This is a genomic window from Psychrobacillus sp. NEAU-3TGS (genome assembly GCF_029955155.1).
Taxonomy (GTDB): Bacteria; Bacillota; Bacilli; order Bacillales_A; family Planococcaceae; genus Psychrobacillus.
Genome location: NZ_JAPNOZ010000012.1, coordinates 453,610 through 511,280 on the forward strand (window position 1 = coordinate 453,610; position 57,671 = coordinate 511,280).

51 protein-coding genes, 1 pseudogene and 1 riboswitch (1 of these 53 running past the window's edge) are annotated in these 57,671 nt (G+C 37.4%); of the genes and pseudogenes, 23 read left to right on the forward strand and 29 right to left on the reverse strand.

Annotated features, from left to right (window positions below; genetic code table 11):
* Window positions 1–173 precede the first annotated feature (173 nt).
* The 10 genes from OR571_RS18605 to OR571_RS18650 form a co-directional block, all read right to left on the reverse strand.
* Window positions 174–881, reverse strand: coding sequence for an ABC transporter ATP-binding protein (locus tag OR571_RS18605; RefSeq protein WP_282246288.1), 708 nt, complete (start codon window positions 879–881; stop codon window positions 174–176).
* Window positions 874–1,662 carry an ABC transporter ATP-binding protein gene (locus OR571_RS18610; protein WP_282245011.1) on the reverse strand — a complete coding sequence of 263 codons (789 nt, stop codon included), beginning with the start codon at window positions 1,660–1,662 and terminating at the stop codon, window positions 874–876. Before OR571_RS18610 ends, OR571_RS18605 begins: the two co-directional genes overlap by 8 nt.
* Window positions 1,652–2,602 carry a branched-chain amino acid ABC transporter permease gene (locus OR571_RS18615; protein WP_282245012.1) on the reverse strand — a complete coding sequence of 317 codons (951 nt, stop codon included), beginning with the start codon at window positions 2,600–2,602 and terminating at the stop codon, window positions 1,652–1,654. The genes OR571_RS18610 and OR571_RS18615 overlap by 11 nt, the downstream gene beginning before the upstream one ends.
* Before the next feature lie 13 nt (window positions 2,603–2,615).
* Window positions 2,616–3,491: a branched-chain amino acid ABC transporter permease gene (locus OR571_RS18620; protein ID WP_282245013.1), complete on the reverse strand. Its 876-nt coding sequence runs from the start codon at window positions 3,489–3,491 to the stop codon at window positions 2,616–2,618.
* Window positions 3,492–3,576: 85 nt separating this feature from the next.
* Window positions 3,577–4,755, reverse strand: a complete 1,179-nt coding sequence (locus OR571_RS18625) for an ABC transporter substrate-binding protein (protein ID WP_282245014.1) — start codon at window positions 4,753–4,755, stop codon at window positions 3,577–3,579.
* Window positions 4,756–5,393: 638 nt separating this feature from the next.
* Window positions 5,394–6,101, reverse strand: a complete 708-nt coding sequence (locus OR571_RS18630) for an ABC transporter ATP-binding protein (protein WP_282246290.1) — start codon at window positions 6,099–6,101, stop codon at window positions 5,394–5,396.
* Window positions 6,094–6,882, reverse strand: a complete 789-nt coding sequence (locus tag OR571_RS18635) for an ABC transporter ATP-binding protein (protein ID WP_282245015.1) — start codon at window positions 6,880–6,882, stop codon at window positions 6,094–6,096. The genes OR571_RS18630 and OR571_RS18635 overlap by 8 nt, the downstream gene beginning before the upstream one ends.
* Window positions 6,872–7,822 (reverse strand): branched-chain amino acid ABC transporter permease, encoded by a 951-nt coding sequence (locus tag OR571_RS18640; protein ID WP_282245016.1) that lies wholly within the window; start codon window positions 7,820–7,822, stop codon window positions 6,872–6,874. Before OR571_RS18640 ends, OR571_RS18635 begins: the two co-directional genes overlap by 11 nt.
* A gap of 13 nt (window positions 7,823–7,835) precedes the next feature.
* A complete protein-coding gene (locus tag OR571_RS18645; RefSeq protein ID WP_282245017.1) occupies window positions 7,836–8,711 on the reverse strand; it encodes a branched-chain amino acid ABC transporter permease in 876 nt (291 codons plus the stop codon).
* A gap of 84 nt (window positions 8,712–8,795) precedes the next feature.
* Window positions 8,796–9,998 (reverse strand): ABC transporter substrate-binding protein, encoded by a 1,203-nt coding sequence (locus tag OR571_RS18650; RefSeq protein WP_282245018.1) that lies wholly within the window; start codon window positions 9,996–9,998, stop codon window positions 8,796–8,798.
* Window positions 9,999–10,599: 601 nt separating this feature from the next.
* Between OR571_RS18650 and pepF the strand changes: the two genes are divergently transcribed.
* Complete coding sequence (pepF, locus tag OR571_RS18655) at window positions 10,600–12,408, forward strand: oligoendopeptidase F (protein WP_282245020.1); 1,809 nt, start codon at window positions 10,600–10,602, stop codon at window positions 12,406–12,408.
* A gap of 614 nt (window positions 12,409–13,022) precedes the next feature.
* Here the strand turns inward: pepF and OR571_RS18660 are convergent.
* Entirely contained in the window at window positions 13,023–14,492 is a 1,470-nt protein-coding gene (locus OR571_RS18660) for a DHA2 family efflux MFS transporter permease subunit (protein WP_481900413.1), read from the reverse strand.
* A 177-nt stretch (window positions 14,493–14,669) separates the two neighbouring features.
* Between OR571_RS18660 and OR571_RS18665 the strand changes: the two genes are divergently transcribed.
* Both OR571_RS18665 and OR571_RS18670 read left to right on the forward strand, forming a co-directional pair.
* The gene (locus OR571_RS18665) at window positions 14,670–15,554 is read left to right on the forward strand and encodes a TetR/AcrR family transcriptional regulator (RefSeq protein ID WP_282245023.1); all 885 of its coding nucleotides are present in this window, start codon (window positions 14,670–14,672) and stop codon (window positions 15,552–15,554) included.
* Window positions 15,554–15,832, forward strand: a complete 279-nt coding sequence (locus OR571_RS18670; protein WP_282245025.1) for a hypothetical protein — start codon at window positions 15,554–15,556, stop codon at window positions 15,830–15,832. Before OR571_RS18665 ends, OR571_RS18670 begins: the two co-directional genes overlap by 1 nt.
* A gap of 763 nt (window positions 15,833–16,595) precedes the next feature.
* Here the strand turns inward: OR571_RS18670 and OR571_RS18675 are convergent.
* Window positions 16,596–18,704 (reverse strand): RNA degradosome polyphosphate kinase, encoded by a 2,109-nt coding sequence (locus OR571_RS18675; RefSeq protein ID WP_282245026.1) that lies wholly within the window; start codon window positions 18,702–18,704, stop codon window positions 16,596–16,598.
* Between the two features lie 18 nt (window positions 18,705–18,722).
* Complete coding sequence (locus OR571_RS18680; RefSeq protein WP_282245028.1) at window positions 18,723–20,252, reverse strand: Ppx/GppA family phosphatase; 1,530 nt, start codon at window positions 20,250–20,252, stop codon at window positions 18,723–18,725.
* Window positions 20,253–20,444: 192 nt separating this feature from the next.
* Between OR571_RS18680 and OR571_RS18685 the strand changes: the two genes are divergently transcribed.
* Complete coding sequence (locus OR571_RS18685; protein WP_282245031.1) at window positions 20,445–21,722, forward strand: MFS transporter; 1,278 nt, start codon at window positions 20,445–20,447, stop codon at window positions 21,720–21,722.
* Between the two features lie 53 nt (window positions 21,723–21,775).
* Here OR571_RS18685 and OR571_RS18690 read toward each other — a convergent pair whose 3' ends face one another.
* A complete protein-coding gene (locus OR571_RS18690) occupies window positions 21,776–22,360 on the reverse strand; it encodes a YitT family protein (RefSeq protein WP_282245033.1) in 585 nt (194 codons plus the stop codon).
* 139 nt (window positions 22,361–22,499) lie between these two features.
* On the reverse strand, window positions 22,500–23,372 hold the full coding sequence (locus OR571_RS18695; RefSeq protein ID WP_282245035.1) for a LysR family transcriptional regulator: 873 nt from the start codon (window positions 23,370–23,372) through the stop codon (window positions 22,500–22,502).
* A gap of 114 nt (window positions 23,373–23,486) precedes the next feature.
* Between OR571_RS18695 and OR571_RS18700 the strand changes: the two genes are divergently transcribed.
* On the forward strand, window positions 23,487–24,164 hold the full coding sequence (locus OR571_RS18700) for a YczE/YyaS/YitT family protein (protein ID WP_282245037.1): 678 nt from the start codon (window positions 23,487–23,489) through the stop codon (window positions 24,162–24,164).
* 94 nt (window positions 24,165–24,258) lie between these two features.
* On the opposite strand, the gene OR571_RS18705 is transcribed toward OR571_RS18700, so the two are convergent.
* Both OR571_RS18705 and OR571_RS18710 read right to left on the reverse strand, forming a co-directional pair.
* Window positions 24,259–24,741: a PaaI family thioesterase gene (locus OR571_RS18705; RefSeq protein ID WP_282245039.1), complete on the reverse strand. Its 483-nt coding sequence runs from the start codon at window positions 24,739–24,741 to the stop codon at window positions 24,259–24,261.
* A 200-nt stretch (window positions 24,742–24,941) separates the two neighbouring features.
* The gene (locus OR571_RS18710) at window positions 24,942–25,721 is read right to left on the reverse strand and encodes a carbon-nitrogen family hydrolase (RefSeq protein ID WP_282245041.1); all 780 of its coding nucleotides are present in this window, start codon (window positions 25,719–25,721) and stop codon (window positions 24,942–24,944) included.
* 85 nt (window positions 25,722–25,806) lie between these two features.
* Between OR571_RS18710 and OR571_RS18715 the strand changes: the two genes are divergently transcribed.
* Window positions 25,807–26,970: a pyridoxal phosphate-dependent aminotransferase gene (locus OR571_RS18715; RefSeq protein ID WP_282245043.1), complete on the forward strand. Its 1,164-nt coding sequence runs from the start codon at window positions 25,807–25,809 to the stop codon at window positions 26,968–26,970.
* A gap of 407 nt (window positions 26,971–27,377) precedes the next feature.
* Here the strand turns inward: OR571_RS18715 and OR571_RS18720 are convergent, their stop codons facing one another.
* Entirely contained in the window at window positions 27,378–27,884 is a 507-nt protein-coding gene (locus OR571_RS18720) for a PPC domain-containing DNA-binding protein (RefSeq protein WP_282245045.1), read from the reverse strand.
* A 149-nt stretch (window positions 27,885–28,033) separates the two neighbouring features.
* Window positions 28,034–28,147, forward strand: a riboswitch (SAM riboswitch).
* Window positions 28,148–28,242: 95 nt separating this feature from the next.
* Here OR571_RS18720 and OR571_RS18725 point away from each other — a divergent pair.
* The 12 genes from OR571_RS18725 to OR571_RS18780 all read left to right on the forward strand — a co-directional run bounded on the left by OR571_RS18725 (window position 28,243) and on the right by OR571_RS18780 (window position 37,575).
* A complete protein-coding gene (locus OR571_RS18725; protein WP_282245047.1) occupies window positions 28,243–29,064 on the forward strand; it encodes a MetQ/NlpA family ABC transporter substrate-binding protein in 822 nt (273 codons plus the stop codon).
* Window positions 29,065–29,121: 57 nt separating this feature from the next.
* On the forward strand, window positions 29,122–30,141 hold the full coding sequence (locus OR571_RS18730; protein ID WP_282245049.1) for a methionine ABC transporter ATP-binding protein: 1,020 nt from the start codon (window positions 29,122–29,124) through the stop codon (window positions 30,139–30,141).
* A complete protein-coding gene (locus OR571_RS18735; protein ID WP_282245051.1) occupies window positions 30,138–30,809 on the forward strand; it encodes a methionine ABC transporter permease in 672 nt (223 codons plus the stop codon). The genes OR571_RS18730 and OR571_RS18735 overlap by 4 nt, the downstream gene beginning before the upstream one ends.
* A gap of 14 nt (window positions 30,810–30,823) precedes the next feature.
* Window positions 30,824–31,600: an enoyl-CoA hydratase/isomerase family protein gene (locus OR571_RS18740; protein WP_282245053.1), complete on the forward strand. Its 777-nt coding sequence runs from the start codon at window positions 30,824–30,826 to the stop codon at window positions 31,598–31,600.
* A gap of 12 nt (window positions 31,601–31,612) precedes the next feature.
* Window positions 31,613–32,746: an alpha-hydroxy acid oxidase gene (locus tag OR571_RS18745; protein ID WP_282245055.1), complete on the forward strand. Its 1,134-nt coding sequence runs from the start codon at window positions 31,613–31,615 to the stop codon at window positions 32,744–32,746.
* A gap of 25 nt (window positions 32,747–32,771) precedes the next feature.
* Window positions 32,772–33,962, forward strand: a complete 1,191-nt coding sequence (locus tag OR571_RS18750) for a CaiB/BaiF CoA transferase family protein (RefSeq protein ID WP_282245056.1) — start codon at window positions 32,772–32,774, stop codon at window positions 33,960–33,962.
* Window positions 33,963–34,088: 126 nt separating this feature from the next.
* A complete protein-coding gene (locus tag OR571_RS18755; protein ID WP_282245057.1) occupies window positions 34,089–34,655 on the forward strand; it encodes an SLOG family protein in 567 nt (188 codons plus the stop codon).
* The gene (locus tag OR571_RS18760; protein WP_282245058.1) at window positions 34,652–35,098 is read left to right on the forward strand and encodes a branched-chain amino acid aminotransferase; all 447 of its coding nucleotides are present in this window, start codon (window positions 34,652–34,654) and stop codon (window positions 35,096–35,098) included. The genes OR571_RS18755 and OR571_RS18760 overlap by 4 nt, the downstream gene beginning before the upstream one ends.
* A gap of 94 nt (window positions 35,099–35,192) precedes the next feature.
* On the forward strand, window positions 35,193–35,828 hold the full coding sequence (locus OR571_RS18765; RefSeq protein WP_282245059.1) for a spore coat protein: 636 nt from the start codon (window positions 35,193–35,195) through the stop codon (window positions 35,826–35,828).
* A gap of 107 nt (window positions 35,829–35,935) precedes the next feature.
* On the forward strand, window positions 35,936–36,595 hold the full coding sequence (locus OR571_RS18770; protein WP_282245062.1) for an HAD family hydrolase: 660 nt from the start codon (window positions 35,936–35,938) through the stop codon (window positions 36,593–36,595).
* 70 nt (window positions 36,596–36,665) lie between these two features.
* A complete protein-coding gene (cdaS, locus tag OR571_RS18775; protein ID WP_282245064.1) occupies window positions 36,666–37,292 on the forward strand; it encodes a sporulation-specific diadenylate cyclase CdaS in 627 nt (208 codons plus the stop codon).
* 136 nt (window positions 37,293–37,428) lie between these two features.
* Window positions 37,429–37,575: a YjcZ family sporulation protein gene (locus tag OR571_RS18780; protein ID WP_142537123.1), complete on the forward strand. Its 147-nt coding sequence runs from the start codon at window positions 37,429–37,431 to the stop codon at window positions 37,573–37,575.
* A gap of 86 nt (window positions 37,576–37,661) precedes the next feature.
* Here the strand turns inward: OR571_RS18780 and hisF are convergent, their stop codons facing one another.
* The 4 genes and pseudogenes from hisF to gltB form a co-directional block, all read right to left on the reverse strand.
* Window positions 37,662–38,438 carry an imidazole glycerol phosphate synthase subunit HisF gene (gene hisF / locus OR571_RS18785; RefSeq protein WP_282245067.1) on the reverse strand — a complete coding sequence of 259 codons (777 nt, stop codon included), beginning with the start codon at window positions 38,436–38,438 and terminating at the stop codon, window positions 37,662–37,664.
* A gap of 14 nt (window positions 38,439–38,452) precedes the next feature.
* Window positions 38,453–39,051, reverse strand: a pseudogene (hisH, locus tag OR571_RS18790) (imidazole glycerol phosphate synthase subunit HisH).
* Window positions 39,052–39,725: 674 nt separating this feature from the next.
* Window positions 39,726–41,222 (reverse strand): glutamate synthase small subunit, encoded by a 1,497-nt coding sequence (gltD, locus tag OR571_RS18795; protein WP_282245069.1) that lies wholly within the window; start codon window positions 41,220–41,222, stop codon window positions 39,726–39,728.
* A gap of 17 nt (window positions 41,223–41,239) precedes the next feature.
* Window positions 41,240–45,775 carry a glutamate synthase large subunit gene (gltB, locus tag OR571_RS18800; protein WP_282245071.1) on the reverse strand — a complete coding sequence of 1,512 codons (4,536 nt, stop codon included), beginning with the start codon at window positions 45,773–45,775 and terminating at the stop codon, window positions 41,240–41,242.
* 120 nt (window positions 45,776–45,895) lie between these two features.
* Between gltB and gltC the strand changes: the two genes are divergently transcribed.
* A complete protein-coding gene (gene gltC, locus OR571_RS18805; protein WP_282245073.1) occupies window positions 45,896–46,798 on the forward strand; it encodes a glutamate biosynthesis transcriptional regulator GltC in 903 nt (300 codons plus the stop codon).
* Between the two features lie 289 nt (window positions 46,799–47,087).
* Here gltC and OR571_RS18810 read toward each other — a convergent pair whose 3' ends face one another.
* The 3 genes from OR571_RS18810 to OR571_RS18820 are packed head-to-tail and all read right to left on the reverse strand — an operon-like array spanning window position 47,088 to window position 49,894.
* A complete protein-coding gene (locus tag OR571_RS18810) occupies window positions 47,088–47,879 on the reverse strand; it encodes a putative hydro-lyase (RefSeq protein ID WP_481900414.1) in 792 nt (263 codons plus the stop codon).
* Window positions 47,880–47,898: 19 nt separating this feature from the next.
* Window positions 47,899–49,119, reverse strand: coding sequence for an NRAMP family divalent metal transporter (locus OR571_RS18815; protein WP_282245074.1), 1,221 nt, complete (start codon window positions 49,117–49,119; stop codon window positions 47,899–47,901).
* 13 nt (window positions 49,120–49,132) lie between these two features.
* Window positions 49,133–49,894 (reverse strand): LamB/YcsF family protein, encoded by a 762-nt coding sequence (locus tag OR571_RS18820; RefSeq protein ID WP_282245076.1) that lies wholly within the window; start codon window positions 49,892–49,894, stop codon window positions 49,133–49,135.
* A gap of 289 nt (window positions 49,895–50,183) precedes the next feature.
* Between OR571_RS18820 and pxpB the strand changes: the two genes are divergently transcribed.
* Together pxpB and OR571_RS18830 are read left to right on the forward strand one after the other, a co-directional pair.
* Window positions 50,184–50,885, forward strand: coding sequence for a 5-oxoprolinase subunit PxpB (pxpB, locus tag OR571_RS18825; protein WP_481900424.1), 702 nt, complete (start codon window positions 50,184–50,186; stop codon window positions 50,883–50,885).
* Window positions 50,882–51,868 (forward strand): 5-oxoprolinase subunit C family protein, encoded by a 987-nt coding sequence (locus OR571_RS18830; RefSeq protein WP_282245080.1) that lies wholly within the window; start codon window positions 50,882–50,884, stop codon window positions 51,866–51,868. The genes pxpB and OR571_RS18830 overlap by 4 nt, the downstream gene beginning before the upstream one ends.
* 38 nt (window positions 51,869–51,906) lie before the next feature.
* On the opposite strand, the gene OR571_RS18835 is transcribed toward OR571_RS18830, so the two are convergent.
* Both OR571_RS18835 and OR571_RS18840 read right to left on the reverse strand, forming a co-directional pair.
* A complete protein-coding gene (locus OR571_RS18835; RefSeq protein ID WP_282245082.1) occupies window positions 51,907–52,656 on the reverse strand; it encodes an IclR family transcriptional regulator in 750 nt (249 codons plus the stop codon).
* Window positions 52,653–53,573 (reverse strand): DMT family transporter, encoded by a 921-nt coding sequence (locus tag OR571_RS18840; protein ID WP_282245084.1) that lies wholly within the window; start codon window positions 53,571–53,573, stop codon window positions 52,653–52,655. Before OR571_RS18840 ends, OR571_RS18835 begins: the two co-directional genes overlap by 4 nt.
* Before the next feature lie 234 nt (window positions 53,574–53,807).
* Here OR571_RS18840 and ilvA point away from each other — a divergent pair, with 234 nt between their 5' ends.
* Together ilvA and OR571_RS18850 are read left to right on the forward strand one after the other, a co-directional pair.
* A complete protein-coding gene (ilvA, locus tag OR571_RS18845) occupies window positions 53,808–55,070 on the forward strand; it encodes a threonine ammonia-lyase IlvA (protein WP_282245086.1) in 1,263 nt (420 codons plus the stop codon).
* 162 nt (window positions 55,071–55,232) lie between these two features.
* The gene (locus OR571_RS18850) at window positions 55,233–56,720 is read left to right on the forward strand and encodes a catalase (protein ID WP_282245088.1); all 1,488 of its coding nucleotides are present in this window, start codon (window positions 55,233–55,235) and stop codon (window positions 56,718–56,720) included.
* Between the two features lie 71 nt (window positions 56,721–56,791).
* On the opposite strand, the gene OR571_RS18855 is transcribed toward OR571_RS18850, so the two are convergent.
* The gene (locus OR571_RS18855; RefSeq protein ID WP_282245090.1) at window positions 56,792–57,385 is read right to left on the reverse strand and encodes a DUF2441 domain-containing protein; all 594 of its coding nucleotides are present in this window, start codon (window positions 57,383–57,385) and stop codon (window positions 56,792–56,794) included.
* Window positions 57,386–57,414: 29 nt separating this feature from the next.
* Window positions 57,415–57,671: the 3' portion of an erythromycin esterase family protein gene (locus OR571_RS18860; protein WP_282245091.1), read on the reverse strand. It continues 1,012 nt past the right edge of the window; the window shows 257 of its 1,269 coding nt (coding positions 1,013–1,269); the start codon falls outside the window, past its right edge; the stop codon is at window positions 57,415–57,417.

The window sequence follows — 57,671 nt, forward strand, 5'->3', positions numbered from 1 at the left end:
GGAAGCCGTGCCCGCGGAAAGCGTCCACCCTGTAGCGGAAATCCAAGCGTCCACTTCATTCAACTCACTACCGCACAGTTTCCCTATACTGTTAACCAAGCCATAGAACTTTTACTCTCCTAAACCACAAAAACTTTCACCAAGTTACTAGAACTTAGTGAAAGTTTCGTTGGTCAATGACCACCTAAATATGCCTGGCGTACTTCTTCGCTTGCTTGTAAATCTTTTGCAGGGCCCGATAGAACAACTCTACCAGTTTCGATTACATACCCACGACTCGCAACAGATAGCGCCATGTTAGCGTTTTGTTCGACTAATAAAACAGTTGTTCCATCGCGATTAATATCTTCAATTACTTGGAAGATTGTTTTAACCATTAAAGGAGCCAACCCCATCGAAGGTTCATCTAGTAAAACTAGCTTTGGCTTTGCCATAATAGCACGACCCATTGCGAGCATTTGTTGCTCTCCACCCGAAAGTGTTCCTGAAAGTTGTTTTTTACGTTCTAATAGTCTTGGGAAAATATCATACACTTTTTGCATATCGCTATGGATTCCCGCTTTATCTTTCCGTAAGAATGCTCCCAATTCTAGGTTTTCTTCTACTGTAAGATTAGCGAATACACGACGTCCTTCTGGAACATGTGATAACCCGGCTTTTACGATAGATTGCGCTTGTTTACCGGAAATCGATTTGTTCAAAAATTCAATTTTCCCTTTTTTCGGTTTTAATAATCCGGACAAAGTTTTTAACAATGTACTTTTTCCAGCACCATTTGCCCCGATTAATGTGACAATTTCTCCTTCATTTACATTAATTGATACATCTTTAAGGGCTTGAATGTTCCCGTAAAATACATCTATATTCTCCACTTTAAGCATTGACATCGTGAACTTCCTCCCCTAAATAAGCCTCAATTACTTTAGGATGGTTTCGAATCACTTCTGGTGATCCTTCCGCAAGAAGCTGACCATGGTCGAGCACATAAATTCGTTCACAAACACCCATAACTAAATTCATATCGTGTTCAATGAGTAGTATAGTCAAATCGAATTTATTTCGAATAAACGCGATTAAATCCATTAAATCTTTTGTTTCTTGCGGGTTCATCCCTGCTGCCGGTTCGTCCAATAAAAGAAGTTTTGGATTGGCTGCTAATGCACGAGCAATTTCTAATCTTCTTTGCTGCCCGTAAGGTAAATTCTTTGCTAGCTCATCCTTATACTTGTCTAAATTAAAAATCTTTAGGAATTCTATCGATTTTTCTTCCATTTCTTTTTCACCAGAAAAATGGGAAGGTAGCCTTAAAATAGAACTTATAATAGAATGCTTAGCGATAGAGTGGTAAGCAACTTTGACGTTATCTAATACAGAAAGTTCATTAAAAAGGCGAATATTTTGGAACGTACGGCTAACCCCTTTTCTAGTTACTTTGAAAGGAGGTAACCCATTAATCCGTTCTCCATTAAAAAGAATATCTCCTTCAGTAGGAACATAAACTCCAGTAAGTAAGTTAAAACTAGTCGTTTTCCCAGCGCCATTTGGACCAATCAGACCAACTAATTCTCCTTGATTTAGTACCATATTCAAATTTTGAACAGCTTTTAAACCACCAAACTGAATACCAGTATTTTTCACTTCTAATAAAGGCTTATTTTCCATGTTGGCTGCCTCCTTTTGGCGTTCTCCAAAGCTTGAAGTAATCCGTAATTTCCATCGTGCCCATTAATCCCTTAGGTCTATATAACATTACTATAATTAGTACAAGACTATAAATAATCATACGAGTTTCAGGATATCCCTGAAGATATGTAGAAACTATCGTTAAAAGAATTGCTGAAAGAACGGCACCTGATAGACTACCAAGGCCACCTAGAACTACGAATATTAGAATATCAAAAGATTTTAAAAAGCCAAATTGACTTGGTTGGATAATATAAAAGTTATGGGAAAATAAAGCACCTGCTACTCCAGCAAAGAATGAGCCGATTGCAAATGCGATTACTTTATAATAAGTCGTATTTATCCCCATCGCATCCGATGCGATTTCATTTTCTCTAACGGAGATGGCCGCTAAACCATGTCTTGAGTTTGTGAAATTGACGATCACCACAAGTGTAATAACTAGACAAACAAATGCATATGTCCAAGTAGTCAAATGGGAAACTTGCATCCCAGCGGCGCCACCAACTGCATCAATATTTAAGAACACAATTCGAATGATTTCCGCAAATCCAAGTGTTGCAATTGCCAAGTAATCGCCTTTTAATCTTAAGCTTGGAATTCCTACAATTAGTCCTGCTAATGCTGCAATAACCCCACCTACAATTATCGCTACGGCAAAAGGTAATTGTAATTTCATCGTTATGATTGCGGATACATATGCACCTACAGCTAAAAATCCTGCATGACCAATAGAAAATTGACCTGTAATCCCAATAACCAAATGTAGGCTGACAGCTAAAATAATGTTAATGGCGATAAGTATGAGCGTATTAGAATAAAATTGATTCATCATCTCCGTTGAAATCAGTACTTGGATGACTACATACACTAATACAGCTAATAGGATAAATGGCCAAAACTGTTTAGACTTTTTCATCTCTATATACCACCTACACTTTCTCCCGTGTATTTTTGCCAAAGATTCCAGAAGGTCTGAAAATCAGAATTAAGATAAGGATAATGAATGCCGCAGCATCTCTCCATAATGAGAAGCCTAGAGCACTAACAATCGTTTCTACAACTCCAAGTACTAGACCGCCAACCATTGCCCCAGGAATAATTCCAATTCCCCCAAGAACCGCAGCGACGAATGCTTTTAAGCCTGGAATAACCCCCATTAGAGGATCGATCTTTGTATAATACACTCCAAAAATTACACCAGCAGCCCCTGCTAAAGCTGAACCAATAGCAAACGTTGCAGAAATCGTATTATCTACATTAATCCCCATTAGCTTTGCCGCCTCTACGTCATGTGAAACAGCGCGCATCGCTTTTCCTGTTTTCGTTTTATGGACGATAAATTGTAGCAGGATCATAAGAACGACAGAAACAGAAAGAATTAACACAGATTGTATACTAATTTGAGCCCCTAAAATGCTAAATGTTTTGTTGGAGAAAATATTCGGATAAGCTTCCGGTTGAGCTCCGCGAATATAAATTACGCCGTATTCTATTAGTAAAGATACACCAATCGCAGTTATAAGTGCCGCAATGCGTGTAGCATTACGCAAACGTTTATATGCAATACGTTCGATAATCACTCCAAATAACGCGCAAGCTACCATAGAAATAATTAATGCAGGGAAAAATCCTAGTCCAAAAACAGTAATCGAGTAAAAACCGATAAACGAGCCTACCATAAACACATCACCATGTGCAAAGTTGATTAATTTAATAATGCCGTATACCATCGTGTAACCGAGGGCGATTAATGCGTATATACTTCCGAGTGAAATACCGTTAATCAATTGTTGTATCCATTCCATGAAGTTTCACTCCCTTATGCGTTCAATTTCTTTTTGTGTAGATAAAAAGGAGGGATATCAATCCCTCCCATTTTACGACTAACTCTTAAGGATTAACTTTCGTATTAAATACTTGCTTTCCATCTACGAATTCTAAGATTGTAGCCGATTTAACTGGATGGTGGTTTTCATCCACTGAATATAAACCTGTTACTAAATCTAGATTATCTGTAGCTTTTAAAGCATCCTTAATTTTTGTTCCATCTGTAGAACCTGCACGCTCAATTGCATCTTTTAATAAATATACAGTGTCGTATCCAAGTGCATTAAATGAGTTCGGTGCTTTTCCGTATTTGTCATTAAACTTATCTGCAAATTCTTTTGCTTTTCCATCTGGATCTTCTGCAGAATAGTGATTAATAACAAATGTATTGTTTAACGCCTCTGCTCCAGCCAAATCAACGATTGTTGGTGAATCCCATCCATCAGCACCCATTAAAGGAACTGTAATTCCAAGTTCACGAGCTTGTTTGACGATCAAACCAACTTCTTCATAATAACCAGGAATAAAGATAAACTCCGGATTTGCACCTTTAATACGAGTTAACGTAGATCTGAAATCTGTATCTTTTGCTACATAAGATTCTTGCTGTACGATTTTACCGCCAGCAGCTTCAAAGTCTTTAATAAATGAAGCAGCAAGACCTTTTGCATAGTCACTCGCGTTGTCCGCATAGACTGCTGCAGTTTTTACTTTCAGTTCATTTGCTGCAAAGTTTGCAGCTACAGTTCCTTGGAATGGATCAATGAATGATGTACGGAATGCATATTCATTAACAGAACCATTATCAGCAACTGTTACAGTTGGACTAGTGCCAGATGGTGTAATCATTGGAGTTTTGCTGTCATTAGCAATCTGCACTTGTGCTACAGAGTTACCGCTTGTTGCAGGCCCAATTATTGCAGCTACTTTATCTTGACTTGTTAATTTGATCGCGGCACTTGTTGATTCAGCAGCGTCCGATTTATTGTCTACGGTTACTAATTTAATTTGTTTCCCATCAATACCACCAGCGGCATTGATTTCTTCTACAGCTAAATTAAATCCGTCATTTTGAGATGATCCATATGATGCTACTGGACCAGATAGTTCTAGGTTAACACCGATTTTGATCTCGTCTCCTCCCTTAGAACCACTACCTTCTTCCCCTGCTCCACATCCTGCTAGCATTCCCACTAGAAGAGAAGAAGCAAGAAATAATGAAGCAAACTTTGATTTCTTCATTTTAAATAACCTCCTATTTTGTTCGATAATTCTGAATTTATAAGTCGTACTTCTTAATTTTATATTTTAATAAGTAACCGCTCAGAAACTATCAATTTATTCGTATGAACTATCTCATTGTAAAACAAAGTATTTATTCAGTCTACAATAATTTTTCTCCCAGTTCTAAAATTTCAGAAATTACATTAGAATAATATTTTATAAGTATTTATAAACCCTTGTAGATATTAGGTTTGGTGTATAATGTATTCTATATATTACCAGAATGTTTACTTTAAATTTTATTTTTAAAGATAGACTTAATTGGTCTTTTTTATCGATAAGTCTGGTATTATTGTTAATTTATAGTAAATTTACAGGTCATCAATTGATTTTATTTTTAATTATTTGTACTCAAAATTAGTTCGGTATCCGCAATAAAAAAGGGTTCATATGGTACTAATGGAATGCAAACTAGATAACGAAAATAAGAAATTATGTATCAGCAAGTAAAAAAATAGCTTTCCTTAAGTCCCTCTTTCTATCATGCGCTGTATAAATTACTAGATACTAAAAAAGTGTATAAAAAAAACAGATATAGAAAAGAGTCTTTTCTATACCTGTTTCGATTTATAGACCTATTTTACAGCCTTGTCTTTTTAGTGTCCGCCTAAATATGCTTGTCTTACTTCTTCGCTTGCTTGCAAATCTTTTGCAGGACCTGATAGAACAACTTTGCCAGTTTCGATCACATACCCACGACTTGCAACAGAAAGAGCCATATTTGCGTTTTGTTCAACCAACAAAACGGTTGTACCATCTCGGTTAATATCTTCAATTACTTGGAAGATTGTTTTAACCATTAAAGGTGCTAATCCCATGGATGGTTCATCTAGTAAAACTAGCTTTGGCTTTGCCATAATAGCACGACCCATTGCGAGCATTTGTTGTTCTCCTCCGGAAAGTGTACCAGAATGCTGTTTCTTGCGTTCTAGTAGTCTCGGGAAAATCTCGTACACTTTTTGCATATCGCTATGAATACCCGCTTTATCCTTCCGTAAGAATGCTCCCAATTCTAGATTTTCTTCTACTGTAAGGTTAGCAAATACACGACGTCCTTCTGGAACATGCGATATACCAGATTTCACGATAGATTGTGCTTGTTTGCCAGCAATGGATTTTTGGAGAAACTCTATTTTTCCATTTTTCGGTTTTAATAATCCTGATAGCGTTTTCAATAAAGTACTTTTACCAGCACCATTTGCACCGATCAGTGTTACAATTTCCCCTTCATTTACATTGATAGAGACACCTTTAAGGGCTTGAATATTCCCGTAAAATACATCTATATTTTCTACTTTAAGCATTGACATCGTGAACTTCCTCCCCTAAATAAGCCTCAATAACCTTAGGATGGTTACGGATCTCTTCTGGTGATCCTTCCGCAAGAAGCTGACCATGGTCAAGTACATAAATTCGTTCACAAACACCCATGACTAAATTCATATCGTGTTCTATAAGCAAAATAGTCAAATCAAATTTATTTCGAATAAATGCGATTAAATCCATTAAATCTTTCGTTTCTTGTGGGTTCATACCAGCTGCCGGTTCATCCAATAATAGAAGTTTTGGTCCTGTTGCCAAAGCACGAGCTATCTCTAATCTTCGTTGCTGCCCGTAAGGTAAATTCTTTGCTAACTCATCTTTGTACTTATCTAAACTGAAAATCTTCAAAAACTCAATGGACTTCTCTTCCATTTCTTGTTCCCCTTTAAAATGGGAAGGCAAGCGTAATACGGAGCTGAGAATATTATGCTTAGCAAGTGAGTGATAGGCAACTTTTACATTTTCCAACACGGACAAATCATTGAACAAACGTATATTTTGAAATGTACGACTTATTCCTTTTCTAGTAACTTTAAAAGGAGGCAAACCATTTACTCGTTCCCCGTTAAAAATGATATCTCCCTCAGTTGGTACATATACACCCGTTAACAAGTTAAAACTAGTCGTTTTCCCAGCACCATTTGGACCAATCAGACCAACTAATTCTCCTTGATTTAGTACCATATTCAAATTTTGAACAGCTTTTAAACCACCAAACTGAATACCGGTATTTTTCACTTCCAATAAAGGCTTATTTTCCATGTTGACCGCCTCCTTTTGGCGTTCTCCATAGCTTGAAATAATCTGTAATTTCCATCGTGCCCATTAATCCCTTAGGTCGATATAACATTACTAAAATTAACACAAGACTATAAATAATCATACGAGTTTCAGGATATCCTTGCAGATAGGTAGAAACTACCGTTAATAATATGGCTGACAGTACTGCACCTGAGAGACTACCAAGACCACCTAGAACTACGAATATTAGAATATCAAAAGATTTTAAAAAGCCGAATTGACTTGGCTGGATAATATAAAAGTTATGGGAAAATAAAGCACCTGCTACTCCAGCAAAGAATGAGCCGATTGCAAATGCGATTACTTTATAATAAGTCGTATTTATCCCCATCGCATCCGATGCGATTTCATTTTCTCTAACGGAGATGGCCGCTAAACCATGTCTTGAGTTTGTGAAATTGACGATCACCACAAGTGTAATAACTAGACAAACAAATGCATATGTCCAAGTAGTCAAATGGGAAACTTGCATCCCAGCAGCGCCACCAACTGCATCAATATTTAAGAACACAATTCGAATGATTTCCGCAAATCCAAGTGTTGCAATCGCTAAATAATCTCCTTTGAGTCTTAAACTTGGAATACCAACAATTAATCCCGCTAGAGCAGCTACAATACCACCTATAATAATAGCAACTACAAATGGAAGATGTAATTTCATAGTGACAATAGCTGAAATGTAAGCGCCTACAGCCAAAAATCCAGCATGACCTATCGAAAATTGTCCAGTTATACCGATTACCAAATGTAGGCTTACCGCTAAAATTATATTGATGGCAATTAATATAAGCGTATTAGAATAAAATTGATTGATGATTTCAGCTGAAATCAAAAACTGCACAACTGCGTACACTAATACCGCTACTACAATAAATGGCCAAAACTGTTTAGACTTTTTCATCTCTATATACCACCTACACTTTCTCTCGGGTATTTTTACCAAAGATTCCAGAAGGTCTGAAAATCAGAATTAAGATGAGAATAATGAATGCTGCAGCATCTCTCCATAAAGAGAAGCCTAGAGCACTAACAATCGTTTCTACAACTCCGAGTACTAGACCGCCAACCATTGCCCCAGGAATAATTCCAATTCCTCCAAGAACCGCGGCAACAAATGCTTTTAAGCCCGGAATGACTCCCATTAAAGGATCAATCTTTGTGTAATACACCCCAAAAATTACACCAGCAGCCCCTGCTAAAGCTGAACCAATAGCAAACGTAGCAGAAATAGTATTATCTACATTAATCCCCATTAGCTTCGCAGCCTCTACGTCATGTGAAACAGCCCGCATCGCTTTTCCTGTTTTCGTTTTATGTACAATGAACTGCAGCAAGATCATCAGTACAACGGAAACCGACAGAATGAGAACAGATTGAATGCTAATTTGTGCACCTAAGAATTCAAAAGATTTATTGGAGAATATATTAGGATATGCTTCTGGTTGAGCTCCTCTAATATAAATCACTCCATATTCAATCAATAACGATACTCCAATTGCCGTTATAAGCGCAGCAATCCTTGTTGCATTTCGTAAGCGTTTATATGCAATACGTTCAATAATCACACCAAATAATGCACAGGATGCCATGGACAAAATAAGTGCTGGGAAAAAACCTAACCCAAAGACAGTAATCGAATAAAATCCAATGAAAGAACCAACCATGAACACATCACCGTGTGCAAAGTTGATCAATTTAATAATTCCGTAAACCATCGTGTAGCCTAGGGCAATTAATGCATATATACTGCCGAGTGAAATACCGTTAATCAATTGCTGTAACCATTCCATAAAGTTTCACTCCTAAAGTCTCTAGATTTCAACTTATAATAAAAAGAGGAGGGATATAATCCCCCCTCTATAATCAGGCTTATCTTAAGGATTAACTTTCGTGTTAAATACTTGTTTTCCATCTACAAATTCAATAATTACAGCTGATTTTATCGGATGGTGATTTTCATCAACAGAATATAACCCTGTTACTAATTCTAGTTGATCAGTAGCTTCGATTGCTTCTTTAATTTTCGTACCATCTGTAGAACCAGCTCGTTCAATTGCATCTTTCAACAAATAAACTGAATCGTATCCAAGTGCGTTGAATGAGTTAGGCTCTTTTCCATATTTCTTATTAAAGCTTTCTGCAAATGCTTTCGCTTTTCCATCTGGATCATCAGCTGAATAGGCAGTAATAATAAACGTGTTATTTAATGCATCTGCTCCAGCTAAGTCAACGATTGTTGGAGAATCCCAACCATCTGCCCCCATTAATGGAACGTTAATTCCTAATTCACGAGCTTGTTTAACAATCAATCCTACTTCTTCGTAATATCCAGGGATAAATACAAATTCCGGATTAGAAGATTTGATACGCGTTAATGTAGAACGGAAATCTGTATCTTTTGCAACATAAGACTCTTCCGCAACAATAGTACCTCCAGCTGCTTCAAAATCTTTAATGAAAGAAGCCGCAAGACCTTTCGCATAATCACTAGCATTATCCGCATAAACTGCTGCAGTTTTCACTTTCAATTCATTAGAAGCAAAGTTTGCAGCTACCGTACCTTGGAAAGGATCGATAAATGCTGTACGGAATGTAAATGGATTTACTTTTCCATCGTCTCCAACAGTTACAGTCGTACTTGTACCAGAAGGAGAAATCATAGGTGTTTTAGTATCAGTTGCAATTTGTACTTGAGCAACTGAGGCACCACTTGTAGCAGCTCCAATAATTGCTACTACTTTATCTTGACTCGTTAACTTAATCGCAGCACTTGTTGCCTCCGCAGCGTCCGATTTATTATCAACTTTAATAAGTTCTATTTTTTTGCCATCAATACCCCCATCAGCATTGATCTCTTCAACAGCTAGATCGATAGCATCCGCCTCAGATGTTCCGTAGGATGCTACTGCACCGGATAGCTCAAGATTGGCTCCTATTTTAATAGTCTCCCCTCCATTAGCACTACTACTTTCCGAGCCTTTTGAACTACTACCTTCTTCTCCTGCTGCACATCCCGCTAGCATCCCAACTAGCAGAGAAGAAGCAAGAAATAATGAAGCAAATTTCGATTTCTTCATAAAATAAAACCCCCTTGTTTTAGTTTGATAATTCTGAATATATAAGTCATACTACTTACCATTCTCTTTTTTTGGTAAGAAACTATTCAGAATTAATCAAGTTATTGTTGTGAACAATTTCATTGTAAAACAAAGTTTATATTCAGTCTATACATATTTTTCTTTTTCTTCGGAAATTTCAGATATCCTATAAATATAATAATTTTAAAATCATGAAAAAGCCTTTAAAATAAGCGTTTTCGCAGCACTATTATTCTAAAATAATATCTAAATATCATCTTATTAATCTTATAAATAAATGGATTTTTTATCATTATAACTAATATATTAGTTATTTTTACCAATTTAAGAAATATATGATTATTTTTACTTTTCACTTTTTGTTCTGTATACTATTAATTAGTTCGACAACCGCAATAAATTGAACTCAGACAAAAATCGCCACGTTGTGTGGCAATGCCTGAGTGATCAACATTCAGTTGATCAAAAACAATCAGGGATTAACAGGCTGTTTATCTTCATTTATTTGATTAGTTTCTAATACGAAAGACATAGTGAGGGTATTTCCGCCTTTTAAACCCGAATAAAAGGAGAGATAAAAATGATACAAAAGTTACCCAATCGTGAAGAAGTGAAAGTGGAAGAAACATGGAATTTAGCTGATTTATTTGCAAGTGAAGATGATTTCACAAATATTTTAGAAGAAATTGAGAAAGACGTTCAGCTATTTTCCGAAAAATATAAAGGTACCATTAATAGTCCTTCTTTAGCAGCAGAAGCATTAACCGATTACTCCGCTATCTATGAAAAAATTGTTCCTGCAGGGACATATGCTAGTCTATCTCTTAGCACAGATCAAACAAACACGACAGCACAAATGAGAGCCAATAAGTTTAGCTCCCTATCCGCTAAGATTAGTAGTGAACTTTCTTTTGTTACGAGTGAATTAGTAGAGTTGTCGGACGAAACCATGGTAGAAGCGGCAAAGCTTGCACCTAACTTCCAACTTTATCTAGACAAGTTATTAAAAAAGAAAAAATACCAATTGCATCCCGAAGTAGAGAAAACACTTGCCGCATACTCCGCTTCCTTTAATGCGCCATACAAATTATATAACACGACCAAAATGCAAGATATCTCTTTCGACAACTTTGACGTAGATGGAAAACCATATCCATTAAGCTATGTGTCTTTTGAAAATGATTGGGAAGCCGAATCAGATCCTGCTCTTAGACGAGCTGCATTCGATGCTTTTTCTTCCAAGTTAAAAGAATATCAACATACGACTGCTATAACCTATGACATGCATATACAAATGGAAAAAACAACCGCTGATATTCGTGGATATGATTCCGTTTTTGATTACTTATTATTCAACCAAGAAGTAGATCGCACTCTTTATAATCGACAAATTGACTTAATCATGAATGAACTTGCGCCGCATATGCGTAAATATGCAAAATTGCTTCAAAAAGTACATGGTTTAGAAAAAATGACTTTTGCAGATTTAAAAATCTCTTTGGACCCAAACTATGAGCCTACCATTTCGATAGAAGAATCGAAAAAGTATATAGATGATGCATTGGCTATAATGGGCGAAGAATACTTGGAGATGGTGGATCGTTCTTATAAAGAACGTTGGATCGATTTTGCACAAAACACTGGCAAGTCAACAGGTGCATTTTGTTCTAGTCCATATGGTAATCATCCATATATCCTTATCTCATGGTCTTCTAGAATGAATGAAGTATTTGTTCTTGCTCACGAGCTAGGACACGCCGGTCATTTTTATCATGCAAATAAAGAACAAACAATATTCAATGCAAGACCTTCTTTGTATTTTATCGAAGCCCCTTCCACAATGAATGAGATGCTTGTAGCCAATCATTTACTAAAAAGCTCCGATGATCCGAAATTTAAACGCTGGGTCATTGCTTCTATTGTGGCACGCACGTACTACCATAATTTTGTGACACATTTACTGGAGGCAGCTTATCAACGCAAGGTATATGAACGTGTTGATCAAGGGTTGAATGTCAATGCTCAAATTTTGAACGACTATAAACGAAGTGTGTTGGAAGAATTCTGGGGTGATGCAGTAGAAATATCGGAGGGTGCTGAACTGACATGGATGCGCCAACCGCATTACTATATGGGACTGTATCCTTATACGTATAGTGCTGGTTTAACAATTTCTACGCAAGTCGCAAAACGCATTTTAAACGAAGGTCAATTAGCTGTAGATGAGTGGACAAACGTATTAAAAGCTGGTGGTACTAAATCACCTGTAGAGCTCGCGAAAATGGCTGGCGTAGATATTACAACCGAAGAGCCGTTGCGCGATACGATTGCTTATATAGGATCACTTATCGACGAGTTAATCAGTCTTACAGAAGAAATTGAACAGTAAGACTAAAAGTAAGAAAAGCCGGGCAAAAAGACGCCCGGTCCTTTAAGAGCAAAACCTGTCTCTATCCTTTCCGTAGTGCTTTGGACAGACTTATCGCTATGTGATTACCGAGTTACTTTTTGAGATGCTGGTCGTGACTAACGTCACGACCAGCATCTCTTTTTCGGTAATTTTATGGCGTATATCTATCCGTCGCCCTCCTGCAATTGTTAGAAACAGGTAAGTGCTCAGAAAGCTTTTCTTCCTACATTAACTAAAACTAATCTTATTATCTTTAGCGATAAGCTATGCTAATCTTAAATAGAGTACTGCACACTATATTGATTGGAGTGAAAGGTGGCGACTCCAGCGGGAACAGCACGAGCTGAAAGCCCCGCAGGAACGTAGTGACGAGGAGATTGAAGCCGTGCCCGCGGAAAGCGTCCACCTGAAACGGAAATCATAGGACTACTTAATTCTTACAAATCCCTTAAATCCAGTGTATACAGGACAATTTTATATACTTTCTTATCTTTTAAAAAAGGAGCCTGAAGTGAATGACCACTTCAGGCTCCTTTTTATATTTTCCAACTAAACTTCATTTCCTCAAGAAAAAAAGCTAAACCGTCGCCGGCTTAGCTTGCTTTCCCTACTTTTACTCTCTTCACAAATAAAGATAATACTAATGCAACTACAGTAACAAGCGTTGCGATAAAGAATGTGTGGTTGATACCTTCTAACATCGCTTTCATGCCTAAATCAATTTTAAATTGAGCAAGTCCTTCTTGAGTTGTTGGCATATTACCGGCTGCTGCCGCCTCACCAGCGAGTCTCTCTGCAGAAGTCTCCATTCTTGCGTTCATGATCGTTAAGAATATCGCAGAACCGATTGCCCCAGATACTTGTTGCAATGTATTATTCATCGCAGTACCATGTGGATTCATATTCATCGGTAATTGGTTCAATCCATTTGTCATAATAGGCATCATTACCATCGACATACCAAACATACGAAGCGTATAAATTCCCATGATGTAATAGTAACTAGTATCTTGCGTAAATTCACTCATGTAATGTGTAGCAATCGCCGTAATCGTAAGTCCAGTGATTGCTAATATTCTAGCACCATATTTATCAAAAATCTTCCCTGTGATTGGTGACATGATCGCCATCGCGAGTGCACCAGGTAGCATCAATAAACCTGAATGGAATGGTGAAATTCCACGTATTGTTTGTACATAAAGCGGAGTTAAAATCATTCCAGAAAACATCGCTGCAGATACCACAATCGAAATAATCGATGACAAAGTAAACATTGGATATTTATAAATTCTAACATCCAGCATTGGTTCTTCTAGTGTTAACTGTCTCCATACAAAAAGAACAAGTGCGATAAATCCAATGATGATTGTTCCATAAACGATTGGGGCTCCCCAACCTTTATCCCCCGCAGTACTAAACCCGTATAATAATGAGCCAAATCCTATACTTGATAAAATAAGGGAAAATACATCTAATTTCACTTTACTATTAGGTGTAATGTTGCGAAGTTTAAAAATAGCAAACAATAAAACAATTACCGCGAACGGTAATATTACTTCAAATAGTGCACGCCACTCGGCATGTTCTAATATAAAACCTGATAAAGAAGGTCCAATTGCAGGAGCTAAAATCATAACTAATCCAAACATACCCATCGCAGCTCCGCGGCGTTCAATTGGGAATGCGGATAACATAACATTCATAAGAAGTGGCATCATCATTGCTGAACCTGCCGCCTGAATCATTCGTGCTGCGATTAATACTCCAAACACCGGAGCTAGAGCCGCTAATAATGTACCAACTGTGAAAAGTACCATCGCCGTGATAAATAATTTTCTATTGGAAAATCTTTGTACAAAAAAGGCACTGGCTGGTATTAAAATCCCGTTTACTAACATATAACCTGTCGTTAACCATTGCACTACAACTGGTTTTACATCGAATTCGATCATTATCGTTGGTAATGCTACATTTAATAGTGTATTATTCAAAAACGCAATGAATGCTCCTACAAAGAGGATTGCAATCATTGCATATGGGGGCTTATGTTGCATTTCTTCCATTACTTTCATTCCTCCTATTTCTTTAAAGCTTCGTTTCTGTCTTATAACACTTGAATATTTTATACTCATCGTCCAAAAAAAGCAAATAAAATATTTTAATCAACTAAAATAGTTTGATAAACGTTGATTTAACAGTTATTATAGAAATTATACTACTAGTCTAAAGGTGATTATTTAATGAACACTAAAAAACGAAATGTATTAATAGCGGCACAAAGATTATTTATTGAAAAAGGTTTTAGGTCTACTACCGTCAACGATATAATTGAAGAAGCAAATGTATCCAAAGGTACGTTTTATAATTATTTTTCATCTAAAAATGAATGTATTATAGCTATTCTCGAAAATGCAAGAAATGAAACATTGATTAAAAGAAGAGAAATTCATGCTCAACATAATAGTTCGGATATTAATGTGTTATCCAAACAAATGTCCGTACGATTTATCGTCTTTCAGGAGCATAATCTATTTCCTCTTTTTGCATCTATTATTAATTCACAAGATGTGGATCTTCGTGATCTGATCAAACGAAATTATATGGAAGAAATCAACTGGCTTTCTATTCGATTAGTAGATGTCTTCGGTGAACAGACAAAAAATGTAGCAACAGACTGTGCAGTTCTCACACTTGGTATGATTCAGCAACTACAGCACCCGTGGATCAATAAATCTGCTAATATTTCCTTTGATCAATTAATTCATTTTATCCTGAGAAGAATTAAAACAATCATTTATGACATGGCGGAAACGAATGATTCCCTATTGAATAATTCCTTTTTCAAATTAAATACAGAAACATCATCTGTTACAAAGGAGCATGTAATCGAGCTGTTGCATACCTTTTATTTAGAAGAAAAAGAAGCATTTTCATCGAATACCATACAAGCAATTGAGTTTGTATTAGAAGAATTGTCGAAAGAAACACCCAGAATCTTTTTGCTAGAAAATATCGTCCCTGCCTTAACAGAAGCATTTACTGAAAGTCAGCTCGAACAAAAATCTACTATTATTATGTACAAACTGTGGAAGCTTTTAGACGGATGGAAAGAAGGTCAAGCATAATGGACAAAGTGATTTCCCAATATCAAGCGGATGAAAATGTGATGATTCAGTTGTTTGCCAGCTGGTGTGCAATCCATCAATTAAATGCATCAACGTTGTATGCACAAGCCTACCCTCAGCAAGAAAAGAATTTACTTCTAGAAAAAGCAATAGAAGAAATGGATACTGACGCTGTAACAGTAGACACAGAAACACTTTTAAATGTGCTCCAACTTTTCGGCAATGAAGATCTTGCTTTCGTCGTTTCTGAAGAATCCGAAAAACTTAAAAAGCGTTAGATCAATCAAAAAAGCAAAGATACAAAAGTACAAGACTAAGCAGCCAAAATTACATTTTGGCTGTTTTTGTTATGAACAAAAGTCCTAAAGCATCTTCCTCTTGCCAATTAAACTTATGGGAACGATAAAATGCAATAAGATACATAATATAAAACCTGTGCGGTAGTGAGTTAAATAAAGTGTCCTCAGGAATTCCGCTGCAGGGCGGGCGCTTTCCGCCGGCTTGGTTTCAGCCGCTTCCTTTGCTCCTGCGCAAGCTCGTCGCAAAAGTAAATTTCGCTACGCTCAGTCCAGCGTCTTCAGCTCAAGCTATTCCAGCTGGACGCCACCCTTTCGCTACAATCCAGTAGAGACTGCTAATTACTAAAAAAAGATGCACTAAATCTAGTATTGTTTTTCTAAAGGAAAAACCTTTGATTAATTGAATAGGATTTACTTTATAGTGATTATTAGTAGGATCTATTGATTGGAGTGCAAGGCGACGACTCCTGTGGGACTAGCGAGACAGGCGAGACCCCGCACGAAGCGGAGCGGAGGAGGAGGCTCACCACTCGCCTCACGGAAAGCGTCCGCCTGGAGCGGAAATCATGGCGGATATCTTAGTATCTTACCTTGCAGTTTCCCTATACAACAATTAAATTAAAACATTCCGTTCCTTATGCTTCTTGAAAAAGATATTCCTATGTCTAATTTTTCTATAGCTTCCTAACCAACAAAAAAAGCATAGGAATGCGATTTTATCGCATTACTATGCATTAAACAGTTATACATGCTGGATATGGCTAGATGCTTTCTCTAGAAAAATCCGTTGGCTATTGATCCTCTTTCCATCCACTTCTTTAAAATGATAAATACCTTCTGAACTTTGTACTCTTGCTTTAACATTATCCTGCAGTTCGATATCTATAATTTCCATTACTCGCTTTTTAATAGCTGGCGCTAGCACAGGAAACAAAATCTCCACTCGCTTGACCATATTACGAGTCATCATATCTGCAGAAGATAAATATAATCTACTTGATCCATTCCTATGAAACCAATAGATTCTAGAATGTTCCAAAAATCTTCCTACGATACTTGTAACCGTTATGTTCTCACTCACTCCCGCGATTCCTGGGCGTAAGCAGCATATGCCACGCACGATCAAATCGATTTTTACACCGACAGCTGAAGCTTCGTACAATTTAACGATTAAATCTTTATCCGTCAATGAATTCATTTTGAGTTTAATATGACCATGGAAATAAGCTCGATGATATTCTATTTCTTCATCGATCAAATATAAAAACTTGTCACGAATATCATATGGAGATACTACCAGCTTATTGTATTCTGGTTTATTTGTATAACCACTTAAATAGTTAAAAAACTGTGTCGCATCGGACCCAATTTTCTTATTGGTCGTAATAATTCCCATATCAGTATATATACGAGCAGTTTTATCATTATAATTTCCCGTTCCTAAATGGACAAATTGTTCAATACGGTTGTTTTGACTTCTGATAACTAAAGTAATCTTCGAATGTGTTTTTAAATTATGCATGCCATAAATAACAAGACAACCCGCTTTTTCTAGTTCACGGGCCCAATGGACGTTGTTTTCTTCATCGAATCGCGCCTTCAATTCAACAAGAACGGTCACTTGTTTTCCATTTTCAGCCGCCCTTTTTAAAGCCAAAATAATGGGCGAGTTTCCACTCACTCTGTACAGTGTTTGTTTAATCGCTAACACCTTAGGATCATCCGCTGCCTTATCTATGAAATCGATGATTGGCTGAAAGGATTCATAGGGATGATGAAAAAACAAATCCTGTTTTAATGCTTTTGCAAAAATATCTTCATCGCTTGCTAAATCTTTTGGTGGTTGCGGGATAAAAGGTTCATAGAAGAGCTCGTTATAATTTCCTTCAAAAAATGGGATAAAAGAAAATAAAAAAGTAAGATCAAGTGGTCCATGTATTTTGTACACATCGTCTCGATGTATTTCTAGCTGCTCCAATAAATAGTTAAGTACCTTTTGCTGGATTTCGCTCGTTTTTACTTCAAGCCTACTTACCGCTCCCCACTTCCGTTTTTTAAGTTCCTTTTCTATTTCAATTAGTAAATCACGTGCCCCTTCTTCATGAATCGTTAAATCTGCATTTCGAGTAATTCGAAACGGATTTGTATGCCTTACTTCGTATCCATGAAAAAGTTTAGCTATATTCGCAATTATGACATCTTCTAATAATACTGCGGCAAAGGTTCCATCCTTTGTTTTTACTTGGATAAATCTTCTTAATACAGAAGGAACTTGTACAATCGCAATTTTATTTTGTTCATTGTATTTGCCTTTGCCACTCTCGTTTTCTACCATCACCAATATATTCATTGTTTTGCTTAATAATATTGGGAAAGGTCGGTAAGCATCTACTGCGACTGGCGTTAGTATCGGGAATATTTCTTCATCAAAAATAACTTGTAATTCTTTCACCTGTTCTTTCGATAACAGAGAATACTTCAATAAGGAAATACCATGCTGTGGTAGCTGATTTTCTACTAACTCTGTATATATAGCCATTTGCCTATCAACAAGATTCTTAGTAATCGCTGATATTTGGGCCAATTGCTCTTTAGGGGTCAGCCCCGCTTTGTTTTCCGGTTTGTTAAAGCCAGCTCTTACTTGATCTTGAAGTCCTGCTACACGCACCATAAAAAATTCATCTAAATTAGAGCTGAAAATAGCTAAAAACTTTAAACGTTCTAACAGTGGATTTGTATCATCTTCAGCTTCCTGTAAAACCCGCTCATTAAAAGCTAACCAACTAATTTCTCTATTATTATAATTTGCATAATCATTAAATGGATGATCATCTACTATTTTATCGGTCACAATATATTATCCTCCATTTCAGTTAAACACTAATATGACTTGATGATTTACGATTTTCTCCAAATGTTTTTTTAATTTTTCGGCCTGGTATTTCTCTAACAGATAATTGCCAGCAACGGTAAAGGTTAGAACTATTTCATCTGACGCTTGTGTTAATGTAACTTGTTTAATATTCGAACGCCCTAACACATCCATGCCTTTTGTAAAACGAATCAAAGCTCCAATATCCCGTAGTTTTTTAGCTTCGTTTCCTGGGATGATTTTTTCGTACGCAAATACATATTGTTTAAACGTATCCTTATTTTTATAGGATGAGAGGAGCGCTATTATTAACCTTTCTTCATTGGAAAGTCCATCTACGTTTAAGTTGGTTAATAGATAGAAAGTATGCTGACTTGCGGCATCTTGATCTATATGTTCACCTATATAAAATAATATGTATGCATAGCGCAATAATTGCTCATTTTCTAGCGGTTCTATATAATTCCATTCAATAAATTGCTCATAAATAGTTGTAAAAATATCGTATAAGTGCAAAGTACTTTCTTCATTCACATGGAATTTCCCCAAAATATGGCGAATTGCATTTTGCGCAACTTCATTCACATTAAACTCTATTGGATATTTCTCTACCAATTCGGACAGAATAATGCCTTCCCTTAAACCTCGTTTGCTATATATAAAAGAAGGTGACTTTACCACATCCATAAACAGTCGAAAAGTTTCCAGTGCGGTAACAATAATATCTGCTCGATCACTAGATAAGCCATCTATTTTTTTTAGTTCGTCTAATGAGCAATTGGCAAATTGTGAGCTAATGTCTTCTAAGTCTATTGCTTGCAATTCATATTGATGAATTCCATTCAAAGGGAAATCTTTTCTCTGCTGATCCACTTGCGCAATGTTACGTGCACTACCTCCGATTGCAACAATTGGAACTTGAAGACTATGTATCCAAGTAAGCGGTCGAAGCTGTTCCATAATATAGTTGCTTAACTCGCTTCTTTCTTCTGGAGTCATTTCCGCATTTTCCATAAATCTTCTTTTTAATGACACTGCACCGAATGGTAAGCTATGCATATGGACTAGCTTTTTGTTTTCATAGTACGTGATTTCCGTACTTCCCCCACCCATATCAATAGTTATAGCTGTTGGTATATTTGTTGAGTGAATAACTGCTAAATAGCCAAAATACGCTTCTTGTTCAGCTGTTAAAATTGATAGGGATAAACCTAATTTGTCTTCTATGTATGCTAAAATCTCTTCCTTATTTTCTGCTTGGCGGATAGCTGCAGTTGCCGCTGCAAAAACATGCTTGACTTGTATATCTTTCAGTATTTCTTTGAATTTCGTTAATGTTTCTAATAACACTTGAACACCGTCTTCATTTAAATTACCTTTTGAATCGATATACATACTAAGCCTCGCAACCGTTTTAAAATTATGATGCTCCAATAAACCTTGTAATGAGTTGTAACTGTATACTACGAGTCGAATAGAGTTCGATCCTATATCAATTATTGCTCTTCGATTTGTCATTGTGTCCATTAGCTTTTGCTCCTCTATTATTTATTTTAAACGCTACTGCCCGATGTATTTGTAAATGTTTTGTAAATTTATTTGAAAGCTTTATACTATTCATAGTTTGTTAAATTAACGTAATATTTTATGATTTTTTCCCTTGATCCTTTCGTATCATGTACAATAAGAGAAAATAACGATAGGAGGATTAACAGACAGATGAAAAAGTTCACCAAAGAGGAGAACAGTTGGTCACTTTACGACTGGGGTTCATCAGCATATTCAATCATTATTACTACCGCAGTGTTTCCTATATTTTATAAATCTTCAGCGACAGCAGCGGGGGTAGATGCTGCTGATTCTACAGCTTATTTAGGGTATACGATTGCTATATTCACCTTTATATTAGCAATGCTTGGACCTATTTTAGGTACAATCGCTGATTATCGTGGAATGAAAAAGAAGTTTTTTACGTTTTTCTTTATACTCGGTGTGACATTCACAGCAATGCTTGCATTTGTACCGTTCGATAATTGGTTACTATTGCTCATTTTCTATACGTTAGCTGCACTTGGCGCAACTGGTGCAAATGTGTTTTATGATGGTTTTATCGTCGACGTGACGACAAACGAACGAATGCATAAAGTATCGGCTCGTGGGTTCAGTCTTGGTTATATTGGTAGTACTATACCCTTTTTAGTAAGTATAATCATCATCGTGTTATCTCAACAGGGAATTATTGCGTTATCTACAACAAATGCTAGCCGAATCGCATTTCTCATCACAGCAATTTGGTGGGTTGTATTTTCTATTCCACTGTACAAAAACGTCAAACAGATTCATTTTATCGAACGAGAAGGAAAGCCTGTTATCCAAAGTTTTAAACGCTTAGGTAAAACTTTTAAAGAAATTCGTCAATATAAAGCATTGTTCTTATTTTTACTAGCATACTTTTTTTATATTGATGGAGTTGGTACCGTCATTAATATGTCTACCGCGTATGGCACAGATTTAGGTCTTAGCGCCACAAGTCTATTAATCATTCTTTTTGCTACTCAAGTTGTCGCAGCGCCATTCGCACTGTTATATGGGTGGCTTGCAGGAAAGTTTTCCGAAAAGAAAATGCTGTATGTAGGAATTATTGTCTATATTATAGTATGTACGTATGCATTTTTCTTAGAAACCGTTGTGGATTTTTGGATTTTAGCAATGTTAGTTGCCACTTCCCAAGGTGGAATCCAGGCACTTAGCCGATCCTATTTTGGAAAGCTTGTACCGAAAGAAAATTCCAATGAGTTTTTCGGCTTTTATAATATTTTCGGTAAGTTCGCTTCAATTATGGGACCGTTATTAGTTGCGTTCACTGCACAAGTAACAGGTAAATCGAACTATGGTGTGTTTAGTTTAGTCATTTTATTTATTGTAGGACTAATCATTTTGTCAAGAGTACCAGAGCCAAAGACTAGTCCTAGTGTAGACGAAGTGAGTTCAACTTAATCGTTAAAAAAGAGAGGTAGTAGAAAATTTCTACAAACCTCTCTTTTTACTATTTATTTAATAATGTTTTTTACGATAAACGAAGTAGTAATGCCAACAGAAAGCACGGTTATACAAGAATATAACAAAGAAACAGATTCAACTAGTACACTTCCTATCGAAACAACCAAAATATCAATAGACAAAATACACAAACCAGGATTAATATGCAACCTATTCGCAACCATTTGTGCTAGTAAATCTGTTCCTCCAACTGTGATTTCAGATCGAAGCATACTACCTATTCCAAGCCCTATCAAAACACCGCCACCCAGTGCCCCAATCACCTCAGAAGTAATATATTTCTCACCAACGATATGTAAAGGGTACAAAAAATCAATGATAACGGACGAAAACAGCAGTCCGTGTATGCCGTTGTAAAAAAATGCACGAAAATATATCCATGCCAAAAGAAAAATAGGAGTACTTATACATAATATTGCAAGGCCCACCTTCATATCCAGTAAATAATGGATGATTAAACCTAGTCCAATTCCCCCACCGTCCAGTAAATGAAAAGGAACTAAAAAAAGGTTAATCCCTATTGCTATCAAGATACTTCCCATAAAAATAACGAGCGATTTGTGTATGAAAAACATTTTCCCCACCTTCCACTAATTCATGTATATGTTTTGACACACAAAAATACACAGGAAAATCGAAGGCGTTCGAAAAAGTTCATTGCATATTAAAAATGATTCGTGGGTTAAGTGTTGGAGATTGCTACTTTTTCAGGAGTTATTTCACCATCTCCCAAAATTGTGCAGAGGCTTTTGAAATAGGTTCCTCTTTTAATCTCATCAAAACTGGTTCCACACTAAAATCAAATTGTTGCAGCTCGTATATTTTAAAGTGTTCGAAGAAAAATGATTCGTAGTGCATTCTCGGAATAATGGAAATGCCAAGTCCTCGATTCACAAGCGCAACGACCATTGGAAGATCTCTACATTCTACAATAATATTTGGTTTCAACCCAAATTCATCAAACGCTTTTTTTATATTTTCATGAAAAGAGTGTCCTTCCATAGCACCTAGCATGATAAACGGTAGATGGGCAATTTCTTTTAAAGTAGGTTGAGCGGAGAGAGAGGCTGTCCAACTATTAGGAACCATGAGAATGGCGGGCTGTTTTTTCAAGGATTTTTTCACATATTGCTCCGTGTCATTTGGTCTTATCAGTAAAGCAATATCAATTTCTTTTTGTGTTAACTTCTTTAATAGTCCTTCCGAATCCCCAGAGAAAATGTTGATTTTGACTTGCGAAAACTCTGATCTAAATTCTGCAATATAATCAGTTAACATATTAGAACATGCAGAAGACACTCCGATTCGTACGGTTCCTGCAGTACCTTCTTCTATTTCATGTATACGCCTTTTGACTTCTTCTGTTTGGTTTACTAATTGGTCCGCATATTGAAATAATAACTGTCCTGTTTCGGATAACTCCCATTTTTGACGATAGCGATAGATTAAAGTTGAACCTAGCTCTGTTTCAAGCTTTTTTAAAAGCTGACTTAATGGAGGTTGCGCAATATGCAATATTTCTGCTGCTTTAGAAATGCTCCCTTGTTTGACGATTTCCCTATAATAATATAATTGTCGTATATCCATTTTCTCACTCCATTATATGTGTTTTCATATGAAGAGTATACCAAATATATATTTTTCGTATAACAAATTACATGCTACTATGAAAAATAGATTATATCTAGAGAGGAGAATATGATGAATCATATGAATATAACTATCAAAAGACTTAGTTTGTACGTAATCGGTTTGTTTTTTCTATCCCTTGGTGTCAGCTTTTCCATTGTAGCAGATTTTGGTGTATCACCAGTCTCTTCATTGGCATATGCATTTTCTTTATCTTTCGGTTTATCAGTCGGGATGATGACAATAGTAGCAAATGTATTATTCATTATTATCCAAGTAATTTTGAGTAAACGATTCGATTTGAGAGAATCTATCGTACAATTAATTATTACATTTTTGTTTGGATTTTTTATGGATGCAACCTTGTTTCTCGTACAATTGCTACCTTCATCCGAATCAATTGTCATGCGATGTGTCTTTTTGATGATAAGTTTATTTGTTGTTTCTATTGGTTTACTAGGATATTTCAATGCAAAGTTTCCATTAATGCCGTATGATGCCCTAACGTACGCAATAAGTGAAAAGTTTAAAATGAAATTTAGTAAAGCCAAGATTTCTAGTGACTTATTGAATGTTTGTGTAGCAGGTTTAGTATGCATTATATTCATACACTCATTAGGGTCCATTGGAATTGGCACGCTAGTTGCTGCATATTTTATCGGGAAAATATTAGGTTGGTTAATGACCCACTTTCAAAAATATTTAGTAAGATGGATTGCTAAAAATAATGAAGAAGAAATAAATAGTTAAATATCAAAAAAGTATTAAGAGGTATGACTAAGTCAAGCCGCTTAACACTTTTTAGGTAATACTATAGCTGTCAATTGATTAATTCATTTCTTAATTAGTTTTGTAGTGCAAATGTTGCGGGCATTACGACCGCTACTACTTCCCCTTTAGCACATAGCGTATCTCCAGCAAAAACTTCTGTTGTGACTTTCCATTTCTTCGGATGGATTTCCTCAATCGTTCCCACTGCTTTCAACGTTACATTTTGTGGAGTTGGCTTTAGAAAATCTACATGCAAAGATCCTGTGACAAATCTTGGTGGTGCTTCCCCACTTCCAGGTTCAAAGCCATTTTTGCGATGTAACGCAAGTGAAGCTGAGCCCGTCCCATGACAATCGATCAGCGAAGCGATTAATCCGCCGTATACAAAGCCAGGAATCGCGGTATGCTTTTCGTTTGGATCATAAATTGTTTCCGTATGATTTCCGTTCCAAGCTGTTCGGAAATGATGTCCTTCCTCATTTAATCTCCCACAACCAAAACACCAAGCGAAATCCTCTGGGTAATCATCTTGAATTGCATGAACTTCATTTCTCATCGTAAGTCCCCCTTTATGATTCCATACTACTATACTTTAATATATTTGAAAATTACAAAAAGAAGATTGATTAACTTGGTTAAAACTTCACTTTTCCAAAATTAATATAATATCAGAAATTTGATAAATTATTCTCTAAGAATCGTTTTACAATACAAAAAACTGTAGACACTCTTTTCAGAGATTGTCTACAGTTTCATTTATTTATATAGTTCTTCTCTTCTATCCGAAAAGACTGGAATGCGCGCACGTATTTCTTCAATTTCTTCTAGATTTAGATCGAGGATTTCAACGCACTCCTCGTTTGCACCATTCCATATAATTTCTCCCCAAGGGCTTATTACCATGGAATTTCCACCAAATTCATTATGAGGATCGCTTCCCACACGATTCACTGCTATGAGAAAACTTTGGTTTTCAATTGCCCTTGCTTGCAAAAGTATTTTCCAATGATCGATTCGTTTAGCCGGCCATTGCGCTGGTATAAACATCACCTTAGCACCGTTTAACGAATGCGCTCTTGTCCATTCAGGAAAACGCAAATCATAACAAATGATTCCGCCCATCTTAACTCCATCAAGCGTAAATATATTCTTCTCACTACCAGCTTCTAGGTAAAGATGTTCATCCATTAATTTAATCAAATGAGCTTTGTCATATTCCCCAACAACTTCACCCAAAGAATTCGTCACATACATAGTGTTATAAAATTTGTCCCCTTTTTTGATCGAAACAGAACCTCCAACAATATGTATATTTAATTCTTTTGAGAGTTGAGATAATAATTTTTTCGTTTCTTCGCCGTTCACATCAGCGATTTCTTCAAGACGAGTTAGATCATAACCCGTATTCCACATTTCAGGTAATACTACTGTATTTGCCCCTAAAGATTCGGCTTCTCTAATCTTTTCCTCTACCTTGAGAAAATTTTCTTTTGGCTCACCAAAAACAATATCTAATTGAACACAAGCAACTTTCATCTCGACACCACCTATAGACATAATACTAAAAAGATTATAAGATTTGTCTAATATATGCAACTATTAAAAAAAAGAGGTTATGTACATGGACTTTTCGAATCGATTAAAAAATCTACCCCCACAATTTTTTGCTACACTCGTTCAAAAGGTAACAATCGCTGTAGCAGAAGGAAGAGATGTCATCAATCTCGGACAAGGAAATCCAGATCAACCAACACCTGAACATATTGTAAAAGCATTACAAGATGCGGCTGCTAATCCAGGATCTCATCGATATTCTCCTTTTAGAGGTACAAATGATTTAAAACAAGCTGCGGCTGACTTTTATAAACGTGAATACAATGTCGACATTGATCTGAATACAGAAGTAGCCATTATGTTCGGCACCAAAATAGGATTAGTGGAATTACCACTAGCAATAATGAATGAACAAGAGTTAATGCTTCTTCCAGACCCAGGATATCCAGATTATTTATCAGGTGCGGGACTTGCAAATGTTCGTTTTGATACGATGCCCTTACTAGAGGAAAATGATTATTTGCCAGATTACAGCAAATTAACAGAAGAACAAAAACAAGAGGCTAAACTGATGTATTTAAACTACCCGAATAACCCAACAGGTGCTATAGCAACTAAAGAATTTTTTGAAGAGACTGTGAAACTGGCAAAAGAGTCGGATATTGCGATCGTTCATGATTTCGCATATGGTGCCGTAGGATTCGACGGGCAAAAACCTTTAAGCTTTATGCAAGTAGAGGGCGCAAAAGAAGTCGGATTGGAAATGTACACACTATCCAAAACATACAATATGGCTGGTTGGCGAGTTGGATTTGCAGTAGGAAACGCTAAAATGATTGAAGCGATCAATATCATTCAAGATCATTTATTCGTTAGCCTCTTCCCTGCTGTTCAATCTGCAGCTGCAGCAGCACTAAATGAGAGTCAACAATGTGTAGATGAGTTGGTTTCATTGTATGAAGGTAGAAGAAATGCATTAATCGAGGCATGTTCTAAAATGGGTTGGGATGTAAAAGCTCCGAAAGGATCTTTCTTTGCGTGGTTACCTGTTGCGAAAGGTTATTCGAGCGAAGAGTTCGCAGATTTATTACTCGCTAAAGCAGATGTAGCGGTTGCCGCTGGTAATGGATTTGGCACATTTGGCGAAGGCTACGTACGTGTGGGCCTATTAGTTGATGAAGAAAGATTAGTAGAAGCTGTGGAACGAATTGCAAAACTAGAATTGTTTTAAAAAATGAGGCTGTCTCGAAGGTATTACTTTTGAGACAGTCTTCTTATTTGTTTTAGTGAGGAGTTTGGCTCGTTCTCGGATCTTAATTTATAAATGCGCAACATTATAACTATTACGCGCAACGTTGAAGTACGTATGCGCAACGTTTCTCCAAAATGAGTCACTGTCATCGGCGTCTCACTCCAAGTAAACTTGCTGTTCTGAGAATTAGTTGTTTTCATAGGCACTTTGGTTGCTCTTCATCTGATTTGGTTGCTTTTAGACTTGAACTGGTTGCTTTCAGTGATTGGTTCGTTGCCCTTTGCCAGTTATTGGATTAAAGTCAGTATAAAACTAATTTTTAGCTGCGCTTCACTCAAAATAAAAAGAGTGACTCCAAAAACTCATCTTGGTGTCACCCCATTTGCTCACTTCTCTATTCTTTTTGGTTCCGTCGCATCTTTCTCTATCGGATAAAATTGATTGGCCCCTGTTTCTGAATCAAATTTACGTTGAAATTCCATCCCCGTAACTTCTGCTAGAACGAGATCCACTGTTATAACTGGATTTACCCCCTTGATAAAATGACCTCCAAAAATATTTCCTTTTTGATCACACATTGTCCCGTGAAAATGAGTCTCGTATTCTCCTTCTCTCTTACAAATAACTCCCGTACCTTGTAAAAACTCGATTGGTCCTTCCTTAACTACAAGGTCATTATATCCAACGCCAATTATCGAGGCATCATTCGGAACTAAATACACAAACCCACTTTTTTGAAAGCTACCAAAACAGCTGATAATCGTTGCATATTCTATCTTATTTTCTGCACATAATTGTTCGATTCCTTCTAGCAGATCTGTTCCGTATACTAATCTCGCACCAATTGTTTTGCCGAGTTGGCCAGTCGCATAATTTACTCTTACTGCTGACATTTTTTCATCATCCTTGTATATTTATTTATTGATAATTACTTTAAACTATTTGGACTGAATATTTCAATTAGAAAAAATAAGTTGACTTTAATAAATTGATGTAGTAAATTAATTCTCATGGAACTGATGAAAAATTTAATAGCTTACATCTCTTATCAAGAGTAGCTGAGGGACTGGCCCGATGAAGCTCGGCAACCATCTACATAATAGTTATGTAGAAAGGTGCTAAATCCTGCAAAACGTATTGTTTTGGAAGATAAGAGAGGACAAATTGTATTTTTATGTGCCTCTCTTTCTTTTGAAAGAGAGGCTTTTATATTTATTCAACATTCCTAATAATAATTAGGAGGAAGCAACAATGAAGAAATTAGGTTTACTTTTATCAAGCGTACTATTAACTGGAGCACTTGCTGCGTGTGGCGATGATTCTAGTAGTGGAGATAAAGCGTTAGACGAAAAAAAATTAGTTATTGGTGTAACTGCTGGACCGCATGAACAGATCGTAGAAAAAGCAAAAGAAGTAGCTGCTAAAGATGGATTAGAAGTGGATATTAAAGTTTTTTCTGACTACATATTACCAAACACAGCTTTATCTCAAGGTGACTTAGATGCTAACAGTTACCAACACGAACCTTTCTTAAACACGTTTAACGAAGACCATGGCACGGACTTAGTACCGGTTGGAAAAACGATACTAAACCCAATGGGCGTGTATTCGGATAAATATAAGTCAATTGATGAACTTCCAGATGGTGCAACTTTCGGATTACCAAATGACCCAACAAATGGCGCTCGTGCGTTATATATTTTAGAAGAAAATGGACTTATCAAAATTAAAGAAGACAAACGAGAAACTGCCTCTATTTATGACCTAGAGGAAAATCCAAAAAACTTAAAATTTATTGAGCTAGAAGCTGCTCAAATTCCAAAGCAGTTAAGTGAAGTAGACGCTGCTGCAATCAATACAAATTTTGCACTAGATGCTGGGATCAATCCAAAAGAAGATTCTATTTTACTAGAGTCATCTAACTCTCCATATGTGAACTATGTGGTTGTCCGTGCGGAGAATAAAGATGATCCTACGATTCAAAAATTTGTAAAAGCTTATCAATCAGAAGAAGTAAAACAATTCATCGAAGAAGAATTTCAAGGATCTGTATTACCTAGCTGGGATGAGTAAAGAATTTGAGAACGTTACCGACTTCGGTAACGTTTTCTTTAGAAAGGAAGACATCTAATGATCGTTTTAGAAAATATTTCAAAAGAATTCAATAGTAAAAACGGCAAAGTAAAGGCAGTAAACAATGTTAACATCCATGTAAAAAAAGGAGAAATTCATGGAGTTATTGGATATAGTGGTGCTGGTAAAAGTACACTTATTCGCTGTGTAAATTTACTTGAAAGACCAACAGAAGGCAAGGTTTATATTAATGGAGTAGAAACCACTTTCCTCCCCCTTCCCAAATTACGTGAAGCTCGCAATAAAATAGGAATGATCTTCCAAGGATTTAACCTACTAAAAACAGCTACTGTTTATGATAATATTGCGATTCCTCTTAAACTTCTTGGTTATAACAAAGCAGAAGTTCAAAATAGAGCAGAAAAATATCTAGAGATTGTTGGATTAACAGATAAACATAAAAATTATCCAAATCAGTTGTCTGGTGGTCAAAAGCAACGTGTTGCTATTGCAAGAGCCCTTGCACAAGAACCAGAAATTCTGTTAAGTGATGAAGCAACTAGCGCACTTGACCCAGAAACAACCGATTCTATTTTAGATCTACTTTTAAAAATAAATAAAGATCTAGGAATAACTATTTTGCTCATCACCCACGAGATGAATGTTATCCAAAAAATTTGTGATCATGTATATGTCATGGAAAACGGGCATGTTGTAGAACAAAATAATGCGATTCAATTATTTACAAAGCCTACACATTCTACAACTAAAAAGTTTTTAAGTACGATTAGTCAGCGCAATCTGTCCCCTGCTTTAATCTCACAATTACATGTAACAGGAGCGGTTACTCGGTTAACATTCGTAGGTGAAAGCACTGGGCAGCCATTACTTGCAGAAGTAAGTCAAAGATTTAATGTTAAACCAAATATACTAACTGCCAATATTATCGAATTGAAAAATGGCATTGTTGGAAACATTGTTATTCATTTAATAGGAGAAAACGACCAAGTAAACGCTGCATTACAGTTTTTAGAAGAAAGTGGCGTAGGTGTTGAGAACTTGGAGGGACAATCATGAGCAGACTAGATACATTTATCAACCAATGGCTACCGATCATCGGAAAATCGGTTGTGGAAACATTTCAAATGGTTGGAATTTCTTTGTTTTTCTCCGTGCTTATCGGAATACCGCTAGGAATTTTAATCGTATTAACTAGACCAGGTCAAGCATTGGCAAATAAGTTTTTATACCAAACAAGCAACTTATTGATCAATATACTTCGTTCTATTCCATTTATCATTTTACTATTTTTTATTCTACCATTTACAAAATTTATCGTTGGTACGACTATTGGGGTAAAAGGCGTAATCGTCCCTCTCGTTATTTATACAGCACCGTATATAGCACGTTTGATGGAGTCTGCGCTACTCGAAGTGGAAAATGGTGTAATTGAAGCTTATACAGCGATGGGTATTAAAACTAGATCGATAATATGGCATGTATTATTACGCGAAGCACGCCCTTCTATTATTTTAGGTTTAACCATTTCTACTGTTAGTTTAATAGGAGCAACCGCAATGGCTGGTATGGTCGGTGCTGGAGGTCTTGGGGATTTAGCTTATCGTTTCGGACATTTGCGTTATGAAGTCGATGTTATGTATGCAACTGTCTTCATATTAATCATTCTTGTTCAAAGCATTCAATCTATTGGGAATAGACTTGCTGCAAAACTGAAAAAAGATTAGTTGGAGGTTCTTACATGTCGAACAATTTATATGTAGAAAAGAATGGCGCTATTGCTACTCTAATTTTTAATCGTGCAGAGAAGAAAAATTCATTTTCCCTTGCTATGTTTAAACAGTTAGGAACAATATTAGAGGAATTGCAAATGGATTCCCAAGTTAAAGTACTGATCTTAAAAGGTGTTGACGAAACAGCTTTCTCAGCAGGTGCAGACATTTCGGAGTTTCTAGAAAATCGCTTTTCTGCCGTGAGGGCAAAAGATTATAATGATGCAACGCTCGAATCGATTGAAAAACTGTATCGTTTTACAAAGCCTACGATTGCCCTTATTAAAACTTTGGCAATCGGTGGCGGCTTAGAGCTTGCTAACTCCTGTGATTTTAGATTTGCAACAGCTGGCAGTAAGCTTGGCATTACGGCCGCTAACATCGGCATTATTTATAATTTGACGAGCACCAAACGTTTGGTGAACTTAGTTGGGCCCTCTAAAGCAAAGGAATTATTATACACGGCTAAATTGATTGGTGCTGAAGAAGGAAAAGAAATTGGCTTAATCGATTATGTGTATGAAATGGATGAAATCGAAGAAAAGTGTTTAGAGTTTGCTGGACAAATTATTCGTAAATCCTCTGTTGCAAATAACGGCATTAAACAAGTTATCCAATCGATTATCGACGGTGAAAATGCAGAAACAAAAGAAATTGAGCAACTTATTTTGGACTCATTTAGTTCAGAGGATTATAAAGAAGGCATTGCTGCGTTTTTAGAAAAAAGAAAACCTAATTTTTCATAAGGAGTGGTACGCATGTCAAACTTAGATTTATTGCTAAAAAATATAAGTTCAAATGAAAAATATCCCATAAATTTTGCTGAATTGGAACAAGCGGCTAAAGAGAAATTAGAAGTCGGTCCTTTTGGTTATATACGCTCTTCAGCTGGCGGTGAAGAAACACTTCGAAAAAACACAGAATCATTCGCTAAATATTCCATTGTTCCTAGGTTTCTAAACGACGTTTCTTCCTTAAATACTGAGATTACACTGTTCGGTCAAATATACCCTCACCCTCTTTTCGTTGCTCCTGTTGGAATGAACAAAATCGCACATGAAGACGGAGAAATAGCAGTAGCAAAAGCAGCGGCGAAGTATAACTTCCCTTATATTCAAAGCACAGTTTCTAGCTATTCAATAGAAGAAGTTGCTGCCGCTACAGAAGGAAGCACCAAGTGGTTTCAATTGTATTGGTCGAAAAACAAAGAAATTTCCTATAATATCGTGAAAAGAGCTGAAAAAGCTGGGTACAAAGCGATTGTCGTAACAGTTGATACTGTTATGCTCGGATGGCGTGAAGAAGACTTACGCAACCAATTCTCACCGCTTAAAAAAGGGATAGCAAAAGGGAATTTTATAACGGATCCTGTGTTTATGGCTTCCCTTCCGGATCAAACGGAGGATTCTATTATTAATGGCATCGTAGATTATCTATATCATCCATCCTTAAATTGGGACGCTATTGCCGAACTGAAAGAACAAACTTCTTTACCGATACTGATTAAAGGCATTCTGCATCCAGAAGATGCAAAACTTGCAATTGAAAAAGGAATCGATGGCATTATCGTATCAAATCACGGCGGACGCCAGTTAGATGGTGTAGTCGCAAGCATTGATGCCCTTCCTGAAATAGTGGAAGCAGTCGATGGTAGAATTCCGGTGTTATTTGATAGTGGTATCCGACGTGGCGCGGATGCATTGAAAGCTCTTGCACTTGGCGCTACTGCTGTATGTATCGGTCGTCCTTTTGTGTGGGGATTAGCTGCTGGTGGTCAAGCAGGCGTTGAACGGGTATTAGAAAGCTTCCTGGAAGAAACTAAAGTCTCCATTTCTTTAAGTGGTGTAAGGCATGTAACTGATCTTCATAAGTTGAAAGTAGTTAAAAGCTGAGGTTTATTAAAGGTGGTAAGTTTAGATGGAACAGGCATTGAAAGGTATGAAAGTGGTCGATTTATCTCAAGTATTAGCCGGCCCCTATTGCACGATGGTTCTTGGAGATATGGGTGCGGATGTTGTTAAAGTAGAGAAATTTCCACTTGGGGATGACACTCGTACGATGGGCCCTTATATTAATGAAGAAAGTTATATGTATATGATGGTAAACCGCAACAAACGCGGGGTTTGTCTTAACTTAAAAACAGATGAAGGTTTACAAGTTTTATATAAGTTAATAGAAGAAGCTGATGTTTTTATAGAAAACTATCGTCCAGGCGTTACGAAAAAACTTGGCATCGATTATGATACGCTGAAATCGATCAATCCAGGGCTGATCTATTGTTCCATTTCAGGTTATGGTCAAACAGGTCCATACAAGAATAAAGGCGGATTTGACATAATGGCACAAGGTTTGTCTGGTCTAATCGATATGACTGGTGAACGTACTGGAAAACCTGTTAAAGTTGGGATTGCCATTCATGACATCGCAGCTGCTCAAACAGCTATTCAATCCATTCTAGCGGCCTATATTCACTGTCTAAAAACTGGGAACGGACAATATATAGATGTATCGCTAGTCGATTCAGGTCTAGCTTGGACAGTGTGGGAAGCGGCTGCCTTTTTCGGTAAAGGCGAAGTCCCTCGTAGAAACGGTACAGCACATCGTGTATCTGCTCCTTATCAAGGTTATAAAACAAAAGATGGCTTCATCCTTATTGGTGCAGCAAATCAAAAGCTATGGGAAAAATTTTGCATGTCTGTGATTAACAAACCGGAATGGATCGAGGATGAACGATTTTTAACGAATAGTATACGAGCTCACCATGTAGATGAATTAGAAATTGAATTAGAAAATGTGTTGAAAGATCATGATTCCTCCTACTGGTTAGATATGTTAGATAAAAATGGTATCCCTTCTGGACCAATTTACTCGTACGATCAAACACTTGCAGATGAGCATATTCTTTCAAGAGAAATGATTTTAGAATATGAGCATCCTGTTGCTGGTGCGATGAAGACACTCGGCTTCCCTGCTAAATTCTCAGAGACACCAGGTCAATTTAAAAGCCCCGCTCCCCTTCTTGGTCAGCATAATAAAGAAGTGCTAACGGAGCTTGGTTATTCGGTTGAAGAAATTGATACTTTCCAAAAGAAGCATGTCCTTTCTTAGAAAATGTAACTAAACTGAACGTTTACTCGAATAGAGTAGACGTTTTTTTTAATGAGCAGAAGTTTTATAAAGGGACCATAAAGTGGTAAGATTAAATGGAGATGTCATTAAAAGAAGGTAATATAAATGGTAAAGCGATTAGTTGTAACAGGTTATAAAGCACATGAATTAGGAATCTTTAATGATTCGCATCCAGGTATTCCAGTTATTAAGCAAGCGATAAAAAACAAATTAATCGCTCTTATGGATGAGGGATTGGAATGGGTAATACTAAGTGGACAGCAAGGTGTCGAAACTTGGACGGCTGAAGTCGTACTTGAATTAAAAGAGGAATTTCCTTCATTAAAGTACGCCATCATTACACCTTTTTTAGAGCAAGAAAAGAATTGGAATGAGCTAAAACAAGAAAAATATAGAAGCTTATTATTTCAAGCCGATTATGAAACAAGTTTAACCAAAAGACCGTATGAAGCACCTTGGCAATTCATCGAAAAAAATAAATTTTTACTTCGTAATTCGGATGGTATACTTATTGTTTACGATGAAGAAAATGAAGGCTCTCCAAAATTTATAAAAAAACTAACGGAAGCATATATGGAAAAAGAAAATTATACCCTTTTTACGATTGATGCTTATGACCTTCAAACGATTGCGGAAGAAATAGTAGAAGAAACGAGGAATGATTTTATATGAGTAAACCAAATGTAATATGTGAAAGATATGATAAAGAAACAGAAGAACTAGTGTCTAAGGATTCGATGGAATTTTTATCCACTCCCCTCTCTCATTTCAAGGAAAAGAAAAATGAATATGCTTATTTACAATCAGAAAATCTAAATGCTTTAAAAGTAGATGGTCTTGTCTTAGAATACGACGAAGTATTTGAAGTATACACAGCAATGTTTGGACTTGCTGTGCAAAAGAAATTGGCATCTAAAATAGGCACTTACTTAGATGAACATTATAACAAAGAAAAAATGAACTATAGCATGATGTTCTCTGGAGATGAAGGCTTATGGGAAATTAATCTGCCGTTAAATTACATCGATCAATTCAGCGAAAACTTTACGATAGAAGAAGCATATCAATTTCTACAATCCTTCATCTCTTCTTTAGTGGAAGCACTCGAACTTTAATATATTTATCCAAGTGATTTTGTATATCAGCCATTCAATTGACCAAACTATAGAGGATGTCCCATCACATTTTCTACAAGGAGGAAATATCTGAATGAATCAAAACTCATTTGGTCAAGGTCAAACATATCAAAATATGCAAACAGGAAATGTACCTCCACAATTGAATCATGGCGGTCATGAATTGTTCGATGTGCATGAAGTATTATCGACGGCTCTTTCAGGATTGAATTTGAAAACAATACTTCGACCACATGTGCAAGACCAAGAACTACTCAATATTTTAAATCGTCAATATGCATTTGCCCTGGATGAATATAATATTACGGTTGAATGTTTCAAAACAGGTAAAGATCCTTCCCATCCTACTTCTAGCTATAAAATGCAAGGTGGCAATGATTTCATCTATGGAATGAAGCCGTCTCAGCCGAAAAAGCCGATACAAGGACCAAATGAAATTACAGACGAAATGATTTCCGGGTATTTACTTGGTGCTGCAAAAGCTTCTGCGACTGCAAAAACTGCAGCTGCATTGGAAACAACAAATCCAGTTGTACGACGAGTACTTGCAGATTCTATTCCTAACTGTATTGAAATGGCATATGAGCTTGCTATTTATCAAAACAAGCATCATTACTACCAAGTTCCACAGTTAACGCAGCAAGATATACAAGGCATACTTAATTCTTACGCACCTGGTCATCAATCTATGAACAACCAAGTACAATAATACAGACTCATCCCTATTTGCAGTAGGGATGAGTTTTTATTATCCATTATTTCCTTCCATTTACGCTATAATAGATAGCAACTACAAACAAAGAAAAGGTGAATGGAATGCGAGTTGCAATTTTTGACTTTGATGGAACACTATATGCAGAAGAGACATTCAAGCTGTTGATGACACATTTAAAAGAACACCCCGTTTATCGAACAAAATATAAACGCTTTTACAGATCCATCGTACCGCCTTATATTGCGAATAAGTTAAAGCTGTATCCAGATGCCAAAATGAAAGCCCGTTCGATGCAACTATACATAGAAGCTTTTGATGGGATAGCAGAAAAAGAAATGGTCACGTATTTTGACGAGCTAACCAAACCAGTCCAAAAAGATTTCAATCCAGCAGTTTTAGCAAGACTCAAAAAGCATCAAGCTGAAAATATACATATATTGCTTGTTTCTGGTGCCTATACACAGTTTTTGCATCAGGTGACCACAGGAATTTCCTTTAACCAGATTATCGGCACAGAAATTTTCTATAAAGACAGTAAAGTGGATACAAAAAGGTTTATCGACCATGTAAATGGCACTCGAAAAACGGAGCATATATTACAAGCACTAGAAGGACAGCCAATTGATTGGGAAAATAGTTACGCATACGGAGACAGTTTTTCGGACCTCCCAGTACTAGAGCTTGTAGGTAATCCTATTGCAGTTAAACCGGAAGAAAAACTTCTAAACGTAGCAAAAGAGCGCTGCTGGGAGATTATCTAAAGGTTAGGAATGAAGCTAATACATAAGGGCAAACTTGTATTACCAACTATCAAAAACGAGGTATAGATGCATGAGAAACGGTAATTGCGATTTTTCTCCACTGAAAGAACGATTGATACAAGAGCTTAAAGAAGTATCGCTTGAAGTTGATATAGGATTACAAACATTAGCGGAAGATAATTTCTGTCTATTAGGCAAACTAGCAACTATTAAAGAACATTTCGAAAAAGCAGAAGCGATGGCGGCTTCCTTTTATTTAAACTGTTATCTGTCTCCGTTTACTGATCGGTATTTAGATATCTCTACTGCCGTTCAGCATCTTTCCAACCAAAGGCATGGTGCATTAATTGTGATCGAGCGAGAGAACGCTGTCGAAACGATTATTCGCCCTGGTACTCCCATTGGCGCAAAGTTAACGCATTCCTTATTAGAATCCATATTTTATCCAGGAAATCCTCTCCATGATGGTGCCGTCTTAATTCGTAGTAATGAAATTCTTTCTGCTGCAAATGTCCTTCCATTGTCGGGCATATATGTAGGTGAAAAAAAGCTGGGTACGCGTCACCGTGCAGCAATTGGCTTATCGGAAAGGTCCGATGCGCTGGTACTCGTTGTTTCCGAAGAGACAGGAAAGGTTTCCTTTGCCCTAAACGGAGAGCTCCATCCTATTATTACAACAAGCTCTGCTATCCTTTAACTTCTGTTATGTTATTCGTTTAATCATTTTCAAAAATATTGACGCAGAAGTCCAAAGCCATTTTTACCTTTGACATAACATAAGAAGAGGGATGAATTTCTATATTCCTTTATCCTTACGTTGGAGGTGAAAGTATATGGGCTTTGGATATGGTGGTGGCTACGGCGGCTATAGTGGTGGTTACGAAGGTGGCGGCTATGGTGGCGGCTATGGTTCAAGTTTTGTATTGATCGTCGTGTTATTTATTCTTCTAATTATCGTAGGGGCAACTTTTATTTCATAAAAAGCACAACTGTACATTCATGTGAAATACGCACAAAGAGCAGACTTAAAACATCTGCTCTTTGTGCTGTTTTCTTTTATTATGCTTTATTGCATTCTTACGATTATATGTTTTTCTTGTAAATAGGTTTTAATTTCTGAAATCGTGTAATCACCGTAATGGATCATAGAAGCTACAAGTGCCGCATCCGCTTGACCTTCTGTGAAAACTTCCTCAATATGCTCGATCTTACCTGCACCTCCAGAAGCGATGATTGGGACATTTACTTTTTCAGAAAGTAATTTAATCAACTCGATGTCATAGCCGTTTTTCATGCCATCTTTATGGATGCTTGTACAAATGATTTCTCCAGCTCCAAGATCTGTAGCTTGTTGCGCCCACTCTACAACATCCATTCCTGTTTTTTCATGACCGGAATGAGTATACACTTCCCATCTAATAATTTCTTCCTCTTCATTATAGATAGGCATTGCATCTAATCCTAAAACAACACATTGTTTTCCATAAATGTCGGCAGCTTCACGTAGAAGTTCAGGTCGTAAAACGGCTGCAGAGTTTACACCAACTTTATCCGCACCAGCGCGAAGTAAACGTTTAAAGTCATCTAAAGTGCGCACCCCTCCTATTACAGAAAAGGGTATATATACTTGCTCTGCAACTTTTTGAATCCACTCTAGCTTAAGCTCTTGGTTTTTAAGGGAAGCAGTTGTGTCTAGATATATTAATTCGTCTGCGCCATCTTCTGAATACTTTTTTCCAAGCTCAGCCGGATCTCCAATGATCGTTGGATTACGGAACTGTACATATTTTACTGCTTTATCATTCAATACATCGATTGCTGGAACAATTCTTTTTCTAAGCATATATGTTTAACTCCTCATTTACAGTAGTTGTCTAATAATTGAATGCCATATTTCCCGCTTTTTTCTGGATGGAATTGAACGCCCATCACTTGTTCGTTCCCAATCACACTAGCAAAATCTAAACCATAATTAGTTACGCCTAGTACATCCTTTTGTTCGGTAGGATTTGCATAAAAAGAATGTACAAAATAGAAGTCAGTTTGCTGTGGAATGTGTTGAAACAAGAAGTGATTTTGTACATCCTGCACTTGGTTCCACCCATATGAGGTACCTTTTCGACTGTTTCTTTAAATAATGGAACGCCACCTTTTATCAGTCCTAAGCATTCCACATCTCCTTCTTCACTTGTTTCTAAGAGAAGCTGCATCCCTAAACAAATCCCTAAAAGAGGAATCCCTTTTGCAACTGCCTCTTTCATGTAAGTAGTCAAGCCAGATTCATTTAATACATTCATCGCAACTTTTGCATTTCCAACGCCCGGTAAAATAAGCTTTGTGATTGCTTCATCATGATCCTCTGGATTTGTAATAAGCTTCGTTTGATAATCTAGACGGTCGATTGCTTTTAAAACACTATGTAAATTTCCTGCTCCATAATCGATTATACCAATCATTGTTTTGCCTCCATTAGTAGTATTCTTCTATTATGCCACCAATCGAACGAAAAAAACAGAAAAACTTTAGCGTGCTAACAGAGTAAAACCCAATCATTATAAGTGACTGGGTTTTAAGAAATTAAATTTTAGCGTATAAGTCTGTAGTTGATACTTATTTTGGAAGAGTTCAACTTTGTAATTAGATAAAGAGTCCACTTGGATTTTCGCTACGGGGCGAACGAAGGCCAAGTGCGCCACATCATGTGGCAACGCCCCTTCGCTATAATCGCCATATAAAATGTCGTTAGCTAATTGCGACACCGTTTAACATTGAAAGTCAGGAGATAATTATTCCAGTAAATGGTGTGACGCGACCAAATGCCAGCTAAACGCAACAAAGCTGATAAAGCAGATACTTCTTGTATAGTAACCCTAAATAATGCTCCATTATTATAGTAGTCTCATTCCAAGTAAACTTATTTATGAAATATTGGTTGCTCTCACGGGTAATTTGGTTGCTTTCAGACTGCCTCTGGTTGCTCTCCGCTGTTATTTGGTTGCTTCCAGACTAGAACTGATTGCTTTCAACTCTGTTTGGTTGCCCTTTGCCATTTATTAGGAACATTTATTCTGTAACTACATAATAATAAGGATTTAGTGCTGCTTGCCGCTCGCCCTTTGTTCTTGCTAGCTCAGACGCTAGCTGATCGAACGCCTTCTGTTTCTTTTATCAAGTAGGCATCCACTTTTTTGGCCACTTCTTGCCCTTCCTTTATAGCCCAAACAATGAGGCTTTGCCCTTTCCTTGCATCTCCGGCAGTAAATATTCCTTCCATATTTGTAGCGTAATCCTTAGTAGAAGCGGCAATTTTTTTATTTACAATATTAACCCCAAATTGGTTGGCTAACGTTAGCTCAGGACCTTCGAAGCCTATAGCGACAAATACATATTGTGCGGGCCAAATTTTTTCAGAACCAGGAACTTCTCGAAAAAAATAATATCCATCCTCTCCAAGTATTTTCTCCATTTGAATCGTATGGAGCTCTTTCAAGTTCCCTTTATCATCTGACACCATTTTCGTTGTTTGAATTAAATACTCACGTGGATCTTTGCCGTATTTTGCTTCCGCTTCTTCATAAGCATATTCCAATTTATAAATATTTGGATCGGTTGGCCACAGGTTATCTTTTCCTCTTGTAGCTGGTAACTGTGGATGCTTACCGAACTGGACAACCGATTTACAATTTTGGCGAATGGCAGTTGCGACACAGTCTGCGCCTGTGTCCCCTCCGCCGATCACAATGACGTCCTTCCCTTTTGTATCGATAAATAGTCCGTCTTTAAAGTTTGAATCGAGCAAGCTTTTGGTTGTGGAAGTTAGGTAGTCCATTGCCAGATGTACGCCGTTTGATGTGCTGCCTTCCAGATGAAGCTCCCTTTGTTTTTGTGCACCGATACATAAAATAATGGCGTCAAATTGTTCTTTTAATTGTTCTGCAGGAATATCCTTACCGATTTCTGTATTTAATACAAAATCGATACCTTCTTGCTTCAATAACTGAATGCGACGTTCCACCACATCTTTTTCGAGCTTCATATTAGGTATACCGTAAGTAAGTAGCCCCCCAGCACGATCCGCACGTTCGAATATAGTGACAGAATGTCCCGCCTGGTTCAGCTCATCGGCACTTGCAAGTCCAGCAGGTCCCGAGCCTACAATAGCAATTTTTTTACCAGTTCGCATAGAAGGAATTCTTGGTACGACCCACCCATTTTCAAATCCTTTATCAATAATCGTCCGTTCAATATTTTTTATAGAAACCGCAGGATCCGAAATAGCCAATGTACAAGATCCTTCACAAGGAGCTGGACAAACCCTGCCGGTAAATTCCGGAAAATTATTCGTCATGGAAAGCCTTTCAAGTGCTTCTTGCCATTTCCCTTTATATACTAAATCATTCCACTCAGGGATTAAGTTATTGATTGGACAGCCAGCCGTTGCCCCTCGAATTTCGATTCCCATATGACAAAAAGGAGTCCCGCAATCCATACATCTTGCACCCTGTGTTTGGAGTGCTTCGTCCGTTAACTTGGAAGCATACTCCCTCCAATTTTTAATACGTTTGAGAGGGGCTACTTCCTTTCCTTTTGCTCGTTCATAGTCCATAAATCCAGTAGGCTTACCCATTTGTTATTCCCCCTCTCTTATTTTTTCGCAAGTACAGTTTGCTTCTTTTCTTGCTTTGCAGAAGTAGCTAAAAATGCCTGCATTGCCGCTGCATCATCTGTCAAACCATTGCGTTTTAAATCGGCAATTTTAGTAAGCATCAATTTGTAATCATTCGGTACTACTTTTACGAACTTTTGAACAAATACATCCCACTGATCCAGTATGTTCATCGCTTTCGTGCTCTTTGTGTAATAGTAATGATCCATTATTAATTGGCGAATTTCATGTCTTTCTTCCGAAGAATCGATTCGTTCCAATCCAATCATTTCCATGTTGCATTTTTGTTTAAATCCGTCCAAGTTATCATCAACAAGTACATACGCAATTCCGCCGGACATTCCTGCGCCGAAATTCTTTCCAACATCCCCTAGTATGACAGCACGACCACCCGTCATATATTCACATCCGTGATCCCCAATTCCTTCTACAACAACATCTACTCCGCTATTGCGAACTGCAAAGCGCTCCCCAGCACGACCATTTATAAATGCAGTTCCACTTGTTGCACCGTAAAGCGTAACGTTTCCAGCAATCACATTTCCTTCAGCAGACCCTTTTAGCGGCGCTGAAACTATTAGTTTTCCTCCAGATAAACCTTTGCCAAAATAATCATTCACATCCCCTGTTACATACATCGATATCCCTTTTGGAACAAATGCACCGAAACTTTGCCCAGCTGCCCCTGTAAATCGAAGGGTGATCGAATCCTCCGCTAACCCTCTAGCTCCATACAATTTAGAAATTTCGCTTCCGATGATCGTTCCTACTACACGATCTGTATTTGCGATTGGATAATTTAAGTCCACTTTCGATTCGCTTAAAATTGCATGCTCTACTTTTGGCAACAATTGTGTTAAATCAAAAGTTTGTTCTATTTTATGATTTTGAACTGTTTTAAACGTTCGAGTTCCTTCCGGTTGATAAAGAAGGGCCGATAAATTCAGCTGTTTCGCTTTCCAATGCTCTTTTGCACGATCGCTTACTTCTAGCACATCCGTACGCCCTACCATTTCTTCTACCGTTCTAAAACCAAGCAATGCCATATATTCACGTACTTCTTCTGCTACAAATTTCATAAAGTTAACAACGTAATCTGCACTTCCAGTGAATTTATCACGGAGCTCTGGATTTTGAGTCGCAATACCGACTGGACAAGTATCTAAATGACAAGCCCGCATCATGACACATCCTAAGACGATAAGTGGAGCAGTGGCAAAACCGTATTCCTCAGCACCGAGTAGAGCAGCCATTACAACGTCTTTACCAGTCATCAATTTCCCATCCGTTTCGAGTCTGACTCGATCACGAAGTCCGTTTAACATTAACGTTTGGTGGGCTTCGGCAAGACCGAGCTCCCACGGAAGCCCGGTATGTTTTATACTTGTTTTAGGAGAGGCACCAGTTCCTCCGTCATATCCACTAATAACAATGACATCTGCCGCACCTTTAGCAACACCTGCTGCGATTGTTCCAACACCTGATTTAGCAACTAATTTCACACTAATCCGTGCAGCTCTATTTGCATTTTTTAAGTCATGAATTAATTGCGCCATATCCTCAATCGAATAAATATCATGATGTGGAGGCGGAGATATTAATCCAACTCCAGTAGTAGAACCACGAACATCCGCTACCCATGGATAGACTTTATTGCCAGGTAACTGGCCCCCCTCTCCCGGTTTTGCTCCTTGCGCCATTTTGATCTGCAGCTCATCTGCTTGCACTAAATAATGACTTTTTACACCGAATCGACCAGATGCAATTTGTTTAATAGCACTGCGACGATTATCTCCGTTTGGATCTAGTTCATAGCGGCTTGGATGCTCTCCACCTTCCCCACTATTACTTTTCCCACCAATTCGGTTCATGGCAATTGCTAGTGTTTCATGAGCTTCTTTGCTTAGTGAACCAAATGACATCGCTCCTGTTTTAAACCGTTTAACAATCGAATCTACTGACTCCACTTGATTTAACGGGATACGTTCAGCATCTTTTTTGAATGTCAATAAATTACGTAAAAATCCGATCCGTTCTTCGTTCGCCATTTCAGCATATTGTCTATACAATCCATAATCCCCTCTACGAGTAGCCCACTGGAGCGTATGAATTGTTTTCGGATTGAACGCATGGTGTTCTCCTGTGCTTCTCCACTGAAAATCACTACCCGATTCTAAAGAAGCCTCCTTCGATTGGTGTGCTGCTTGATATCGTTTATTTGCTTCCTCAGCAATTGTTTCTAGATTGATTCCACCTATTTGAGAAGCCGTTCCTGTGAAATAACGATCAATCACTTCTTTACTAATGCCTACCGCTTCAAAAACTTGTGCACCGCGGTAACTTTGAACAGTGGATACTCCCATTTTAGACATTACTTTGACGACACCATCAGCTATCCCTTTACTATATTTCGCTACAGCTTCTGTGTAGCTTGTCGTAATATGCCCATTTTCGATTGCTTCTGCAATCGTTGCGTAAGCAAGATATGGGTTGATCGCATCTACACCGTAGCCAATTAGCGCAGCGAATTGATGTACCTCTCTTGCCTCTCCAGACTCCACGATAAGACTTACTTTCGTTCGATTCCCTGTGCGTAGTAAATGCTGGTGTAGACTGCTCGCTGCGAGTAATACAGGAATGGTTGTATGATTTACGTCTGACTGTCGGTCGGATAGGATAAGCAAGGTTATTCCCTGCGCTATATATTCATCCGCAATTTTAGTAATAGTAGCCAAATCGTTTTCTAAGTCTTCTGACATATCGAGATAGATTGTGGCACTTTGAAAATGTTTTGACTTCATGCCTACTAGTTGTTTCAGTTGGGAATTGGTTAAAATCGGCGTATCTAAAAAGATGCGTTTGCTATTTTGTTCTGCCGGTTGCAGTAAATCTCCTTCTGCCCCAAGCAATGTCATCGTCGAGGTGACAATATGCTCTCTGATTGAATCGATTGGAGGATTCGTAACTTGTGCAAATAGTTGTTTAAAATAATTAAATAGCGATTGTGGTCGATCCGATAACACGGCTAGTGGTGTATCGCTACCCATTGATCCAATTGGGTCTTTCCCATCTAGAGCGATCGGAACGATATATTTTTGAATATCTTCATATGTGTAACCAAAGGCTTTTTGCTTAAATAAAAGATCCTCTATTAGCTCCGGTTTTTCATTTTCAGCTGAAATCGTTACTAAATTATCGTTTAACCACTTTTTATACGGTAGTGCATTTGCCATATCGGATTTAATTTCTTCGTCTGAAATAATACGTCCTTGCTCCAAATCGACAAGTAACATTTTTCCTGGACTTAAACGTTCTTTGATTAAAATATTGTCTTCCTCTACATCTACTACTCCTACTTCAGAAGAAAAAATAATATAATCATCTTTTGTCACATAGTAACGAGCCGGACGTAATCCATTTCGATCTAATATAGCTCCAATTTGCTTACCATCTGTAAATGAAATGGCAGTTGGTCCATCCCAAGGCTCCATCAAGCTGCTGTGATAGGCATAGAAAGCCTTTTTCTCCTCACTAATATGTGGGTTTTCTGTCCAAGGCTCCGGTATTAACATCATCGCTGTATGGGCAGGTGTTCTACCGGCAAGTACAAAAAATTCAAAAGCATTATCAAGCATAGAAGAGTCACTTCCGTTTGTATCGATAATAGGTAATAATTTAGGAAGATCTTCTCCAAATGCTTTCGATACAAATTGTTGTTCACGTGCTTTCATCCAGTTAATATTTCCACGTAACGTGTTGATCTCCCCGTTGTGAACAATATATCGGTTTGGATGAGCTCTTTCCCAGCTAGGAAAAGTATTTGTACTATAACGGGAATGTACTAACGAAAATGCAGACATAAATAACTCATCTTGTAGATCTAAGTAAAATAGATCCACTTCTTCAGGGGTGAGCAATCCTTTATAAACAATTGTTTGACTAGAAAGACTCGCGCAATAAAATTTCTGCTCTTGTTGTTGCGCCCAATGCTCCACTTGTTTTCTGATGACGTATAATTTCCGTTCAAATGCAAGAGAGTCAGTTGTATTTACTGCTTTAATGAATACTTGACGAACGACTGGTACTGTCTCTTTTGCTTTTTCACTTAAGCATTCTGCATTTATCGGCACCGTTCGCCAGCCGATAAGCTCTTGCTCCTCTGCCGCGATTGTCTCGTTTATCTTTTGCTCAATCGCTACGCGTTCTTCCGTGTTATTTGTAAAAAATAGCATTCCTACGCCGTATGCCCCGCTTTCCGGCAAATTCCATTTGTTACAAACAACACGAAAATAGACATCTGGAATTTGTACCATTAAGCCAGCACCATCCCCAGTTTGACCATCGCTGCCTCGCCCTGCACGGTGATCTAGTCTGCATAACATCTCTAAACCTTTTTTGACAATGTCATGTGTTTGCTTACCTTTTATATGTGCATATAAACCTATCCCACATGCGTCATGTTCAAACGCAGGATCGTACATGCCTTGTGCTTTTGGTATTTGATGAAATGTCATGTGAATCCCTCCATCTTCTAGAAAAACTAACTTAGGAATATTGTATGTTTTCAAACTAATACAAACAATATATAATTTGGATATAAATCATCTATATTTTAGATAGATTAGGAGGAAACGATGGAAATACGCCAGTTGAGGTACTTTATCGAAGTAGCCGAACGGGAACATATTTCGGATGCGGCCATTCATTTGCATGTGGCTCAGTCAGCAGTTAGCAGGCAAATCGCCAATTTAGAAGACGAGCTTGGGGTCGAATTATTTGAACGTGTTGGGAGAAATGTGAAACTGACACCAATAGGGAAGATTTTTTTAGAGCATAGTATTTCTGCGTTACAAGCAATCGATTATGCCAAAAAGCAAATCGAAGAATACTTGGATCCGGATAAAGGGACTATTAAAATAGGCTTTCCTACTAGTTTAGCGGGCCATTTTTTGCCGACTGTTATTTCCGCATTTAAAAAAGAATACCCCCATGTCGCTTTTCATTTGAGACAAGGGTCTTATCATTATTTAATAGATGCTGTGAAAAATAGAGAGCTGAATCTTGCATTCCTAGGACCTCTTCCGCCTAAGGATCATTCGATCAACACATCCATTTTATTCACCGAAAATTTTTCGGCACTGTTGCCCACTTCTCATCGATTGGCAAAACGAGAGAAAATTCATTTAAAGGATTTGCTAGAAGATGATTTTATTTTATTTCCAGAAGGATATATATTACGCAAGATTGCACTAGATGCCTGTAATTCCGTAGGGTTCACTCCCAACACCTCTTCCGAAGGAGAAGATATGGATGCTATAAAAGGATTAGTTGCAGCCGGTATGGGGGTAAGCCTTCTACCAGAAAGTTCTTTCTATAATGCGACACCACGTTTTACAGTGAAGCTACCCATTGAATCACCGATTATTAGAAGAACAGTCGGCATCATTAGCCCAGCAACTAGGGATTTGTCTCCTTCTGAAAAGGTGTTTCATCAATTCGTTGTTCGTTTTTTCGCTGTACTTGGACAGTATCAATAAGAAAAGCGCAAGAGCCTATGTCTGCCCCGACAGGTAAATGGGGATGTAGGTAGGTCTGCAAAGTGCGCCACATCGTGCGGGCCAAGGAGGCAGTTCCCCAGCCACCACAAGCGATTTTGTTTGCGACGAGCTTGCACAGGAGCAGCTTTTTCCCATTTGCCCTCGAGGGGCAAGGCGCAGCTAGATCGACACTGAGTAAAAAGTATATACTTTCTTATCTTTTGAAAAAGACAGGAAATCGCGAGTTTCACGATTCCCTGTCTTTTATTAGTTTTTATGAAAAAATATACTATAGAACACTCAACTTTTCATCTTTTAAATCACTTATGAACATACAACCAGGCGCATGTGTTATCATAATCGAAGGCTTGCTTTGCATTGCAACCGCTTGTGGTGTAACTCCACAAGCCCAAAATACAGGGACTTCTCCTTCTTTAATCGTTACGGCATCTCCAAAATCCGGTTTTTCAATATTCGAGATTCCAATCTGTGAAGGATCTCCGATATGAATTGGAGCACCATGCACACCAGGGAATCGAGAAGTGATTTGAATGGCACGAATTGCATCTTTATGAGACATCGGACGCATACTTACTACCGTCGACCCTTCAAAAACTCCTGCTTTTTCGCACGCAATATTTGTTTTATACATAGGCACATTACATTCTTCCTCGATATGCCTGATTGGAATACCGGCTTCAAGTAAAGGTGTTTCGAATGTGAAACTACAGCCGATCAAAAATGCGACCATATCATCTTCCCAGTATTCTTTAATATCCGTAACCTCATCTGTAAATACACCATCTTTATATATACGGTATTTAGGAATATCCGTTCGAATATCTGCTTCGTTGCCAATTAAACTTGGCGTATATGAACCTATCTCCGTTACATCCACTAAAGGACAGGATTTTGGATTTCGCTGACAAAACAGCAAAAAGTCAAATGCATGTTCTTTCTTTAAGATAGCTAAATTCGCTTGTGTATAACCTTTTGCCATTCCAGCAGTGGGACCAGTAATTTCTCCAACACGTATTTTAGCACGCAAGTCATTTGGCGACATTGTTTCAAAATTTAACATGTTTATCACACACTCCTCGTTATTTAAATAGCAATGGAATTTGTTCAATTAGCGTCATAATACCTAACACTCCCATTATAACCACTACTAATCCCCCCGTGATCGTTAACCAAAGTGGATGCTTATAATCGCCAACTATATTTTTCTTATGGGCAGCTACCAACATGGTTCCAAGCGCTAACGGTAAAATTAGTGCATTTAGCGCACCAACAAGAAGGAGAATATTGACCGGACGTCCGACTAAGGCAAATGTTAGAGTCGATAGTAAAATGAATAATATAATAATCCAGTTATGGTATTTTTCAATCAACGGATGGAATGAACGGATAAATGAAACAGATGTATAAGCTGCTCCTACAACAGATGTGATTGCTGCAGCCCACATTATAACACCGAACATTCTAAAACCAATCTCTCCAGCTGCGAGTTGAAAGACGGATGCCGGTGGATTTGCCGGATCAATTGCCAATCCTTGACTAACGACACCAAGCACTGCTAGAAATAGAGCAATTCGCATAATTCCTGTCACAGCAATTCCAGTTACAGAACTTTTTGTCACCTGTGGTAACGATTCCACACCTTTTACTCCAGCATCTAAAAGACGGTGCCCCCCTGCAAAAGTAATGTATCCTCCAACAGTACCACCAACAAGCGTTACTATAGCGAATATACTTATTTCGGATGGAGCAAATGTATTGATAACTGCTTCTCCAACCGGCGGTGATGTGATAAAGGCAACATACACCATTAATAGAATCATGACAAAACCTGCAACTTGAGCAACTTTATCCATTGCTTTTCCTGCTTCTTTTACAACAAATATAAAAATCGCAAACGCCGCACTTATAATAGCCCCTGTAATCGGGTCCATACCAAGCATAGCATTTAAACCAAGTCCTGCTCCAGCAACATTCCCAATATTAAATGCTAGTCCACCCATTACGATGAGAATTGCTAAAAGTACTCCTAAACCCGGTATTACTTTGTTAGCAATTTCCTGACCACGTAAACCTGAAACTGCGATGATTCTCCACACATTCACTTGGGCAAAAACATCGAGTAATAAAGAAATTAATATAACGAATCCAAAACTAGCTGCAAGCTGCTGAGTGAAAACCGTTGTTTGTGTTAAGAATCCTGGTCCTATAGCTGATGTAGCCATTAAGAATGCTGCACCAAGTAAGACACTTTTTCCGACTTTCTTATTTGTATTAGCTGTTTCTATTTTTTGCTTTGTCATACCAATTCTCCCCTTATTCGAACACTGCGGAAACTACAATACTGTTACTCTCCAAAGTTTCTTTAATATATTTTGCAAAAGATACAGCGTGTTCCCCATCCCCATGAATACAAACCGTATCAGCGTTTATCAACACTTCTGTATGTTGTTGAGAAATTACTTTTCCTTCAGTGACCATTTTAACTACTTGTTCAACGGATTGGTCTTTATCCGTTATAAGTGCATCCGTTTGTTGTCGAGACGTAAGCGATCCATCTGACTGATAAGTACGGTCTGCAAATACTTCATGGGCTGTATGTAAACCAATTTTTTCTCCAGCAGCCGTTAATTTACTACCTGCTAAACCGAATAATACTAATTTAGGAGAAACATCGTATACCGCTTGAGCTATTGCTTTGGCGAGCTCCGAGTCTTTAGAAGCCATATTATACAAAGCTCCATGAGGCTTTACATGTTGCATCCGCTCTCCAAAAGTAGCTAAAAACCCATTTAAAGCGCCAATTTGATAAACAACGAGGTCATAAGCTTCTTGAGGAGTTATATTCATTTCCCTTCTACCAAATCCATTTAAATCCGGTAATCCAGGATGAGCTCCTATCTTTACGCCATTTTCAATTGCTAATTTGACAGTTTCCCTCATCACACTTGGATCTCCCGCATGAAATCCACATGCAATATTTGCGGAAGTTACATATTTCAATATTTCTTTTTGTTCTCCTAGTTTATATCGACCAAAACTTTCTCCAAGGTCACAATTTAGATCTACTCGAAACATTCCTATCCCCTCCTGAAGTAAATAATTGTACTCCTAAAACTTTTCACAACACCTTTAGTTCCGAATAATGGAACTTATGTTTTGAAACATAAAACAATTTTAGCACAGTTGGATTTTTCTGAATAGATACTATTTTGAGTTTGCTATATTTAACGGTAAGATATTTTTAACTTGTATTTTGTTATTAGAGAATTATAATTATTACTATAATTCATTTTTAGGAACTGAAGTACCAAATTGCGAAACTAAAGGAGCTGTTTTTGTGCCCCATCAACAGATAAAAGCCACCATGAAACCATTGGGAGATTCTGCACTAATCGTACAGCTTGGGGAAGGTATGAATCCAACTATTCACGAAAAAGTGAAGAACGTTTCAGAACTATTAACCAATCATCCATTTGAAGGGTTCATTGAACTGGTGCCTGCTTACAATAATATAACCGTCTATTACAATCCATATATTGTACATACGTCACAATTAGGTGCATCAACTGCTTTTGTAAAAGTAGCTAACCATATAAACCATTTAGTCGAGCAAGTTAAGAGCAGTAAAAATGAAAGCCCAAGAACTGTGTCCATACCCGTATGTTACGGAGGAGAGCTGGGACCTGATTTAGAAAATGTTGCCCAGTATCACAATATGACTCCTGAAGAAGTTATTCAAATTCATTCGGGAGAAGAATGCCTAGTTTATATGCTAGGTTTCGCTCCTGGTTTCCCTTTTATGGGTGGAATGGATACTCGCATTGCAACACCCCGAAAAGAAACGCCTAGGTTATCCATACCGCCTGGATCTGTAGGCATTGCTGGTAAACAGACTGGAATATATCCGCTGGAAACTCCTGGAGGATGGCAAATTATTGGTAGAACGCCACTAGATTTGTTTCTACCTAAAATGTCTCCCCCAACTTTACTTCAACCAGGAGATCAGATTAAATTTGTTCCTATTTCTCCTAGTGAATACTTAGAGTATAAGGAGATGAAACAATGAGTATAAAAGTGTTGCATTCAGGGCTGCTAACAACAGTTCAAGACATCGGAAGATACGGTTACCAAAAGTATGGAGTTATTGTTAGTGGTGCAATGGATAGTTATTCTTTACGCCTGGCCAACATTTTAGTTGGCAATAAGGAGAACGAGGCTACTCTCGAGATTACTATATACGGAACTACTCTTCAATTTGAAGAAGATATGTTAATCGCCATTACAGGAGGAGATTTTCTTACGACGATTGATGGAACAATTGCTCCTTTATGGCGTCCTGTGCTCGTAAAGAAAAATTCTATCTTAAAGTTCCATTCAGCCATTAAAGGAAGTCGTGCCTATATCGCTTTTGCAGGCGGCATAGATATCCCGCAAATGATGGAAAGCAAAAGTACATATATCCGAGCAAGTATTGGAGGATTCCAAGGCAGAGCTCTGCAAAAAGGAGATAAACTAAACATCGGTGTAAAAAGTACCCTTAGTGAAGCACTTCTCCAACATCTAGATGATAAAAATATCCCTTGGTCCGTTAATTTCAATGAACTAATAAACTTCAAACAAGAACCGATCATTCGTGTACTAGAAGGCACGGAGTTTGATCGGTTTGACAAAGAAAGCCAGCAAACATTTTTTCAAGAGCCCTATACATTAACAGTTCAGTCCGATCGCATGGGATATCGTTTAGAAGGTCCTTCTCTCTCCCTTTCGGAAAAATTCGAACTATTATCAGAAGGTGTGACATTTGGAACAATTCAAATCCCTCCTAGTGGTCAACCTATCATCCTCATGGCAGACAGACAAACTACTGGTGGCTATCCTAAATTTGGACAAGTAATTTCTGCCGACTTACCGAGTTTGGCACAGCTCCAACCAAGCTCTACCATACGATTTAAGGAAGTGTCATTGAAAGAAGCGGAGACTGTTTTACTAAAAAATGAGCAGTTCATACATAACTTAAAGACTGCTATACACTACAAATTGTTTCATTAATCAAAAAAAGTCCTCTAATCTTGCTAGAGGACTTTTTCTTATCTAATATAGCCTAGTTTTTCGGAAATCTCATTTGCAGCTGCAATTATTTTTTGGGAGAAAACCGCTACATTTGCATTCTGATAATTCGCTTCAATTCCAGCGATACTAATTCCAGCAATAACTTCCCCTTTATAATTAAAAATAGGTGCTGCGATTGCTGATGTATGATTTTCTAATTCTGAATGACTAATAGTATAGCCATTAGTTCTTGCACTTTGGATACTTTCTATCAATTGTTCTTTGTCTATAATTGTGCCTAAGGCGAAAGGTTCTAGTTGGATATTTTCTAAATAACTATCTATTTCCTCCTCTTGCAAAAATGACAATATAACTCTTGAGCAAGCCCCGGCATATAACGGACTTCTTCTTCCAATCGCAGTATACAAACGTACTTTTTGAAAAACATCGACTTTTTCAATATAAATCGCTTCATCACCTTGTTTAACGATGAGATTAATCGCTTCTTTTAACTCTTTATGTAATTCTTGCATAATAGGATAGGCAATTCGACGAAGATCTAATCTCGAGGAAACCAGATTTCCGTAAGTAAGAAAAAGAAGACCTAATCGATATTTTGAATCAGCTCCCTTTTCTATAAACCCCATTTCCTCTAAAGTTAAGAGCATTCGATAAACCGATGTTTTGGGAATGCTCGATAATTCAATGATATCTTGAAATGACAACGCAGCATTGTCCATAAACAAGTTTAAAATATCCATGGAACGGACAACTGTTTTATTTTTCATATGCTCTCCTTTATTTTATTATTTGCTTTTCTAAAGCTAAGAAGCTCATTATTCCCTCGATAATTAACGATAAAGATACTTAACCCAACCATTACTAATCCAATCAGGAGCAAATAAGTAACTGGTTCGCCTAAAAAAACAACTCCTAAAAATACGGCGATAATTGGGACAAGAAAAGTAAAAGCACCAACTTTACTTGCCTCCCCTTCATTAATCAGCTTGTAATAAATAATATAGGCTAATGGAATGCCAAAAACAGCGCCAAAACTGACACCAAATAAGTATCTACCATTCCATAAAATATCCGACCAACTTTCAAAAATAGTGCCGGTCCCTAATAAAAATGCCCCGCCAATGATTGATTGTAATGAAACCATCCAATAAGCATCTAATCGATGGCTTACTTTTTTTACATAAATTACACCAAAAGCCCAACATACCGCAGTCACTAAGCCTAAAGCAACTCCAATTACAGAAACATGAAAAGTTAATCCATCCAGACTTACAACGACGATACCGAGAAAACCAATTAATAGACCGATTATCTTAACCGCATTCATCTGTTCCCCTAACCAGATCCACGCAAACAAACCTAAAAGCACCGGTTGAAAATAAACAAGAATGGAAAACAATCCACCAGGTAAATAATTGAGCCCCACCGTTTGTATACCGAAAAACAATATCGTATTAAATAAAGCCGTAATACAATACAAACGCCAATTTTCACGCCAATTAATCTTATCTAGTCGTTTCAACAAAATAATTCCTAGTAAAGTTCCACCGATGACAGCACGCATTCCTGCAAACAATAAAGGTGGAGTTGACGGTAATGTATATTTATAAATCGGCCAACTTGCACCCCATAAAAAAACAAGAAATAAAAGTAACACAGTAGAATTCGCCCAAATCTTTTTCAACACAGCAACTTCCTTCCCCTTTGTACCCACTCTATTACTCCACTATACACCCAAAAAATAAAACAGCCTACTAGATTTTTTTCTACTTAAAACATGTTGCATACTGTTTTCAGTTAATTATTATAACACTATCGATATATTATTAAGAATTATCCCACTAATCTAGAATTTTCACGATTTAGTGTGTTAAAATGAATAAATGTTTAAATTAAATTGGAGGTTGGCATCAATATTATGCAAGTTACAAACACAAAATCCATTCACGTAGAAAATGTACTCATTGCACATCAATTTTTAAAGGATGTGGTTGTACATACCCCATTGCAAAAAAATGACTACTTATCAGAAAAATACGGTGCGACCATTTATATTAAACGAGAAGATTTACAACATGTTCGTTCTTTTAAACTAAGAGGCGCCTATTACAAAGTTAAAACAATGGAACGAGAAGCCAAGGAAAAAGGAATCGTATGTGCAAGTGCTGGAAATCACGCACAAGGCGTAGCTTATGCATGTGCCCAATTGCGAATATCCGCTAATATATTCATGCCGCTAACAACACCAAAACAAAAAATTGACCAAGTGAAAATGTTTGGTCGTGAGTATGTGGAAATCACCCTTGTAGGCGATACATTTGATGATTCTGCTGCGAGCGCAACTGCTTTTGCGGAAACTGAAAATAGAATTTTTATTCATCCATTCGATGACCTAGATATCATCGCAGGTCAAGGTACAGTGGCGGTAGAAATCATGAATGATATTGAAGAGCAGATGGATTATGTATTCGGCAGCATTGGCGGTGGCGGACTAATAGCCGGAGTTTCTACCTATATAAAGAATCTCTCCCCTTTTACGAAAATAATTGGTGTGGAACCAGCCGGAGCTGGAAGCATGAAAGCTGCTCTGGCCAATGAAGGACCAGTTGTGCTTGAGACAATCGATAAATTTGTAGACGGTGCCGCTGTACAATGCGCTGGTAATTTAACATACGAAACATGTAAAAAATACGTAGATGATATCTTACTCGTACCAGAAGGAAAGGTTTGTACAACTATTTTGGATCTATACAATAAACACGCAATTATCGCAGAACCAGCTGGCGCACTACCGATTGCCGCACTCGACTTTTATAAAGAAGAAATCAAAGGAAAATCAGTTGTATGCGTCATAAGTGGTGGTAATAACGATATTGGCAGAATGCAAGAAATCAAAGAAAAATCGCTTATGTATGAAGGACTACTCTATTACTTTATCGTGAATTTCCCACAAAGAGCAGGTGCACTCCGCCAATTTTTAGATAAAGTGCTTGGACCAGAGGATGATATCACAACATTTGAATATACGAAGAAAAACAACAAAGAAAGCGGTCCAGCTCTAGTAGGAATCGAATTAAAACATAAAGAAGATTATGATGGTCTTATTTCCCGATTAACTGAGAATGGATTTTCGTACAAAGAAGTAAACAAGGACAGCACATTATTTGACCTACTAATTTAACGATGGCTGCTGTATTAGCATTTTACTTCTTTAGTCAGATAAACCAGAATAAATAGTAAATAAAAACTATTAAAATGTCACATTTGATTTCTAGCAATATTTCCACCAGTTTGATATAATAATTATTGAATTATAAAGATTCTAATCTAGGAGGAATTATTAATGCCGGAAAATACAAACAACAACAAATTAACGACTGCTGCAGGCGCTCCTGTAGTAGACAACCAAAACTCGATGTCTGCTGGTAGAAGAGGTCCCCTTTTACTTCAGGACGTTTGGTTATTAGAAAAACTTGCTCACTTTGATAGAGAAGTAATTCCAGAGCGTCGTATGCACGCTAAAGGTTCTGCTGCATACGGTAAATTCACTGTAACAAATGATATTACAAAATATACGAAAGCAGCAATCTTCTCAGAGGTCGGAAAAGAAACAGACATGTTCGTACGTTTCTCAACTGTAGCTGGTGAACGTGGAGCAGCTGACGCAGAACGTGATATTCGCGGATTCTCTATGCGTTTCTATACAGAACAAGGAAACTGGGATTTAGTTGGAAACAACACACCAGTATTCTTCTTCCGTGATCCACTTAACTTCCCGGATTTAAACCATGCTGTTAAACGTGATCCAAGAACGAATATGCGTAGTGCAAATAATAACTGGGATTTCTGGACTTCCCTTCCGGAAGCACTTCACCAAGTAACAATCGTTATGAGTGACCGCGGTATTCCAGCAACTTATCGTAATATGCACGGTTTTGGTAGCCATACATTCAGTATGATTAACGCGGACAATGAACGTGTTTGGGTGAAATTCCACATGCGTTCTCAACAGCCAATTGAGAATTTAACAGACCAAGAAGCGGAAGAATTAGTAGGAAAAGACCGCGAAAGTCACCAACGTGATCTATTAGAAAATATTGACCAAGGTAACTTCCCTAAATGGAAAATGTACATCCAAGTGATGACAGAAGAACAAGCAAGAAATCATCCTGACAATCCATTCGATTTAACAAAAGTTTGGTACAAAGGAGATTATCCATTAATCGAAGTTGGAGAAATGGAACTAAATCGTAACCCAGAAAACTACTTTGCAGAAGTAGAACAAGCAGCATTTACACCTGCAAACGTAGTGCCTGGTATTAGCTTCTCTCCAGACAGAATGTTACAAGGCCGTCTATTCTCTTATGGAGATGCACAACGTTACCGTTTAGGTGTTAACCACCACCAAATTCCAGTTAACCAACCAAGATGCCCTGTTCACTCTTTCCATAGAGATGGAGCTATGCGTACGGATGGCAACCTAGGTGCAACACTTCATTACGAGCCAAACACTTATGGTCAATGGAAATCACAACCGGAATTCAAAGATCCTGCGCTAGCACTTGATGGCCCAGCAGATATTTATGACTTCCGTGAAGATGATGATAACTATTTCGAACAACCAGGTAAATTATTTAGATTAATGAGCCCTGAGCAACAACAATTATTATTTGATAACACTGGAAGAAACATGGCAGGTGTCGACAAACACATTCAGTTGCGTCACATTACTCATTGCTATAAAGCAGATCCTGCTTATGGTAAAGGTGTAGCAGAAGCTTTGGATATTCCATGGGGCGAAGTAGAAGCTGCTTTAGCTTTCGCTGACTAATATAGAGTAACAAAAGCACCGCAATTTTGCGGTGCTTTTTATAATTTTCCTTCTTTCTAAACTGACTTTTCCTATGCAGTGAAATCTTTCATAATTTCCACTACTTCGATTTCCCCATCAATTAACAATTCAGAAAGCTCGTTTTCTACATTTCCATGCCAATATTCTCTAGCTTGTTCTATTTTTTGAGAAAAGGAAACCCCATCCTCTTTTGGCAATCGGTTTCCTTCTCCCTCAAAAAAATTACCATTAACTTGAAGTTTAACAATCTGTAAAACCTTCCGATTATAACTATCAAATAGTGCTTTCCATTTCATTACATCTTCATAGGTTTTTGTGGCATATAAACATGACAGTCTTGAAGGATATTGTGGATATTCTTGAAGCCTGACCATTTCAACAATTACCTCTCTTATCGCTCTTATTGTTTGATTTGCATAGTTAATGGTTACATCCGCATTTTCTTTATTCAGGGATAAGCCAGCATTTGAATAATTCTCTTGTAAAATCTGAAAAAAATCTTTTCCTTTAGCATTCATTTGTTCTCTCTCAAAAAAGAAATGATATAAAGAATTTTTTTGCTTCTTATCAAAGCTAATTATTTGACCTAGCCTCATTTTTTTCCTCGTTACAAGATGATAAACATACAACTCATTCTCTTTCATGATCATTCCCCTATCTGTCTTTGCTTAGTTCACTCAATTACCTCTGTTGGTGTTGTTTCTTTTAAAATAATAACGCCATCATAGGCCTTATTGGGTACCATTTCAATCGTATAAAACATTTTTAATAGCTTTTGCCAAGAACGAAAATCGTCCCCCACGTTCACCATTTTTTGTTTACTTTTTATAATGTCTAACAATTCCTTTGACTCACTTGCTATTTCAAAATCGACGTAAAAGATAGCTGGCTCTACTTCACGAAATGCATCAACCAAATCATTATGATTCT

Bases quoted from the DNA above. Each gene is read 5' to 3' on its own strand.
- OR571_RS18605 (WP_282246288.1), bottom strand. From the start codon at position 881: ATGCTTAAAGTGGAGAATATAGATGTATTTTACGGGAACATTCAAGCC.
- OR571_RS18610 (WP_282245011.1), bottom strand. From the start codon at position 1,662: ATGGAAAATAAGCCTTTATTAGAAGTGAAAAATACTGGTATTCAGTTT.
- OR571_RS18615 (WP_282245012.1), bottom strand. From the start codon at position 2,602: ATGAAAAAGTCTAAACAGTTTTGGCCATTTATCCTATTAGCTGTATTA.
- OR571_RS18620 (WP_282245013.1), bottom strand. From the start codon at position 3,491: ATGGAATGGATACAACAATTGATTAACGGTATTTCACTCGGAAGTATA.
- OR571_RS18625 (WP_282245014.1), bottom strand. From the start codon at position 4,755: ATGAAGAAATCAAAGTTTGCTTCATTATTTCTTGCTTCTTCTCTTCTA.
- OR571_RS18630 (WP_282246290.1), bottom strand. From the start codon at position 6,101: ATGCTTAAAGTAGAAAATATAGATGTATTTTACGGGAATATTCAAGCC.
- OR571_RS18635 (WP_282245015.1), bottom strand. From the start codon at position 6,882: ATGGAAAATAAGCCTTTATTGGAAGTGAAAAATACCGGTATTCAGTTT.
- OR571_RS18640 (WP_282245016.1), bottom strand. From the start codon at position 7,822: ATGAAAAAGTCTAAACAGTTTTGGCCATTTATTGTAGTAGCGGTATTA.
- OR571_RS18645 (WP_282245017.1), bottom strand. From the start codon at position 8,711: ATGGAATGGTTACAGCAATTGATTAACGGTATTTCACTCGGCAGTATA.
- OR571_RS18650 (WP_282245018.1), bottom strand. From the start codon at position 9,998: ATGAAGAAATCGAAATTTGCTTCATTATTTCTTGCTTCTTCTCTGCTA.
- pepF (WP_282245020.1), top strand. From the start codon at position 10,600: ATGATACAAAAGTTACCCAATCGTGAAGAAGTGAAAGTGGAAGAAACA.
- OR571_RS18660 (WP_481900413.1), bottom strand. From the start codon at position 14,492: ATGGAAGAAATGCAACATAAGCCCCCATATGCAATGATTGCAATCCTC.
- OR571_RS18665 (WP_282245023.1), top strand. From the start codon at position 14,670: ATGAACACTAAAAAACGAAATGTATTAATAGCGGCACAAAGATTATTT.
- OR571_RS18670 (WP_282245025.1), top strand. From the start codon at position 15,554: ATGGACAAAGTGATTTCCCAATATCAAGCGGATGAAAATGTGATGATT.
- OR571_RS18680 (WP_282245028.1), bottom strand. From the start codon at position 20,252: ATGGACACAATGACAAATCGAAGAGCAATAATTGATATAGGATCGAAC.
- OR571_RS18685 (WP_282245031.1), top strand. From the start codon at position 20,445: ATGAAAAAGTTCACCAAAGAGGAGAACAGTTGGTCACTTTACGACTGG.
- OR571_RS18690 (WP_282245033.1), bottom strand. From the start codon at position 22,360: ATGTTTTTCATACACAAATCGCTCGTTATTTTTATGGGAAGTATCTTG.
- OR571_RS18695 (WP_282245035.1), bottom strand. From the start codon at position 23,372: ATGGATATACGACAATTATATTATTATAGGGAAATCGTCAAACAAGGG.
- OR571_RS18700 (WP_282245037.1), top strand. From the start codon at position 23,487: ATGAATCATATGAATATAACTATCAAAAGACTTAGTTTGTACGTAATC.
- OR571_RS18705 (WP_282245039.1), bottom strand. From the start codon at position 24,741: ATGAGAAATGAAGTTCATGCAATTCAAGATGATTACCCAGAGGATTTC.
- OR571_RS18710 (WP_282245041.1), bottom strand. From the start codon at position 25,721: ATGAAAGTTGCTTGTGTTCAATTAGATATTGTTTTTGGTGAGCCAAAA.
- OR571_RS18715 (WP_282245043.1), top strand. From the start codon at position 25,807: ATGGACTTTTCGAATCGATTAAAAAATCTACCCCCACAATTTTTTGCT.
- OR571_RS18720 (WP_282245045.1), bottom strand. From the start codon at position 27,884: ATGTCAGCAGTAAGAGTAAATTATGCGACTGGCCAACTCGGCAAAACA.
- OR571_RS18725 (WP_282245047.1), top strand. From the start codon at position 28,243: ATGAAGAAATTAGGTTTACTTTTATCAAGCGTACTATTAACTGGAGCA.
- OR571_RS18730 (WP_282245049.1), top strand. From the start codon at position 29,122: ATGATCGTTTTAGAAAATATTTCAAAAGAATTCAATAGTAAAAACGGC.
- OR571_RS18735 (WP_282245051.1), top strand. From the start codon at position 30,138: ATGAGCAGACTAGATACATTTATCAACCAATGGCTACCGATCATCGGA.
- OR571_RS18740 (WP_282245053.1), top strand. From the start codon at position 30,824: ATGTCGAACAATTTATATGTAGAAAAGAATGGCGCTATTGCTACTCTA.
- OR571_RS18745 (WP_282245055.1), top strand. From the start codon at position 31,613: ATGTCAAACTTAGATTTATTGCTAAAAAATATAAGTTCAAATGAAAAA.
- OR571_RS18750 (WP_282245056.1), top strand. From the start codon at position 32,772: ATGGAACAGGCATTGAAAGGTATGAAAGTGGTCGATTTATCTCAAGTA.
- OR571_RS18755 (WP_282245057.1), top strand. From the start codon at position 34,089: ATGGTAAAGCGATTAGTTGTAACAGGTTATAAAGCACATGAATTAGGA.
- OR571_RS18760 (WP_282245058.1), top strand. From the start codon at position 34,652: ATGAGTAAACCAAATGTAATATGTGAAAGATATGATAAAGAAACAGAA.
- OR571_RS18765 (WP_282245059.1), top strand. From the start codon at position 35,193: ATGAATCAAAACTCATTTGGTCAAGGTCAAACATATCAAAATATGCAA.
- OR571_RS18770 (WP_282245062.1), top strand. From the start codon at position 35,936: ATGCGAGTTGCAATTTTTGACTTTGATGGAACACTATATGCAGAAGAG.
- cdaS (WP_282245064.1), top strand. From the start codon at position 36,666: ATGAGAAACGGTAATTGCGATTTTTCTCCACTGAAAGAACGATTGATA.
- OR571_RS18780 (WP_142537123.1), top strand. From the start codon at position 37,429: ATGGGCTTTGGATATGGTGGTGGCTACGGCGGCTATAGTGGTGGTTAC.
- hisF (WP_282245067.1), bottom strand. From the start codon at position 38,438: ATGCTTAGAAAAAGAATTGTTCCAGCAATCGATGTATTGAATGATAAA.
- gltD (WP_282245069.1), bottom strand. From the start codon at position 41,222: ATGGGTAAGCCTACTGGATTTATGGACTATGAACGAGCAAAAGGAAAG.
- gltB (WP_282245071.1), bottom strand. From the start codon at position 45,775: ATGACATTTCATCAAATACCAAAAGCACAAGGCATGTACGATCCTGCG.
- gltC (WP_282245073.1), top strand. From the start codon at position 45,896: ATGGAAATACGCCAGTTGAGGTACTTTATCGAAGTAGCCGAACGGGAA.
- OR571_RS18810 (WP_481900414.1), bottom strand. From the start codon at position 47,879: ATGTTAAATTTTGAAACAATGTCGCCAAATGACTTGCGTGCTAAAATA.
- OR571_RS18815 (WP_282245074.1), bottom strand. From the start codon at position 49,119: ATGACAAAGCAAAAAATAGAAACAGCTAATACAAATAAGAAAGTCGGA.
- OR571_RS18820 (WP_282245076.1), bottom strand. From the start codon at position 49,894: ATGTTTCGAGTAGATCTAAATTGTGACCTTGGAGAAAGTTTTGGTCGA.
- pxpB (WP_481900424.1), top strand. From the start codon at position 50,184: ATGAAACCATTGGGAGATTCTGCACTAATCGTACAGCTTGGGGAAGGT.
- OR571_RS18830 (WP_282245080.1), top strand. From the start codon at position 50,882: ATGAGTATAAAAGTGTTGCATTCAGGGCTGCTAACAACAGTTCAAGAC.
- OR571_RS18835 (WP_282245082.1), bottom strand. From the start codon at position 52,656: ATGAAAAATAAAACAGTTGTCCGTTCCATGGATATTTTAAACTTGTTT.
- ilvA (WP_282245086.1), top strand. From the start codon at position 53,808: ATGCAAGTTACAAACACAAAATCCATTCACGTAGAAAATGTACTCATT.
- OR571_RS18850 (WP_282245088.1), top strand. From the start codon at position 55,233: ATGCCGGAAAATACAAACAACAACAAATTAACGACTGCTGCAGGCGCT.
- OR571_RS18855 (WP_282245090.1), bottom strand. From the start codon at position 57,385: ATGAAAGAGAATGAGTTGTATGTTTATCATCTTGTAACGAGGAAAAAA.